Origin of the sequence: Streptomyces sp. NPDC102437, from assembly GCF_044765565.1 — a bacterium.
Lineage (GTDB): Bacteria > Actinomycetota > Actinomycetes > Streptomycetales > Streptomycetaceae > Streptomyces.
Genome location: NZ_JBIWKI010000001.1, coordinates 1 through 57,671, shown reverse-complemented (window position 1 = coordinate 57,671; position 57,671 = coordinate 1). Strand labels below are relative to the sequence as shown.

Genomic DNA, 57,671 nt, shown 5'->3' with positions numbered 1-57,671 from the left:
CCACCCCATCACCTCTGCGCACGGCTGCACCGGAACCATCAAGACGGAGATGGACGGCGGGCACGACCCCAACGCCAACATCTTCGGCGTCATCGACGCCTCGTACACCGACGGCGGCGGAGGCGGCCAGGCCCCCCTGTCCGGCCACGACCAGTCCGAGCTCCAGCCCCGCCACCGGCAGGCCGAGCACTACAGCGCCTCCCAGGGCGTCGCCCCGCAGAACAAGGCGACCGCCCACGGTGGCAAGACGGTCGGTGACATCCACAACGACGACTGGATCTCCTTCAAGCCGTACCTCCTCACCGGATCCACCAAGCTGACCGCGCGGATCTCCTCCGGCGGCGCCGGCGGCTTCCTCGAAGTCCGGACCGGCTCGCCGACCGGCAAGATCCTCGGCTCCGCACCCGTCCCGGTGACCGGTGCCTGGGACAACTTCCAGGACATCGACGTACCGCTGCGCGGCGTCCCGAAGGCGACCACCGAACTCTTCCTGGTCTTCAAGGGCGGTGCCGGAGCGCTCTACGACATCGACGACTTCGAGCTCTCCAACAGCGCCCCCGACAGGACCGCCAAGCGGGTGCTGGTCTTCTCGAAGACGGCCGGCTTCCGCCACGACGCGATCCCCGACGGAATCGCGGCGCTGAAGGAACTCGGCAAGGACAGCAACATCACCGTCGACGCCACGGAGACGGCAGGCCAGTTCACCACCAGCAACCTGGCCCGCTACGACGCCGTGGTCTTCCTCTCGACCACAGGCGACGTCCTCAACACCGACCAGCAGAAGGCCTTCGAGAACTACGTGGCCACCGGCGGCGGTTACATGGGCGTCCACGCGGCGGCGGACACCGAGTACGACTGGGCCTTCTACGGCGGACTCGTCGGGGCGTACTTCTCCTCGCACCCCGCCATCCAGCCCGCCACCGTCCGCGTCGAGGACCACAGCCACCCGGCCACCGCGCACCTCGGCGACGAGTGGAACCGCCCCGACGAGTGGTACAACTACCGCACAAACCCGCGTAATCAGGCCAAGGTCCTCGCCACCCTCGACGAGACCACCTACACCGGCGGCACCATGAAGGGCGACCACCCCATCACCTGGTGCCAGACCTACCAGGGCGGCCGCTCCTTCTACACCGGCCTCGGCCACACCAAGGAGTCCTACGCCGAACCGGACTTCCGCAAGCTGCTCCTCGGCGGCATGCGGTACGCGGCCGGCCAGGTGAAGGCCGACTGCAAGCCCGACACCGGCTACCGGTCGATCTTCAACGGCAAGACGCTCGAAGGCTGGAAGCAGGCGGGCCCCGGGAAGTTCGACGTCGTCGACGGCGAGCTGCGCTCCGAGGGCGGCATGGGCCTGCTCACCTACCAGGCCAAGGAGCTCGGCTCGTACTCGCTCAAGCTCGACTGGAAGATGCAGGGCGACGACAACTCCGGTGTCTTCGTCGGCTTCCCGGAGTCCGACGACCCCTGGTCCGCGGTGAACAACGGGTACGAGGTCCAGATCGACGCCACCGACGCGGCCGACCGCACCACGGGCTCGATCTACACCTTCAAGGCGGCGAACGCCAAGGCCCGCGACCAGGTCCTGCGACCGCCCGGCCAGTGGAACAGCTACGAGATCAAGGTCCAGGGCGAGCGCCTCCAGGTCTTCCTCAACGGAGTGAAGATCAACGACTTCACCAACACCGATCCGGTCCGGAGCCTGAAGAGCGGCTACATCGGCATCCAGAACCACGGTGCCAATGACCATGTGTCGTTCCGCAACATCCAGCTGAAGGAACTGCCCTCGGCGTAGGGCACCCACCCCGGCGACGGCGGGCGGGGAAGGGACCACCCCTCCCCGCCCGGAGGGACCACCCCTCTTCGCCTGGGGACCCCCTCCCCGCCCGCCGCCACCGCCCCGCCGGCCCTGTCGGCCCCGCCCTTTTGTCGCACAGCGCCACCCGCTCTGCCCAGCCAGCACCCCCAGCCAGGGAGGCAGCCCGTGTCAGCACCCGCCGTACGTACCGGAGTCTGGTTCATCGGAGCACGCGGCTCCGTCGCCACCACCGCCACCGCGGGGTGCGCGGCGGTCGCGGCAGGGCTCCACCCGGCGGCAGGCATGGTCACCGAGACCCCACCCTTCACCGACAGCGGGCTGCCCCCACTCACCTCACTCGTCTTCGGCGGACACGACACGGCCGGCTGCCCACTGCCCAAACGCGCCGAGGCACTGGCCGAGGGGGGAGTGCTGCCGCACGGACTCCCGTCGGCGGTGCGCGCCGAACTCGCCGCGGCGGACGCCGGGATCCGGCCCGGTGGACCACTGCCCGGCGACACCCGCGCAGACGAGGAACTCATCGCCGCCTTCGCCGCCGACCTCACCGACTTCACCCGCCGCAACGACCTGGCCAGGACGGTCGTCGTCAACGTGGCGTCCACCGAACCCCTCCCCGGCCCCGGCGCACAACGGCTGACCGCCAGCTCGCTCTACGCGGCCGCGGCGCTGCGGGCAGGCTGCCCCTACATCAACTTCACCCCCTCCACCGGGCTGCGCACCCCCGCCCTCCAGGACGCCGTCTCGGACTGCGGACTTCCTCACGCGGGCCGCGACGGCAAGACCGGCCAGACGCTGCTCCGCTCCGTACTCGCCCCGATGTTCGTGCAACGCGCCCTGCCCGTACGGGCCTGGTCGGGCACCAACCTGCTGGGCGGCGGAGACGGAGCGGCGCTGGCCGACCCGGGCGCGGCGGCCGCCAAGAACGCGGGCAAGGAACGCGTCCTCGCCGACACCCTGGGAACCGCCCCCGAGGGTGAGGTCCACATCGACGACGTACCGGCCCTCGGCGACTGGAAGACCGCCTGGGACCACATCGCGTTCGACGGATTCCTCGGTGCGCGGATGGTGCTCCAGACCACCTGGCAGGGCTGCGACTCGGCACTGGCCGCACCCCTGGTCCTGGACCTCGCCAGGCTGGTGGCCCGAGCCCACGAGCGCGGGCTGAGCGGCCCGCTGCCCCAGCTCGGCTTCTACTTCAAGGACCCGGACGGCGGTCCGGCCGCGCTCTTCGAGCAGTATCAGGCGCTGCTCGCCTTCGCCGGGACGCTGCGGGGGGAACGATGACGGCACGCGCCTGGGCCGAACTGCTACGGGTGTCCGCGCTGTTCACCGTCCCCGGCGACGCGCTGGCCGGGGCGGCGGCGGTCGGCCGGCGTCCCGACCGAGGAACCGTGCTCGCCGTCGGCGCCTCGCTCTGCCTGTACGAGGCGGGCATGGCGCTCAACGACTGGGCCGACCGCGAGGAGGACGCCGTCGACCGCCCGTACCGGCCGATCCCCTCGGGCCGGATCGCACCCGCTGCGGCGCTCGCGGCGGCGGGCGCGCTGACCGCCGCCGGGCTGGGGCTCGCCGGCCGGGCCGGCCGCCCGGCCCTTGCGGTGGCCACCGGACTCGCGGCGACCGTGTGGGCGTACGACCTCCGGCTGAAGCACACTCCGGCCGGGCCCGCGGCGATGGCCGCCGCACGCGGACTGGACCTGCTGCTGGGGGCCACCGCCACCCAAGGGACCGGGCGGACGACGGGGGCGGTGGCTCCGGGCGTGGGTGCGGGGACAGGGACGGGGGCAGGGGCAGGCCCGGGGCCGGGTTCCGCCGGTGGTTCGGCGACGGCTACGGGATCCGCCCGTGGTGCGGCTCCGGTCGCGCGCGGCTCCATTCTCGGCGCGCTGCCGGCCGCAGGTCTGCTCGGTGCGCACACCTACGCCGTCACCGCCGTCTCCCGGCACGAGGCACACGGTGGATCGACCACCGCACCCCTGGCCGCGCTCGCGGCCGTCGCCGCACTGGGCGCGGCGGCGCTGCGCACGCGGCAAGGGCGGCGCGAAGACCAGGAACCGGCCCCGCACACGGGATCCGGCGGGCAGGACGAGTCGCTCCGACCGCGTCCCTCGCACCGCTCACCGGCAACCCCCGCCCGCACCGCTTCCGGCCTCGTGCGCACCGCGCTCACCGGCTCCTACGTCCGGACCGCCGCGGTTCCGCTCCTGCACGCCGCGCTCAATCCCTCCCCGCCGCTCACACAACGCGCCGTCGGCGGCGGCATCCGGGCGATGATCCCGCTCCAGGCCGCTCTTGCCGCCCGCACCGGAGCGGTCGGCACGGCGCTCGCCGTCATGGGACTCGTACCGATCGCCCGCACCCTCGCCCGGAAAGTGAGCCCGACATGACGATCCGCCTCGGCTACGGCACCAACGGGCTCACCGACCTCCGCCTGGACGATGCCCTCGGACTCCTCACCGACCTCGGGTACGACGGGGTCGGCCTGACCCTCGACCACATGCACCTCGACCCCCTCGCCCCGGACCTCGCCGCCCGCACCCGCCGCGCGGCGTCCCGGCTCCAGGAGCTGGGGCTCGGTGTCACCGTCGAGACCGGCGCCCGCTATGTCCTCGACCCACGCCGCAAGCACGGCCCCTCCCTCCTCGACCCGGACCCGGAGGCCCGCGCCGCCCGCACCCGGCTGCTCGTCCGGGCCGTCCAGGTGGCCGCCGACCTCGGCGCCCACGCCGTGCACTGCTTCAGCGGCATCACCCCACCGGACACCGCCCCCGGCACCGCCTGGCAGCGGCTCACCGACTCCCTCGCCCCGGTTCTCGAAGCCGCCGACCGCTCCGGCATTCCGCTGGCCGTCGAACCCGAGCCCGGACACCTCCTCGCCACGCTCGCCGACTTCCACCATCTGCGCGTCCTCAGCGGAGACCCGCCACCGCTCGGGCTCACCCTCGACATCGGCCACTGCCAGTGCCTGGAACCCGCCATGCCCGTCGACTGCATCCGCGAGGCCGCGCCCTGGCTGCGCCACGTCCAGATCGAGGACATGCGCCGCGGAGTCCATGAACACCTCCCCTTCGGTGAGGGCGAGATCGACTTTCCGCCCGTACTCGAAGCACTCGACACCCTCTCGGACACCGGCTACCAGGGCCTCACCGTCGTCGAACTGCCCCGCCACTCCCATGCCGGCCCCGAACTCGCCCGCAAATCGATCGACTTCCTCCGCAAACACAGCCCGTCGAGTCACAGTCCGTCGAAGCACAGCCCATCGAGCCGCTGAAACCGCCCGAAGGGAGCGACGCCATGCCGATATCCCCGACGAACCCCCCGCTGCTGACCCGCAAGGACCTCGACGCACAGCTCGGCGGAGCCGCGCGCGCCTGGCTCGACGAGGCACTCGCCGAGGCCGAACACGCAGCCTCCCACCAGGGCACCGAGCAGCCCGGCAGCTCCTACGCAGCCCCACCGTGGGAACTGCGCTATGCCGCGGCCGGCCGGCAGTGCGGACTCGAACACGCCGACTCCGTACGTGCCCTCCTGCTCATCGAAGCCCGTGCCACGCTGCCCGCTCTGACCAGGCTGTACGAACAGGGCACCGCCGCCGAACGGCGCGCCGTCCTGCTCACCCTGCACCGGCTGGACCTCGGCCCCACCGCCCTTCCGCTCGTCGGGGACGCCCTGCGCACCAACGACACCCGGCTGATCGCCGCGGCCGTCGGCCCGTACGCCGCCACCCATCTCGATGCGCACAACTGGCGCCACGCCGTTCTCAAATGCCTCTTCACCGGGGTCGATGTCGAAGCCGTCGACGGACTGGCCCGGCGCGCCCGGGGCGATGCCGAACTCGCCCGCATGCTGGGTGACTTCGCCGCCGAACGCATCGCGGCGGGCCGCAGTGTCCCTGCCGGCCTCACTCGCGTCCTCGAACTCACCACCCGCGGTGCCGCCGCCCCCACGGAGGAGTCCTGATGCGCATCTTCGACCCGCACATCCACATGACCTCCCGCACCACGGACGACTACCAGGCGATGTATGACGCGGGGGTGCGCGCCCTGGTGGAACCCTCTTTCTGGCTCGGCCAGCCCCGCACCTCGCCCGCCAGCTTCTTCGACTACTTCGACGCCCTGCTCGGCTGGGAGCCCTTCCGCGCCGCCCAGTACGGCATCGCCCACCACTGCACGCTCGCCCTCAACCCCAAGGAGGCGAACGACCCGCGCTGCGTCCCCGTCCTGGACGCCCTGCCCCGCTATCTCGTCAAGGACTCCGTCGTCGCCGTCGGCGAGATCGGCTACGACTCCATGACCCCGGCCGAGGACACCGCCCTGGCCGCCCAGCTCCAGCTCGCCGCCGACCACGGCCTACCCGCCCTCGTGCACACCCCGCACCGGGACAAGCTCGCCGGGCTGCACCGCACCATCGACGTCATCCGCGAGTCCCGCCTTCCCCCGGAGCGGGTGCTGCTCGACCACCTCAACGAGACGACCGTGAAGGACGCCAGGGACAGCGGCTGCTGGGCCGGCTTCTCCGTCTATCCCGACACCAAGATGGACGAAGAACGCATGGTCGAGATCCTCAGGACCCACGGCACCGAGAAGGTGCTGGTCAACTCGGCCGCCGACTGGGGTCGAAGCGATCCCCTCAAGACCCGCAAGGTGGGCGACGCGATGCTCGCCGCCGGGTTCGACGACGACGACGTCGACAAGGTGCTCTGGCGAAACCCCGTCGAGTTCTACGGGCAGAGCGGCCGGCTCCAGCTCGGCACCGCCACGCCACAACCGCTCCATGAAGGCAACTCCATCCTGCGCGGCGGGGAGTGAGGCGATGCGCTTCCGCCACCCCGACGGCTCCACCGTCCACCTCTCGTACTGCACCAACGTCCACCCCGCCGAGACGCTCGACGGCGTCCGCGCCCAACTGCGCGACCACTGCGAACCCGTTCGCAGGCGCCTCGGCCGGGACCGGCTCGGCATCGGCCTCTGGCTTGCCAGGGACGCCGCCCGCACCCTGATCAACGACCCGGCCGAGCTGCGGTCCCTGCGCTCCGAACTGGACCGCCGCGGCCTGGAGGTCGTCACCCTCAACGGCTTCCCGTACGAGGGATTCGGCGCCGACGAGGTCAAGTACCGGGTGTACAAGCCGGACTGGACTGACCCGGAGCGGCTCGCCCACACCACCGACCTCGCCCGGCTCCTGGCCGGCCTGCTCCCGGACGACGCCACCGAAGGAACCATCTCCACCCTCCCGATCGCCTGGCGCACCCCCTTCTCCTCGGACCCGGAAGCGGCCCGCACGGCACACACCGCGCTCAGCACCCTCGGAGAACGCCTCGACGCACTCGCCGAACTCACCGGCAAATCCATCCGCATCGGCCTCGAACCCGAGCCGGGCTGCACCGTCGAGACGACCGCCGACGCCATCGCCCCGCTCACCGCCCTCGGACACCCACGCATCGGCATCTGCATCGACACCTGCCACCTCGCCACCTCCTTCGAGGACCCCGACACCGCCGTCGACGCGCTCGGCGCGGCAGGCATCCCGATCGCCAAGGCACAGCTCTCCGCCGCCCTGCACGCCGAACAGCCGCATCTCCCCGAGGTACGCACGGCACTCGCCGCCTTCGCCGAACCCCGCTTCCTGCACCAGACCCGCACCCGTACCGCCGCCGGACTGCGCGGCACCGACGACCTCGACGAGGCCGTCACCGGCCGGGCCCTGCCGGACGGAGCCCCCTGGCGCGCCCACTTCCATGTCCCCCTGCACAGACCACCCGCACCACCGCTCACCTCCACCCTTCCCGTACTCCGATCCGCACTGACCCGCCTGGTGGGCGGCGGACACCCCCTCACCAGGCACCTGGAGGTCGAGACGTACACCTGGCAGGCGCTCCCGGCCGCGCTCCGACCCCGTACCCGCACCCAGCTCGCCGACGGCATCGCCGCCGAACTCACCCTCGCCCGCGACCTCCTGGTCGACCTCGGCCTCAAGGAGCTCCCATGACCACAGCCGAGCAGCCCGCCGGGACCGTCACACCCACCCCTCTCCTCGTCGTCGACGTCGTCGGCCTCACCCCGCAGCTCCTCGACCACATGCCCCATCTCAAGGCCCTCGGGCAGTCGGGCACCCGTGCCCCCCTCGGCACCGTCCTCCCCGCCGTCACCTGCGCCGCCCAGTCCACCTTCCTCACCGGCAGCACCCCTGCCGAGCACGGCATCGTCGCCAACGGCTGGTACTTCCGCGAGCTCGGCGACATCCTGCTCTGGCGCCAGCACAACGGACTGGTCGCCGGCGACAAGCTCTGGGACGCCGCCCGCCGCGCCCACCCCGGCTACACCGTCGCCAACATCTGCTGGTGGTATGCGATGGGCGCCGACACCGACATCACCGTCACCCCGCGCCCCGTCTACTACGCCGACGGCCGCAAGGAACCCGACTGCTACACCCGGCCGGCCGCCCTGCACGGCGAACTCACCGAGAAATTCGGCACATTCCCCCTCTTCCACTTCTGGGGCCCCGGCGCCGACCTCGTCTCCTCGCAGTGGATCATCGACGCGACCCGGCACATCCTCGGCACCCGCCACCCCGATCTGGCCCTGTGCTACCTCCCGCACCTCGACTACGACCTCCAGCGCTACGGACCCGACGACCCGCGCTCCTACCGGGCCGCGGCCGAACTCGACCGCGCCATGGCCCCCCTCCTGGACGACGCCCGCCGCGAAGGCCGCACCGTCGTCGCACTCTCCGAATACGGCATCACCCGCGTGGACCGGCCCGTCGACATCAACCGGGCCCTGCGCCGCGCCGGTCTCCTGGAGGTCCACACCCAGGACGGCATGGAGTACCTGGACCCGATGGCCTCCCGGGCCTTCGCCGTCGCCGACCACCAGCTCGCCCACATCTACGTACGCCGCCCCGAGGACCTCGAAGCCACCCGCGAAGCTCTCCGGGACGTCCAGGGAATCGAGCAGCTCCTCGACGACGAGGGGAAGAAGGCACACGGCCTGGACCACCCGCGCTCGGGCGAGCTGGTCGCCATCGCGGAGCCGGATGCCTGGTTCACGTACTACTACTGGCTCGACGACGCCCGCGCGCCCGACTTCGCCCAGCTCGTCGAGATCCATCGCAAACCCGGCTACGACCCGGTCGAACTCTTCCTGGACCCCCAGGACCCATACGTCAGGGTCAAGGCGGCAACGGCCGTCGCCCGCAAGAAACTGGGCATGCGCTATCGCATGGCGGTCGTGCCGCTGGACCCGTCACCTATTCGCGGCAGCCACGGCCGTCTTCCGCAGAGCGACGAAGAAGGTCCGCTCATCCTGTGCTCCACCCCCCACGCGTTCACCGGCCCCATCCGGGCCACCGAAGTGAAGTCCTTGCTTCTCGAGCTTGCCGGACTGCAATGACAACGTCCCGCCCCCAGAAGGAGTTCCCCCATGAGTCGCCGCACCCCCGTCGACGCCGAGCTCGCCCACAAGCTCAGCCGGCGCTCCATGCTCGGCGTGGCAGCCGGAGCCACCGCAGCCGCCCTCCTCGGCGCCGCCGCCCCGGCCGTCACCGCCCAGGGCAAGCCCCAGGGCGACCCCCTGCTGCCGCCCGGCCGTCTCGGAATCCAGCTCTACACTCTCCGCGACAAGGTCTCGACCCTCGGCTTCGACAAGGTCTTCGCCGAACTCGAGGCGTACGGCTACGACGAGGTCGAGTACGCCGGCTACACCCAGGGCTCGGCCGGGGCCATCACCCTCGCCCAGCTCAAGCAGCTCACCCGTGACCACGGGCTCAAGGGCATCGGCAGCCACGTCGGCTACTACGACAACAACAACCCCAATGCCTACACCTTCGCGCAGAACCTCACCAAGGTCCTCGACGACGCCCAGGCCCTCGGCCTCAAGCACGTCGGCACCGCCTCGGGGCCGTTCCGCTACGGATCGACGGTCGACGCCTGGAAGCGCGCCGCCGCCGACTTCAACGCCTACGGCGCCGCGGCCAGGGAGCGCGGCATGAAGTTCTACCAGCACAACCACGCCGAGGAGTTCTCCTTCGCCACCGACCGGCCAGACGTCCGCCTCTACGACGTACTGCTCGCCGAGACCGATCCCGACCTCGTGTTCCTCGAGATGGACATCTACTGGGCCTACGTCGGCCAGTTCCGGTTCGGCAAGCGGGCCGACGGAACCCCCGACACCTTCGACCCGCTGCACTACGTACTGAAGCAGCCCGACCGATACCCGCTCTTCCACGTCAAGGACGGCGAGCACGACATCGCGGCCCGCGACGGCTATCGCATGGTGGATGTCGGGGACGGCGACATCGACTACAAGAAGTTCCTCTCCGCCGTCACCAGGACTCATGGCGGCCGCCGAGACCACCACTGGCAGGTGGAGCACGATCAGCCGATAGTCGACTCCTTCACCACGGCCCGCCGCTCGGCCGCCTACCTCCACACCCTGCGCCGGAAGGGCTGCTAGGACCCGCGCGTACGACGGTCCTCTTCGCAAGGGCGGAGAGGACCGTCGTCGTCCGTTCCTGATGCCTCGATTGCCGGGCGGCCTTGCACCATGCGTACGGGTGTGACTACGGATCGTGTGTGGAGTGGGCGGGATGCGGCGAGATCACGTCGACCGGAACCGCAGCACCGCACTGACCACCGGAAACGCAGGTGAGAGCCACCCTGAACCCCTGGTATTGTTTTCCATGTCGCCGCGGGAAACCGGGGCCGACCACCTGGTCCGGGTGGCGGAATGGCAGACGCGCTAGCTTGAGGTGCTAGTGCCCTTTATCGGGCGTGGGGGTTCAAGTCCCCCCTCGGACACCAAGGTCAACCGACCAAATAGAGCCGGCCAAAGTGACACTTTGTCGCTTTGACCGGCTTTGTTATTGCGGTGGATGTGGGCCTGGCCCTCTGCGGCTTCGCAGAGGGCAGGGAGCCGGTCTCGGCGGAGAAGCTGGAGCAGTTCGAGACCGACGTGCTGGCCGGGTTCGTCTGGCCAGGGCCCCGGCCGGGTTACGGACGGCATGATCCGCGGTGACGTCGGGCATGGGAACGGTTCGAATGCCAGCGGTTCTGAGTCATTGTGCCGCTCTGGACCTGGAGTCAGTCGCCGTGTTCACGTTGACGTTCCTCGTTCGTGGATCCGATGCTGCGGCCCTTGATGAAGCAGTCGGGGGGCTGAGCGACTGCGAAGAGGATGCACTCCGCGAGTGACTGCGGCATGAAGGCATCCCTGGCCTCGCGCGGTGTGGTCTCCCACTCCTCGGAGAGCGGATCAGCGGGAAGTGCGGCGGCTGACGAGCGGGACGGCTTGAGTGGCGAGATGGACGATGTGGGGCGGTACGGGGACGTGCTCCGAGAGCGCCGGGTCCGGTTCCGGTTCTCCCCATTCCGTACGCATGGGGAGAACTCCCGCCCATAGGCCCAGTTCGGCGTCGGGTCCGTCGCCGTCGTCCGGCGGGCCGGTGCGCACCTTGACGGAGGCCTCGTCGAGGGGGAGTGCCAGCAGTGCAGTCGCCGCGAGTTCCTTGCGGTTGGGGAGGCGTGCGTAGCCCCACTGGCCCGCGGCGACGTGCTCGGTGAGGCACCGCAAGCCGTGAAGCTTCTCCTCAGGGTCGGTCACGGCGCGCGGTATGCCGTAGATCATCGCGCTGCGATAGTTGACCCCGTGCTCGAACACCGAGCGCGCCAGGACGAGGCCGTCGACGTGCGTGACGGTCAGGCACACCGACGCGTTCGGCGCGGCGAGCAGGCTCCGGCTTGCCACCGAGCCATGAAAATAGACCCTGCTCTCATCCGCTCCGTACACGGTTGGGACCACCATCGGGGCGCCGTCGACGACCACGCCGAGATGGCACAGGAACCCCGTGTCCAGGATGGCGTCGAGATCCGCCCGGCTCCGGCTGCCCTGCTCCCGCAGGCGTCGATGGCGGGTGCGCTCCGTGGCGGGCAGGAAGGTACCTGGTGTCTCCTCAGTCATGCTGGCAGACGCTATCGAGGTTGACGATTTCAAGCTACCGATCTGACGATATTCGTTGGAAGTGACGCGTTTCGCAACGGATACTGTCGCCCGGGTTAGGTCTGGGTCGAACCCCTGGCGTGGCCGGGGGGCCGTTCCTTCACCTGTACATGGTGTTGGGCGGGCCTCCTTGCCAGCAGAGTCAGCGGCGCCGTGACGGACCCGAGCGATTCCGGCCCCGGTGCTGGCGGGCCCGCGTATACAACTGTCGCCAGTTCTCCGTGTGGCCCAGGCCTCTGGTGACCATGTGTGGTAACCGGGGCGGAGCCGCTAGCGGCCAGGACGGCAGAGGCGCGAACCGGTGTCGTAGGCAGTGGCGAGGACGTCCGCCGACTCGAAGAGACGACGACGCGAACACTGAGGTTGTTTCATAGGTGGTCGCCCGGATGCTCGGCTACCACGACGACATCGCCCCGCCGAACAGTTCGGCGGGGCGATGTGATCACAGTGCAATCGAATGGGCTCAGGCTCGCTCTCGCACCTCGGTGCCGTCGTACGTCCCGTCGACGCAGGTGCCCAGTCCGGGTTCGATCTGCATAACCTGCCCGCCCCCGTCCAAGCACTGTTGCGGGAAGATCCAAGCTTCCGCGTCGGCGAATCCCGCGCTTCCGAGCGTGAGAGCAATGGTCCCGGCGCACAAGGCAACCGCTGTAAGGGCACGACGCATGGGGACATCCTCGGGTCGAATCGGTTGGCCAACCAGCCAATTGGATCCCCGTTCGGTGCCTTGCTTCCGGTATTCCTCCGATTGAGGGCGCGTCACGCTCGCATCCGTCGGTTGCCGGGGAACGACTACCCGGAGTGTGAAACTGGCGACCACTCACGGCTGAGGCTTGGCTCGGGCCCGTGCGAGGGCCTTGCACGGCACCGCCCACCCCCACCGCCGACAGCGGGCTGCGATACGCGGAAGAGCCGTCCGGAAGAAGACGGCCGAGCTCACCAAGTCGGCGCAGACGGTGCGTCTACCGGGCCGGGGGGGCTCCCCGTCGTGGGGTCCTGCGGCGTCCCGGTGCTGCGTGCCTGCCAGCATTCTCGCCGCATCGGCAGATCATTTGCAGCTTCGCACTCAGCAAGCCTCCCACTAACGCCCCGCATACCCCCTGACCGTATGATGATCGGGTGGTATCCGAGGTTACGAGGCGCCCGAGGGCTGCGACGTGGTGGGGTCGGTTTGCGCTCGCCGTCGCGCTGCTCGTCGGCATCGTGCTGATGCACGGCCTCGGCCACCCCGGCGATCATGTGGATGTCACGCACGTATCGGGCGGGCATGCGGCCGCCGCAATGGGGCATGTGGTGGCCGACGCCGGCCACCCCACGCGCCCTGATCCCGCCCCCGCGCACGGGGTCGGCTTCGCGGGCGTGTGCCTGGCGGTGCTTGGCGCCGGGGTCGGCATCGTGCTGGCGGTCCGTGGCGCGCTCGTACGCCGGCGCCGACGCTGTGCGGCTGACGAGCCGCCGACTGGCATGCGGCTTGCCTGTGCCCTCTGCGTGATCCCGCCGCCCGAGTCGCCCAAGTCCCTGCTGACCCGCCTCTCGTTGTTGCGCATATAGGCAGACCGGCCGCTCCACGTCGTGAGCGAAAAGCCTTGATCATGCAACGACCACCTCAAGAGGTTTCACAGTCATGTCCCGACTCACCCGTCGTACCGTCCTCGGCGCCGGCCTTGCCGCCGCCGGCACCGGTCTGCTGACCGCCTGCTCAGGTTCCATGAGCGACATGGACCACTCCTCCGTCGGGGGTGGCATGTCGTCAAGCGCCGACTACCTCGGCCCGGACAGCAAGGAGGTCGCCGCGACCGAAGCACGCCGCAATCCCGGCCCGGGACGGCGGTTCAAACTGACCGCCGTCGAGACCGTGCTCGACCTCGGCGCAGGACGCACCGTCCGGTCATGGGCGTACGGGGACGACCTCCCCGGCAAGGAAGTAAGGGTCACCGCCGGCGACACCTTGGCGCTCACCCTCGCGAACAACCTTCCCGAGGCCACCTCCGTCCACTGGCACGGAATCGCCCTGCGCAACGACATGGACGGTGTTCCCGGTCTCACTCAGCGCGACATCAAGCCGGGTGGCTCCTTCGACTACCGCTTCGCGGTCTCCCACCCCGGCACCTACTGGTTCCATCCGCACTCCGGCGTGCAGCAGGACCGCGGCCTGTACGCCCCACTGATCGTCGAGGATCCCAGGGAACCGCTCAAGTACGACAAGGAGTGGGTGATCGTCCTCGACGACTGGGTCGATGGCGTCGACGGTTCCACTCCGGACGCCGTGCTTGCCGAGCTGAGCAAGGGTATGGGAGGCATGGACCACGGGGGATCGGGCGGCATGGAGGGCCACGACATGTCGAACATGTCGATGGCCACCCGGAAGTCCCCCTCGCCGAAGCCCTCTGGTCCCTCCCGAATGCTCATGGGCGCAACGAGCGACCTGCTCGGCGGCGACGCCGGAGACGTCGGGTACCCGTACTACCTGATCAACGGCCGGACGCCGGACGAGCCGCAGACCTTCGCGGCCCGGCCCGGCGACCGGATCAGGCTCCGGATCATCAACGCCGGCGGCGACACTGCTTTCGTATTGCCCTCGGCGGCCACAAGCTCACCGTCACGCACACCGACGGCTTCCCCGTCGAGCAGACGCAGGCCGACGCACTCCTGCTAGGCATGGGCGAACGCATCGACGCCCTCGTGACCGTAGGCGACGGCACCTTCCCGCTCACCGCGCTCGCGGAGGGTAAAAGCCGCTCGGCCCTCGCCGTCCTGCGCACCGGCGGCGGCGCTGCGCCTACCGCTTCCGTACGCCCGAAGGAGCTCGACGGGAAGGTCGTCCATGGCGGTCAGTTGAAGGCAGCCGAGCCCGTACGGCTTGAGCCCGGGCGCCCGGACCGGACGATCGAGTTCAAACTCACCGGCTCGATGATGAAGTACGACTGGGCCATCAACGGCAAGAAGTACGACCCCGCCCAGCGCTACGCGGCTCGCTCCGGCGAGCGCGTACGGCTGTCGTTCGTGAACAACACGACGATGTGGCACCCCATGCACCTGCATGGCCACACGTACGCGCTCGCCGGCGGCGGCGCACGGAAGGACACCTCGATCGTGCTGCCGGGGAAGCGGCTCGACGTCGACTTCGACGCCGACAACCCCGGGCTCTGGATGATCCACTGCCACAACGTCTACCACGCCGAGTCAGGGATGATGACCGTCCTCGGCTACCTCAAGTAGACCGGGACACCTGCGGAGAACGGCCTGGCTGGGGCTCTTGGCCAGGCCGTTCCTCACTCTGTCTCAGCCGAGGCTGAGCCTCGCACATACTCGCCCGGCGCACCGCGGCCACCAGCGCGTCCGTGTCCACGGCCATGTTCTCCGCAAGCCATCAGGCATCAGGTCCGCCGTTCGCGGTGACCACGACCTCGTCGAGCCGGCCTGCCAGGATTTCGCTGTCCGGTAGCTCATTCGAGAATCACGCGGCCTTGGACAAGGTGGACCGGTCCTTGCTGGGTGCGTGCCGGACGAGTGTCGCGGGTGCGGCCGTCACTCCTCGTCCGTCGTGGCGCGGCCACAGGAGGAGGGCACCTGTCGCTCCCGCTCCGGCGAGGTCGTAGGCAAGCAGCCCGAGGGCGACTGTGGTCAGCCCGGCACCGAACAGGGCGACGACCTGGGCGCTGAACAGGTGGCGGTAGTCGCGGATGGCGAACAGGCGCATGGCGGGTTCCTTCCGTGTCCATGCGGCGGGGCGCGGCCCCGGGGTGGAGGCCATGTCCCGCGCGTACAGGCGGGGTTGTCCCTACTCACCGGTGTCGCTCCCCGGTGTGAGGCCGGCGAGGAGGTTGAAGGCGCCGGTGACGATGTTGAGTGCGACGACGCCGACGACATCGGCTATCGCGCGGTCGCTGTAGCCGTGCTCGCGCAGCGCGGTGACCTGTTCGTCGGTGATCGACGTCGGCTCGCGATAGATCTGGAGGGCGAGAGCGATGATCGCCGCGACCGCGGGATCGACCGAGGTACCCGCGTGGGCTCGCTCGATCTCTTCCTCGTCCACTCCTGAGGCTCGGGCACCACTGACGTGCGCGTCGAGGCACAGCCTGCAGCCCTGCAGGACCTGGATGGCGATCGAGATCCGTTCGCTGATCCTGCGGTCGAGCTTGGCTCGCCCCATGGCCCGGCTGAGCTGGAGGTAGCCGCCCAGTACGGCTGGCGAGTGCGCCATCGTGGAGACCATGTCACCGATCCGGCCATGGCGTGAAACCAGGTCGGTGAGGAGGTCACGCGAGGCCCCGACCGCCGTGTCGGGCGTAAGTCGGGTCAGGCGTGGCATGACGCTCCTTCCGATGTCGGGGATGTGACGGGACGGTGTGGCGCGACGGGCCGAGTGCCCCTTGGCCGCGTCGTGTGCCGCGGCAGTTGATCGGTGGCGTTCATCCGGTCAGTGGTGCGCGTGGTGGCCGTGGTGGTCGCTCCCGTGCCCGGGGCGGCCAGGGGTGCCGCGTCCGGACGGGAAGCGGCCGCGGTGGCCCGTACGGTGAACTCGGCTGTCCGGACGACACCGTTGTGCTGAAAGTCCAGGTACAGGCGGTAGGTCCCGGCCGAAGGCGCGACGGCCATGAAAGCGATCTCGGGTCCCGGCGCGGTGGTGCCGTCACCGGGTTCGCCCTCCGGATGGACGTGGAGGTAGCCCAGGTCGCCGACCCGCAGGGCCACCAGGTGTCCGTACGCGGCCAGGTAGGGCTGCAGGTCGGTGACGGGGCGGTTGTCCCGGCTGACGGTGAGGGGTCAGTTCGCTCGCCTCGCCAGGCAGGAGTTCGCCGTCGAGCACGACGGTGTACTCGCCGATCCGGGCGATCCCTGTGGCCTCGGGAAGCGGTCGCGGGTCGTACGGTCCGGCGACCGCGACGTCGATCCCCAGCGTCATGGTCCCGTCGTGGCCGACCGGGGGGATGTCCGTGAAAAACCTCCAGTCCCCCGGTTCCAGGGCCAGTTCGACGCTCCAGGCGCCCTTCCCGTCCATAACGGGGTGCACGTGCTGGAACCCGGCCGTGTCGCGCCGGACAGCGATGAAGTGCAGTTCCTTCTCGTGCTCCGGTATGAACTCGGTCACCGCCTGCCCGTCCGGGCCGATCACCCGGAAGCTGATCGGCTGCACGCCGCCGGTGAGGATCGTCGAGTCGAGTTCGAGGGTGTACCCGTTCTCGGAGACCGACAGCCCGCCGGGCCGGGCTCCGCCGTGGCCACCGTGGTGGCCACGGTTGGTCTGGTCGTGGCCGGAGTGATTCCTCATGACGTCTCCATCGGTGTGATGCGCCTTCTGGCGTCGTCCGTTCAGGACAACGATCCATATACCCCGGAGGGGTATCCCGGGAACCTCGACGGTTGGAATCTTGCGAGTGGATCCACCGGGTGGAGTCACCCGCCTGCCGGCACCTTGGCGCTGGTGTGTCGGCAGGGCTGCCCCGGCGGTGGCTGCCGCGGCCGGACGGCGTGAAGGGGTCAGTGCATCTGCCGACTTGCGGCAGGGGTACCGGCGCCGCCTGCGCGCACGAGGGCACACGCATCCATGCAGGACGGGCGGGGACTGTTCTGCTGTGCGAGGTGGGACGCCAGAGCCTGCAGTGCGGCGGTGGCTGTCATCCTGACGAGGGGATGGCCGGCTATCCGGTATACCGTGCTGGTCCATGACAGTGTGACCATGGAGAACCTCCTCGTGGGTCACTGGCCGGATTTTCTGGTGGTAGCAGGCGCTGGGTGGCCCACCGGGCCTGGGAATTAGCGTCCGGCGGGCCGCCAGGCTGCAGTGTTCTGGATCCACGCCACGGCCGGTGCAAACCGAACAGGGGCAAGCGGCTCAGCCTCGCCCCGACGGTCGCGATGCCCGCGGAACAGGTTGGACTTGAAGGTGCCCAGCGTCTTGCGGGCCAGGCGGATGGCTCGGCGGCGGCGTACATGTCGCTGCGGACGGGTGAGGTCGCCGCCTCGATGGCGGCGTCGGTGCCGGTGCCCATGGCAAGGCCGAGGCCGGCCTGGGTGAGTGCGGCGGCGCCGTTGACACCGCTGCCGGCTGTGGCGAGCGAACGGCCTTCGCCCTACGGCCTCTCCGTGGTTCGATCCACGGGGGTGCTCCGCAACGTGCTCACCGAGGCATCTCCTTCTCGCGAGGTGTCCGGCTGCTGCGGCCCGATCCGCTTGCTCGGTCCGGGGGTTCACGTCGTGCTGTATATGCGCCACGGTACGGGCGCGCCATGCCGTGAATACGCCGGCCCCTGAGCGCGGGGCCGTCGGTGTGGCCGATCGCCCCGGTTCCGCCGATCAATCGCTGGGCGACGTCCTTGACCGGCCTTCCCGCCCCTGCCTCGCGGTCAGGGGCGCCAGTCGAAGGGGAAGTGCTTGCTGGATCCCCCGCGGTATTCATGGGAGAAGTCGAACCCTTCCGCGCGGTCGCTCTCGACGACGCCCCAGGTGGCGATCTGTCCGGGGCCGACCTCGGCGCCCGGAGCATTGACCAGCTGGACGCGACGGGAAGGGTCGGCGGTGGGACCGGTGAGGGCGGTCGCGCCGACGGAGACCTTGTCGGCGACACGGGCCCGCCAGTACGAGAGATCCTCGGCGGCGTCGAAGTGGACCGGAGCGTACCGTACCTCGCGCAGTTCGCTGATGAGTGAGCCGAACTGGCCCGGCCAGCCGCCGACATGTCCGGCGAAGATCTGCTCCAGTGCGCCACGCTGGGCCTGGTTGCCCTTGGCGTCGATGTAGAGCATCACCTTCATCGTGGCGTCCGGGTCGCCAACCCACATGTTCCCGGCGAACTCTCCCAGTGCCACCACGCCCAGTCCGTCCAGGCGCACGTCTCCGAAGTGCCCTTCGTGAACCTGCCAGACGAGCGTGAAGAGGCAGTCCCCGTGGGTCGGAGTCTGGGCGAACGTGCAGGGGCAGGGCAGTGCGCAGCTGCACACGTCGAACCACTCGCCCTGTAGGTGCCAGTCGGGCAGTGTGCCGTCATCCGTGCCGGCTCGGACGACGGCGGGGGCGCTTTGCGATGTGGCGGAAGTGGTGCACATGTTGGCCTCCCAGATCACTCATACCCTTGGGGGGTATCTTGGACAGGGGAAGGCTAAGGCTCGACGGGTCCGCACGTCAACTACCCCCTGGGGGTATCGGGGTCACGGCCGGAGGCGACGACCAGGTAGGTCGCCGCCACCGCCGACCTCGCCCCGGAGATCTACCAGGCGAGGGGTGCCGTGCGGTGTGGAGCTGAACTGCCGCATTGCTCGCGCGTGCTGGCGGTCAGATCCGTACGCCCCACATGAACGGCATTCCACTCCGTGCGATCGACTCGTAGCGCACCTGGGCGCCCGGCTTCGGAGCATGCAAGATCTGTCCGTTGCCGGCGTAGAACCCAACGTGGCTGAGGTCTGTCCGCATGATGATGAGGTCGCCCGGCTTGAGTGCACTCAGTGAATTGATGCGCGTACCGACGTTGGCCTGAGCCTGCGAGGTACGGGGGATGGCCACCTCTGCCGGGTTGAACGCCCAGGACGTCAGACCGCTGCAGTCGAAAGAGTTGGGTCCTGAAGCACCCCATGCATAGGGAAGGCTGACCCGGCTCTTGGCGGCGCTGAACGCCGCTGCGGCACGCTGGGACGCACTGGCCTCGTTGCCGAGTTGCACCCGCTCACTGGACCGGTTCGCCCGCTCCTCCTTCTCTGCGTTCCTGGCCCGTTCCTCCGCTGCCAGAGTGTTGAGGAGCTTTTGGGCCTGCGCCAGCTTGCCCTGGATCTCCTTTTTCCTGTCACCCAGCCCCTTGCGGAAACTCCGCGCTGCCAAGGATGAGGCGCAAGAAATGCGCGACCCCGCCATGGTTCTGCACTCCCACATCATTCCGTCCACCTGGTCCAAGTACGCGGGCGAGTCCGAAGCGGCGGGCGGCTCGTACACCCGCATCCTTTCCTTCCTCCTCGGTTCGGTCCCGATGCTGGACGACGAGCGCCACCGCCCGCCCCCGCGTGATCAGCCTCTCCGAGGATGCCCGGCCACTGTGGCGGAAACGCCTTGAGTCGGCGACTTCTCAGCGGCGGGAACTACCGGAACGCTTCAGAGCGCGTTGTGGATTTTCTGTGCGGTGTCGCGCACGGCTCGGCCGTAGGTTTCGTGCTTGTCCTCGGTGATTCGGCTGGTGGGTCCTGACACGGAGACCGCGGCGACCGGCTGCCCCTGTGCGTCGAGGATGGCGGCGCCGACAGCGGTGATGCCGTTGCTGAGTCCTTGGTTGTTGATGGAGTAGCCGCGTGAGCGTGTCTCGTCGAGTGTGCGGCGGAGGGTGCCGGGATCGGTGATGGTGTGCAGCGCCTGGGCGGGGAGGGGGTTGGCGAGGAAGTTGTCCACGAAGTCCTTCGTGCCGGCGGCAAGGAATGCGAGCCCGGTGGCGGAGGCGTGCAGGGGAATCCGTTTCCCGAGGGGGAGGAATGCGCGGAGGGGGTGCGCGGTATCGAGGCGTTCGATCAGAACGAGTTCATTCCCGTCGGGCGCGCAAAGGTGGATCGTCTCGGTCGTGGTGAGTTGTAGTTCGTTGAGGAACGGCAGCGCCGCCTCCCGGACCTGTTGATGGTCGCGGGCCTGACTGCCGACCGCGAACGCCCGGTAGGTCAAGTGCCACCGCGTCGGTCGGCCCGTCGACGGCCGGAGCCAGCCGAGCTCGTGCAGCGTGAGGAGGCAGCGCTGCACCGTGCTCTTGGGCAGGTCGACCGTTCGCGCGAGCTCGGAGAGACCGGCCGGCTGCAACTCGGCAACGGCTTCCAGCACGCGAAAAGCAGATACCACGCTGTTGGTCGTCATGCCCTCTCCCAAACTGTTGACGCCCGACCCGGTGCGGGCTAATTTGCGGCAACACTGTTTCATCTGTCGAACCAGCGTGCCACGGAGTGGACCATTTTGGGAAGCGTGAGCCGCTGGCACTCCCCACGGAAGAGGGACGAGGTATGGCAGGACAGCTCGTCGCGTTGATCGCGTTCGTCGGCATCTTCGCGGCTGCGACATTGCGCAAGGTACCGCTCGGCATCCTCATGTTCGCCGCCGCGTGCGGTGCCGGGATCTGGCTGGCGGGTCTGCCGCTCGCGGAAGTGATTGCCGGATTCCCGTTGGACATCCTCGTGTTGCTGGTGGGCGTGACGTACTTCTTCGGAGCCGCGCAGGTCAACGGCACCATCGACGGCATCATCGACGCCACGCTCGCCAAGGTCGGTGACAGGACGGCGCTGCTGCCGATGGTGTTTTTCGTGCTCACCGGTGGCATCTCGGCGATGGGGTCACCACTGGGCGGTCTGGTGATGGCACCGATCGGCATGTCGGTCGCCGACAGGCGCGGCCTCGACCCCATGTTGATGGGCCTGGCGGTGGGAACCGGCCTGAGCGCCGGAGGGTTCGCGCCGAGCAGCCTGTTCGGCATCGTCACCTACGGGACCGCGCACACGGCGGGAATCGAGCTGAGCCCGTTCGTGCTGTTCGCTGCCGCCCTCGCAGTCAATGTGGTGCTGTTCGGGTGCGCCTACTGCATGTTCGGCAGGCGCTTGCTGCGGTCGCGCCAAGTCACCTCGTCCGTGCCGGCGCGGAAGGTCGGCGCCCTGGCCTCGGGCGGAGCAAGCAGCCATGGCCCCGCTTCCACCGGTGGCACGGCAGGCACCGCCGTCGTATCTCCCGGCAGCGAGCGGACGTGGGGGGAGAAGAAGAAGTTCACGCGGATTCAGGTGTGCACCATCTTCTGCATGCTCGGTCTGGTGGGCGCGGTCATCGTGCTGTCGGTGACCGACCGCGACCCGGACATCGGTGTGCTCGCGTTCGCGTTCGGCGCCGTGTTGGCCCTCGTGGACCCGACGTCCGGAAGACAAGCGGTCAAGGGAATCGACTGGTCCACCGTGCTTCTCGTCGGTGGCATCATCACCTACGTCGGCGTGCTCGACCACATGGGTGCGGTGGACCTGCTCGGCGAGTTCGCCAGCAGCTTGAGCGTCCCGCTGCTCGCGGCCTTGTTCATCTGCCTCGTCGGCGGCCTGGTGTCCGCGTTTGCCTCCACCACAGGCATGCTCGCCGCCTTGGTGCCGCTGGCGTTGCCGCTGGTCTCCTCCGGCGACATTCCCGGTTGGGCACTGATCTGTGCCCTCGGTATCTGCGCGTCGATCGTCGACGTCTCCCCCTTCTCGACCGTCGGAGCAACCCTCGTCGCCAGCACGGTCGATGAGCGGCAACGGCCCCGCATGACACGTCTGCTCACTCGCTGGGGGTTGTCGATGGTCGTCCTCGGCCCACTCACTCTGGTCGGGGCCCTCGTCCTCCCGGGTGTGTTGCTGTGACCGCGGAATCGATCGACAACAGGGCCACCGACCGTGCAGAAACGACTCTTCCGCACACTGAGGTGACGAGCGTGATGTGCGAAGTGAGCATGGGCGTCAACGATGCCATCGCCACCCTCACCATCGACAATCGCACCCGTGCCAACGCGTTGACCCGCTCCATGCTCGACGCGCTGGCCGCCCACCTCCGGGATCTCGACGATCGCCCGGACGTCGCGGTCGTCGTGCTGGCCGGTGCCGGCAGCCACTTCTGCTCAGGCCTGGACATCACCGAGATCACCGCCGGCCGCCGGGCCCGCATCGTGGACGACTTCATCGAAGTCGAGGACGCGTTGGCGCGCTGCAGCAAGCCTACGATTGCCGCGGTGCAGGGCCATTGCATCGGCGCCGGCGCTCAATTGGCGATCGCGTGCGACCTGCGCATAGCCGCACGCACGGCGCGGTTGGCCATCACTCCGGCCAAACTCGGCCTGGTATATCCCGCCGGATCGATCGAACGGCTCGTCGGCACCGTCGGCCCGGCCGTCACCAAGCGGCTGCTCTTCACCGCCGACACGATCACGGCAGACACCGCCCTGCGGTCCGGGCTGATCACCGACGTCGTCGCCGAGGACGAGTTCGACACGGCGGTGGCACGCCTCGCCGCCACTGTCGTCTCCCGTTCACCGACCACCATCGCCGCCGCCAAACAGATGACCGACCATGCCGCCTCGCACGGGCACGTGTCGTCCGCATTGCACCAGCGGTGGCGCAACGGACCCGACACCGACTTGGCCGTCGGCCTGGCCGCCTACGCCGCCAAACGCACACCGGACTTCCGGACCGTTGCATCCCCGACCACATGACCTGTCATGAGACCAGCAGTGCAAGAACCGAAAGGCCCCCTCCACCATGTTTCTGAACGCCGTGGACGCGACCAACCCGAACAACGCCGACCTGGCCGACGCGGTCACTGTCGGCGACGAGGTCATCTCGCACGCCGCCCTGTACCAGGCGGCAACAGCATTCGCCGCCACCCTGCCCGATGCCGGCCCGGTCGCTGTCTGCGCCACCCCGAGCATGGAAACGATCATCGCGGTCACCGGATGCCTGCTGGCCGGTGTGCCCGTCGTCCCGGTCCCACCGGACTCCGGAGCCGCGGAACGCCGCCACATGATCACCGACTCCCGTGCGACGTGCTGGGCCGGGCACGCACCCGAGGACGCCGCCGCTCTGCCGGTGCTGCCCGTGCGGCGCCGGCCCGCAGCGACTTCCACGGCCCCGTCGGCGGCGCGGATGGACGACGTAGCGATGATCCTCTACACATCCGGCACGACCGGACCCCCCAAGGGGGTCGAATTGAGCCACCGCGCCCTTGCCGCCGGAATCGACGCCCTCGCCCACGCATGGGACTGGCACCCCGACGACACCGTCGTTCACGGCCTTCCCCTGTTCCACATGCACGGACTCGTCCTCGGCGTGCTCGCCTCGCTGCGAATCGGCTCCCGCGTCGCCCACACCGTCCGACCCCGCCCCACCCACTACGCGGCCACGCCCGGATCGATGTACTTCGCAGTGCCGACCGTATGGTCCCGCATCGCCGCGGACCCGAGCTCCGCACGAGCTCTTCGCCCGGCCCGACTGCTGGTCTCGGGCAGCGCACCCCTCCCCACGACGGTCTTCGACAGCCTCACCGGCCTCACCGGTCGCGCACCCCTGGAGCGATATGGGATGAGCGAAACGATGATCACGCTGAGCACCCGAGCCGACGGGGAACGCCGTCCCGGCTGGGTGGGCGAACCCCTGCGCGGCGTTCAGACCCGGCTGCGCGCCGACAACGGCGATACGGTGCCACACGACGGCCACAGCATCGGTCGCCTCGAGGTCCGCGGCCCCATGCTCTTCGACGCCTACCTCAACCGACCCGACGCCACGGCAGCGGCCTGGACCAGCGACGGCTGGTTCAGCACGGGTGACGTCGCGGTCTGCGACCCCAACGGATACCACCGCATCGTCGGCCGCGAATCGGTCGACCTGATCAAATCCGGAGGCTACCGGGTCGGTGCCGGCGAGATCGAAGCCGCCCTGCTCGCCCACCCCGCCGTCCGCGAAGCGGCCGTCGTCGGACACCACGACGCCGACCTCGGCCAACGCATCGTCGCCTACATCGTGCCCGACGACGCTCATCAACCCGCCCAGCACCTTGCGGACCGTCTCATCGACCACGTCGCCACCAGCCTGTCCCGGCACAAACGCCCACGCGCGGTCGTGTTCCTCGACGCCCTGCCAAGGAACGCCATGGGCAAGGTCCAAAAGTCGCTGCTGTGCACATGAGCACGCGTAACGGTGAGGGCCTCGCAGGGCAAGTGCGCGGAACGAGCAGCGCGGGAAGCGGACGAGCGCCGTTGCGCCGAGGCCGACGAGGCGGCCCGCGCCGATCAACTGGCCCACCCTGCCCGCAACTCGGAGCAGACCCGGGGCGAAGTCGAGGACCTCATCGTGCAGGTGAAGCCCACGGTTTATGACCGTGCCTCCGGGCTCCTGGACGATCTGCGCGCCGCCCACGCCCGCACCGGCGACATCGCCGTTCGAGGAGTGGGCCGGGTGCCTGCGCGAGACCCATCGCAGCAAGCCGTCCGCTTATGCGCCGCTTCGACGAGACCGGCATTCCCCATCCACGGGAACGGCCCGCGCGGAAATGAACCCGCGCGGGCCGTCGCCGCTGCCTGGAAACGTCAGACGTCCTCGCGCTCCCGCGCCAGGACGTTCACCCGGGCCCGGACCACGAACCAGCCACCGACCAGCGCCGCCGCGATCAGCGGCAGGCACAGCACGGTCGTACGTCCCACCCCGCCGCCCCACCACATCAGGAAGACGACCGCGGCGAGGAATGCCAGCGTGATGATCTGCGTGTAGGGCGCCCAGGGCAGCCGGTACGAGGGGCGGGTGACCCGGCCGTCCCGCGAGCGGTGCCAGAACAGCAGCGAACAGAGCATGATCATGCCCCAGGTGCCGAGGATGCCGATCGACGCGAGGTTGAGAACGATCTCAAATGCCTGGCCCGGCATGACGTAATTGAGCACGACGCCCAGCACACCGAAACCGGCGGTCAGCAGGATGCCGCCGTACGGCACCTGGCCCTTGTTCATCCGGCCTGTGAACTTCGGCGCGGAGCCGGCCAGCGCCATGGAGCGCAGGATGCGCCCGGTGGAGTACAGCCCGGAGTTCAGGCTGGAGAGCGCTGCGGTCAGCACGACCAGGTTCATCACACCGGCCGCGCCCGGGATGCCGAGCTTCTCCATGACGGTGACGAACGGGCTCTCGTCCCCCGAGTACGAGGTGTACGGCAGCAGGAGGGCCAGGAGCACCACCGAGCCGACGTAGAAGAGGCCGACGCGCCACATGATCGAGTTGATCGCCTTGGGCATGATCTTCTCGGGGTTCTCCGTCTCGCCGGCGGCCACGCCGCACAGCTCGACGGAGGCGTAGGCGAACACGACCCCCTGGATCACCATCAGCATCGGGAGCATGCCGACGGGGAAGATGCCACCACTGTCACTGATCGTGGAGAAGCCGGGTGTGTGACCGTCCACCGGGTGCTGGGTGACCACCAGGAAGATCCCGATGAGCATGAACGCGACCAGGGCGGAGACCTTGATGATCGCGAACCAGAACTCCATCTCACCGAAGTACTTCACCGAGATCAGGTTGGCGGTGAGCACGACGGCGAGGGCGATCAGGGCGAGGATCCACTGCGGGGTGTCACTGAACATGCCCCAGAAGTGCGCGTAGGTGGCGGCCGCTGTGATGTCAGCCACGGCGGTCGTCGCCCAGTTGAGGAAGTACAGCCAGCCGGCCGCGAAGGCGCCCTTCTCGCCCATGAACTCACGGGCGTACGAGACGAAGGCACCGGAGGACGGCCGGTAGAGAACCAGCTCGCCGAGCGCGCGCACGACGAAGAAGGCGAAGACACCACAGACCGCATAGGCAAGGGCGAGCGACGGCCCCGCCCCGGCCAGCCGCCCGCCCGCGCCCAGGAACAGGCCGGTGCCGATCGCGCCGCCGATGGCGATCATGTTGATGTGTCTGGACTTCAGGTCCTTGCTGTAACCGGCGTCGCCGGCGTCCACATGGGGGGAGCCCGCCGCCGGTGGGGCGACAGCGAGCGTATCGGCCGCGGTGGTGCGGTCACTCATGGAGAGGTTCGCCTTCGTGAGGGGAAGGTGGGCGTTCCCTGCGATGGCTGACTGGGGGAGTCATCGTCACCGTGGCACGGCCCGACGCCATCATCAGGGAATCTTGTGAATTTGACAGTGCCCTACGTCACGAAGGAACAGATCTGAGGTGTTTCAGAGGTTACGGGGCGGTAATGCAAGGCGCCGGTATCTTTGCCACTCGTGGGTCCCGTCCCCTGCAGGGTCACGCCGGAGGTGCGGCGGAGCGCGGTGAGCGGCACAGGCGACTCACATCCAGGCAGCGGGAGTTACCCGTGGACGGCGGATGTCAGGAGTCTCTCCACCGGCGTACCCATGGTGGTGCGGACCCGTCGAGCCCTTCCTCTCCGTTCTCGCGGTGTGAATCGCGCCACCATGAGTCCGGCGGATCTGCGGACCACTGCCAGGCCGAGGTTGTCGGCGCCGGTGCGGCGGGTCTTCGCCCCTCCCGGTCGGCATATTGCGCTGCGTCACGCGACGTCGCTGTCGCCGTCCGGCCTTCACCCCGGCTCCCGTTTTAGTCACAATCCGATCTCGGAGGGCCGGCTAGGTCTTGTTCTCGGCCGTGTAATCGATTCCAATCATCGCTGTAATCGATTCCACGGCTCTGGGCTGCTGGTTTCGAGGCTCACGGAAACCACAAGGAGGTGGTCCGGACATGACGAGCATCAAGGACGTCGCGGCTCAGGCAGGGGTCTCTGTCGCCACGGTCTCCCGTGTTCTCAACAGTCATCCCTCCGTCAGCCCGGACGCGCGGACCCGGGTCCTCGCCGCCGTCGACGTCCTCGGCTATCGGCCCAACGCCGTCGCTCGTTCGCTGCGCACCGATCAGACGCGCACCCTCGGCCTGGTCATCAGTGACGTGCTCAATCCGTACTTCACCGAGCTGGCCCGCTTCGTCGAGGAGGAGGCCCGCGCCCTCGGCTACAGCGTCATCATCGGAAACGCCGACGAGCGGCCGCAGCTGCAGGACCACCACGTCCGCACGCTCCTCGACCGAAGGATCGACGGGCTCCTCGTCTCTCCCGCCGACGGCGACTCCCCGCTGATGACGGAGGTGGCGCGCGCCGGAACCCCGATGGTCTTCGTGGACCGCTGGATGCCCGGCGTCGACGTCCCCGTCGTACGTGCCGACGGCCGCCACGCGATCCGGGACCTGGTCGCCCATCTGTACGCGCTGGGCCGCCGCAGGCTCGCGATCATCGCCGGCCCCGCGGCCACCACCACGGGCGACGAGCGCGTCGAGGCCTTCCGCGAGGCGCTGCGTGCGCACGAGCTCGGCCTGCCGGAGGTCTACATCGGCCAGGGCGACTTCCAGGCGGACAGCGGCCGGCGCGTCACCGAACGCTTCCTGGCGCTTCCCGAGCCGCCCGAGATCGTCTTCGCCGCCGACAACCTGATGGCGCTCGGCGCGCTGGACGCCATCCGCGCCGCCGGCCTGCGCGTCCCGCAGGACATCGGGCTCGCCGCATTCGACGACATCCCGTGGTTCGTCCACACCGACCCGCCGATCACCGCGATCGCCCAGCCGACCGGCGAACTCGGCCGCGCCGCCGTCCGCGCACTGGTCGACATCGTCGAGGGCCGGTCCCCGCAGTCCGTCACCCTCCCCGCCCGCCTCGTCGTACGCCGTTCGTGCGGCGAGCCCGCTTCGGACCAGAGGAGCAACTTGTGAGCAGGCCGGTCGAGTTGCTGCGCATCGAAGGCGTACGCAAGACCTTCCCAGGTGTGGTCGCGCTGGACAGCGTCGACTTCGACCTGCGCAGCGGCGAGGTGCATGTCCTGCTCGGCGAGAACGGAGCGGGCAAGAGCACCCTCATCAAGATGCTCTCCGGTGCCTACCGCCCGGACAGCGGGCGGATCTTCGCCCAGGGGCGCGAGGTCCGCATCCACGGCGCGCAGGACGCCGAACGGCTCGGCATCGCGACGATCTACCAGGAGTTCAACCTGGTGCCCGATCTGACGGTCGCCGAGAACATCTTCCTCGGCCGGCAGCCGCGCCGTTTCGGGATGATCGACCGCCGCCGCATGGAGGCGGACGCCGAGGTGCTGCTGCGCCGGGTCGGCCTGCACGTCTCGCCGAAGGCCAAGGTCCGTGAACTGGGCATCGCCCGGCTCCAGATGGTGGAGATCGCCAAGGCGCTCAGCCTGGACGCGCGTGTCCTGATCATGGACGAGCCGACCGCTGTCCTCACCTCGGAAGAGGTCGACAAGCTCTTCCGGATCGTGCGGCAGCTGCGCGAGGACGGGGTCGGGGTCGTCTTCATCACCCACCACCTCGAAGAGATCGCGGCGCTCGGCGACCGGGTCACGGTGCTGCGCGACGGCCGGAGCATCGACCAGGTCCCGGCCTCGACGCCCGAGGCGGAGCTCGTACAGCTGATGGTGGGACGCAGCATCGACCAGCAGTACCCCCGTGAACGCCCGGAGACCGGCGAGCCGTTGCTCGCGGTGCGCGGTCTGACCCGCAACGGCGTCTTCCACGACATCAGCTTCGAGGTGCGGGCCGGCGAGGTGGTCGGTCTCGCCGGTCTCGTCGGCGCGGGCCGTACCGAGGTCGCCCGCGCCGTCTTCGGCGCCGACCCCTACGACGGCGGCACCGTCGACGTGCTCGGCGAGCGGCTGGCCAAGCACGACGTCACCGCCGCGATGGGCGCCGGGATCGGCCTCGTGCCCGAGGACCGCAAGGGGCAGGGCCTGGTACTCGACGCCTCGGTGCAGGAGAACCTCGGCCTGGTCACCCTGCGTTCGGCGAGCCGCTCCGGACTCGTCGACCTGAAGGGGCAGCGCCTGGCCGCCGCCCGGATCGCCGAACAGCTCGGCGTACGGATGGCGGGTCTCGGCCAGCACGTCCGTACGCTCTCCGGCGGCAACCAGCAGAAGGTCGTCATCGGCAAGTGGCTGCTTGCCGACACCAGGGTGCTGATCCTCGACGAACCGACGCGCGGTATCGACGTCGGCGCCAAGGTCGAGATCTACCAGCTCATCAACGAACTGACCGCATCGGGCCATGCGGTTCTGATGATCTCCAGCGATCTGCCCGAAGTCCTCGGCATGAGCGACCGAGTGCTGGTCATGTCCCAGGGCCGGATCGCCGGAGAGCTCCCCGCACACGAAGCCACCCAGGACGCCGTGATGGCCCTCGCCGTCAGCGCGGCCCCCATGACACACCTGCCGGCCGACCCGACCGGTCCGGCAGCGAACGAAGAGGAGAGCCCCCGTGGCCACTGACACGCTCAAGAGCGATACGGGCGCCAGTGGCGCCGCAGGGCGCACGGTCCGCCGGCTCCTGCTCGACAACGGCGCCCTGAGCGCCCTGGTCGTACTCCTGGTGGCGATGTCGCTTCTCTCCGGCGACTTCCTGACCACGCAGAACCTGCTGAACGTCGGTGTACAGGCCGCCGTCACCGCGATCCTCGCTTTCGGCGTCACCTTCGTCATCGTCTCGGCGGGCATCGATCTGTCCGTCGGCTCGGTGGCCGCGCTCTCCGCGACGGTCCTCGCCTGGTCGGCCACCTCGCAGGGGCTGCCGGTCTGGCTGGCGCTCGTCCTCGCCGTCGTCACCGGCATCGCCTGCGGCTTCGTCAACGGGGCCCTCGTCTCGTACGGCAAGCTGCCGCCGTTCATCGCGACCCTGGCGATGCTGTCGATCGCGCGAGGTCTGTCGCTGGTCATCTCCCAGGGGAAGCCGATCGACTTCCCCGGCTCGGTCTCCGTGCTCGGCGACACGCTCGGTGGCTGGCTGCCCGTCCCCGTCCTCGTGATGGTCGTGATGGGACTGATCGCGGCGCTGATCCTGGCCCGCACCTACATCGGCCGTTCGATGTACGCCATCGGCGGCAACGAGGAGGCGGCCCGCCTCTCCGGACTGCGCGTCAAGCGGCAGAAGCTGGCCATCTACGCCCTCTCCGGGCTCTTCGCCGCCGTCGCGGGCATCGTCCTCGCGTCCCGGCTGACCTCCGCGCAGCCGCAGGCCGCGCAGGGCTACGAGCTCGACGCGATCGCCGCGGTCGTCATCGGCGGCGCCAGCCTCGCCGGCGGTGTGGGGAAGGCGTCCGGGACGCTGATCGGCGCGCTCATCCTCGCCGTGCTGCGCAACGGGCTGAACCTTCTCTCCGTGTCCGCGTTCTGGCAGCAGGTCGTCATCGGTGTCGTCATCGCCCTCGCGGTGCTGCTGGACACCGTCCGCCGCAAGGCCGGATCCGGAGCCGTCGCACCGGGCGGTTCGGCCGCCGCGCCGGGCTCTCCGGGATCGGGCCGCAAGGGGGCGGGTGCGGTCAAGTTCGGCATAGCCGCACTGTGCGTGGCCGTCGTCGTGGGCGCGGTGTCCTACTTCAACCCCGGTTCCTCCGGCGGCAACACCAAGGTGGGCATGTCGCTCTCCACGCTCAACAACCCCTTCTTCGTGCAGATGAAGGCGGGCGCGCAGGCGGAGGCGAAGACGGCCGGGGTCGACCTCACCGTCACCGATGCGCAGAACGACGCCTCGCAGCAGGCCAACCAGCTCCAGAACTTCACGAGTTCGGGCGTGAAGTCGATCATCGTCAATCCGGTGGACTCGGATGCGGCGGGCCCCGCCGTCCGGGGCGCCAACAAGGCGGACATCCCGGTGGTCGCCGCCGACCGAGGGGTCAACAAGGCGCGGACCGCGACGCTCGTGGCATCCGACAACGTCGCCGGTGGCAGGCTCGCCGCCAAGGCACTGGCCGAGCGGCTCGGCGGCAAGGGCAGCATCGTCGTGCTGCAGGGGACGGCCGGCACCTCGGCCAGCCGTGAGCGTGGCGCGGGCTTCGCAGAGGGTCTCAAGTCGTATCCGGGCATCAAGGTCGTGGCCAGGCAGCCGGCGGACTTCGACCGGACGAAGGGGCTGGACGTCATGACCAACCTGCTCCAGTCCCACCCGAGGATCACCGGTGTCTTCGCCGAGAACGACGAGATGGCGCTCGGCGCGGTCAGGGCGCTCGGCAGCAAGGCGGGCAAATCGGTCTCCGTCGTCGGATTCGACGGAACTCCCGACGGTCTGAAGGCGGTCGGCGCGGGCACGCTGTACGCGTCCGTGGCCCAGCAGCCGAAGGAACTGGGCAGGATCGCCGTGCAGAACGCGGTGAAGGCCGCTGAGGGCAAGAAGGTCGACAGCATGGTGAAGGTGCCGGTCAAGGTCGTCACCAAGAACAACGTCGCCGATTTCTCCTGAACAGCGTCCCCTCGCGCAGCGCCCGACCTCGGAAAGCAGGAACAATGCACGTCAACGATCAGGACCGGTACGACCTGCTGGTCGTGGGCTCCGCCAACGCCGACCTGGTCGTCGGCGTCGAACGACGCCCCGCCGCCGGTGAGACCGTGCTCGGCTCCGATCTGGCCGTCCACCCGGGCGGCAAGGGCGGGAACCAGGCGGTGGCCGCCGCCCGCCTCGGAGCCCGCACGGCACTGCTGGCCCGGGTGGGGGACGACGCGCACGGCCGACTGCTGCTTGAGTCGCAGAAGGCGGCGGGCGTCGAGACCGCCGGCGTCCTCGTGGGCGGGGCCCCCACCGGGGTCGCGCTGATCACCGTGGACCCCTCGGGCGACAACAGCATCGTGGTGTCGCCGGGGGCCAACGCCCGCCTCACCCCGCAGGACATCCGGGCGGCAAGCCCGCTGTTCGCCGCCGCCCGGGTCGTCTCCGTACAGCTGGAGATCCCGCTGGAGACGGTCGCCGAGGTGGCCGCCGCGATGTCGGCCGATGCCCGGCTGGTGCTGAACCCGTCCCCGCCCGCGCCGCTGCCCGATCAGGTACTGGCCGCCTGCGACCCCCTGGTGGTCAACGAGCACGAGGCGCGCTACATGCTGGGCGACGACGCCGGCGGCACGCCCGAGGAGTGGGCGCGCGCACTGCTGGGTCTCGGCCCGCAGTCGGTCGTGGTCACGCTGGGGGCGGCGGGGGCGCTCGTCGCGGACGGCCGAACCGGTGATGTCGTCACCGTACCGAGCCCCAGGGTCGAAGCCGTGGACACGACCGGGGCGGGCGACGCCTTCACGGCCGCCCTGGCCTGGCGGCTCGGCCTCGGCGAGGAACTTGCTCAGGCCGCCGCGTTCGCCGTGCGGGTGGGAGCGGCGGCCGTCACCAGGCAGGGCGCGCAGGCGTCCTTCCCGACCGCGCGGGAGGTCCCGGCCCCGTGAAGAAGGCAGGAATTCTCAACCGGCACCTCGCGGGGGCCCTGGCCGAACTGGGGCATGGTGACGGAGTTCTGATCTGCGACGTGGGCATGCCCATCCCGGTCGGCCCCCGCGTTGTCGACCTGGCTTTCCGGGCCGGCGTCCCGTCGTTCGCCCAGGTGCTCGACGGCCTGCTGGACGAGCTCGTGGTGGAGGGGGCGACGGCAGCCCACGAGGTCACGGAGGCCAACCCGGAGGCCGCGCGTCTCCTGGGCGATCGCCTACCGGGACTCGTCCACGTACCCCACGACGAGCTCAAGGCACTTTCGGCTGGAGCCCGGCTGGTGGTACGGACGGGGGAGGCGCGGCCTTACGCGAATGTGCTCCTTCGGTGCGGGGTCTTCTTCTGACCGGGACGCACGGCGAATGACAGGGACACACCGCGAAGGAACGCACCATCAGTAACCCACGGCCGAGGTTGCCTTGGGGCGGACGTGACGTAGCGTTGCCCTTTTGGTGGTGTTCGAAGGAGCACCGCGAGGCACCGTTGCGCCCCCGTCAGCCATGGGGCACCGAGGGGTTTTGGGATGAAGCTCTGCTTCCTCGTCGAAGAGCTGTACCGGCATGACGGCATGCCGCTCGACGTCGTCCGGCAACTGACGTCGTGGGGACACGAGGTGGACGTGGTGCGCCCCGGCGGCTCACTCCTGCGGATATCGGAGGAGGTGCGGGCGGGGACCCACGACGCCTGGGTACTCAAGACCGTGTCCGGCGGCCCCGGGCTCACCGTGCTGGAGGCCGCGGCGGCGGTGGGACTGACCACGGTGAACGATGCGCGGTCGATCCGCGCGGTACGTGACAAGGCCCTCGCCTCGGTCATCGCCCGGCAGCACGGGCTGCCGGTCCCGGTGACCTATTCGGCACCGCGGGCCACGCTCTTCGCGGACGTGCCCGAGGAACTCTTCCCCCTGGTGGTCAAGCCCGCGGACGGCAGCTCGGGGCGCGGGGTACGGCTCGTGTCGGAGCCGGGGCGGCTGGCGGACACGGAGCAGGCGGACGAGGGGCACCTCATCGCGCAGCCCTACGTGTCCAATGCGGGCTCCGACCTCAAGGTCTACTGTCTCGCGGGCGAGTTCCACGCGACCGTGCGCCGCTCCCCGCTCCACCCGGACGCGCCGGTAGACGAGAGAGCCGTCCCGCTGCCCGCCGAAGTGGCCGAGGCGGCGGCGAAGGTGGGAGCGGTCTTCGGCCTCGATCTCTACGGCATCGACGTGGTGCTCGGCCCGGACGGCCCCGTGATCGTCGACATCAACGACTTCCCGAGCTTCCGCCAGGTCCCGGACGCCGCATCCCGTCTGGCCGGTGCCGTTCTGGAGCTGGCCAGGACCGGCGGCAAGGACCGGAGGGGCGCGATCGCCCCCGCCCCGCGCGTTCCCGTGCAGCCGGAGATCCCCTACGGACGGCACCGTCCGCACCCCACCGCCGGCCCGGAAGCGGGCATGGTGGCCGCCGTACCGGAAGGCGCGCGGATATGAAGGTCTGTGTGCTGACCGACAAGCCGGGTCATCCGCTGCTCGTCGCGGCCGACGCCGTGCTGACCGGGGCGAAGCACCGGGTGACGTTCCTGAACCCGGACGCCGGAACGGGATCGCCGTCGCCACCGGTGGCCCCGGACGATCTCGCCGACGTCTACCTCCTCAAGGCCCGTACCCGCCGGGCACTCGCGCTGGCCCGTCTCCTCGAAGAGCTCGGCGCCCGGGTGGTGAACTCCGCTGCCGCGACGGAGCTGTGCCAGGACAGGAGCCGGATCGCGGCCCTCGCGGAAGACGCAGGCCTGCCGATGCCCCGCACATGGACACTGAACGCGCTGTCCGAAGCCCTCCGCGGACGGGAGCCGGCGGAGAGCGGCTATCCGCTCATGGTCAAGAGCCGCCACAGCCGCCGCGCGGACCTGGTAGCCCGCGTGGACGGCCCGGCCGGACTCCGGGCCCTTGCGGCGGAGTGGTCCGACGAGCCCGTCGTGCTGCAGGAGTTCATCGCGAACAGCGGCTGGGACCACAAGCTGTGGGTGATCGCGGGAGAGGTGTTCGCCGGGGTGCGCCCCGCGGCGGTGGGCGCAGCGCCGGACGGCGCGCGGTCCGCCCCGCTGATACGCGACCTGCCGCGGACCTGGACCCGGCTCGCCCTGCGCACGGGAGACGTCTTCGGCCTGGACGTCTACGGTGTCGACCTGCTGGACCGGGAGGGGGCGCCCGTGGTCGTCGACATCAACGCCTTCCCGGGCATCCGCGGCCCGGAGGGCGCCCCGGAGGCGTTGGCGGCGCTGGCGCTGCGGCACTCCGGCCCACGCGCCTACGAGGCCTGAGACACCCCGGCCTCCACCAGGAACTCGCTCGGGGTACCCGACCACGACACATGCAGCCCGTCTCGGGCCCGCGTGCATGCGACGAACAGCAGGCAGCGTTCCGCCAGCAGGTCCGATTCGTGCTGGAGCCGGTCGATGTCAGCCGGGGTCACCGCACGCGGGTACGGCAGCGCACCCTCACTCACGCCGATGACAGCGACGCACCGGAACTCCAGGCCTTTGAAGGAGTGCATCGTGCCGACCTGTACGGCGTCCGCGTCGGAGGGCGCATCGCCCCGCAGGCGTGCGGCAGGGATGCCCGCGGCCTTGAGCCGCTGCACCGCCTTGTCGCAGTTCCTGTTGAAGCGGGCGCTCACCCCGATCTCGCCCGGGGAGAGCCCGCTGTCGAGCCAGCTACGGACGCGTGCGACGAGTGCGTCCAGTTCGGCTTCTTCCGACTCCGCCCCGTACGCCTCGGGTCCCTTGCCGTGCAGGGCGGAGCGATAGCCCAGCAGGGTCTCGTTCGCGGAGTCGTCCGCCAGTTGCTCGAAGGGCCGGCCGACGAGCAGGGCGGTGGACCAGGAGAGGATTTCGTGCGTGGAGCGGTAGTTCTTGCGCATCTTCGCCGAACGGCCGGCCACCTTGATCCCGACGGCCTTCAGCGACACCTTCGAGTCGTAGATACGCTGATGGGGATCGCCCGCAATGAAGAGATCGTCGGGACGGGCCGGAGCCGCCGCACGCAACAGCCGCCACTGCGCGGGGTGCAGGTCCTGCGCCTCGTCGACAACCACGTGCCGGTAACGCGCCCCACCGGCCTCCAGTAGATCCGCTGCCTCTGCGCACGTGCCCAGGTAGGTGCGGAGCCCGTCGGCGCTGAGCCGGTCACTGAACTCCTCGATCGTGCGCCACACCAGCGCGCGGGCCGACGTGGGCAGCCCGCTGCCGCGTCCGCGCCGCTCACAGCCCTCGTACTCCTTGAGGGTCCGCAGATTCTGCGCGAGGATGACGTGCTTGTACTCCTGCCCGAGGAACTGAGCAGTGCCAGTGAACCCGGTGGCCTTCGCGGCCTGCGCCCACCGCGTTTCCTCCTCGCCGCCCCGGAGCGGCCGCCGCGAGGTGGACACGACGCGGCCGGCGAACGCGTCGACGGTCATGATGTCCACTCGGTCCCGCAGCGCTTCGTCCTCTACCAACGCGGCAAGCCCGGTCCGCAGCGCACCCACCAGAGCGTTGGTGTACGTGGTCAACAGAATGCGGTCGCCGTCGCGCAGGTACCCCAACAGATGGCGCACCCGGTGCAGCGCGACGACGGTCTTACCGGTTCCGGGGCCGCCGGTGACCTGCGCCGGCCCGGAGTACGACGCCCGATAGGCGACCTTGTGCTGGGAGGGGTGCAGAAAGACCCGCCAGGCCGCGAAAGGCTTGTCGAGGATGTCGCGCAGTTCCTCGGACGCGGTGACGAGTGCGATCCGGGTCCTGGTGCGGTGGATGGCGGTCGCGAAGTCGCCGGTGTCCACGGGGGTGGTGTCGGTGGATGTGGCGGAGAGACTGACGGACACCACGTCCCGCCACACCTCCTCCACGGTGAAGCCCGCCGCGAGATATTCGAGGACTTCACGCTGGTCCTGCGGGAAGTACGGTGCGAAGACCTCCAGCTGTTCGGGGTCGGTGAGGGCGCGGGCCTGGCGCAGGGTGGTTTCGTCGATGCCGAGCGCTGCCAGGTCCCCGTCGGACACCTTCGCGAACAGCCGTCGGTCGGGAGCCGGCGCGATGCTCTCGTACACAGGGGTGAGCTCGTCGAGCATCGCGATGTCGCGGACCTCGACGGCTCGGGTGACCGTGTTGATGCTGGCTTTCTGCTTGACGGCCCAGTCGATCGCCTTGTCGTGCGGCATCACGCGCAGCAGCACATAGGTGTCGCCGCTGTCGGGTGCGAGGACGACACCCCGCGTCCCCTGGTCGATCCGGATGGTCCGGATATGAGGATCACGGGCCCGCTTCAGGCTCTCCAATTTGAGCCCGGGATCCTTGAACAACTGGTCCAGAGTGAGGCGTTCGAACTTCTCCCACGCGTCGAACACCCCCTGCTTGACGCTGCCCTGGAGCTTGCCGAGCTGGGCGCAGAAACCGATGTCGAACGCGAGGTGGGGCATGGCACTGACTCTCCGGGAAGCGGACGGGACAGGGGAGACGGGGGTCAGGTGGCCGGACCGTCGAGATCGAGGCCTATCAGAGCCAGCGCCTCGCCGACCTCTTCGGTCATCTCGTCGCCGGGCCCGAAGACCAGACACAGGTCGTCATGCAACGGCCGAAGAATCCGATGGGCCTCGACCGCCTGCCCCTGGGCGAGCAGCAGCATCCCGATGTCGCGGCGCAGCTCGACGGCTTCCTCGCTGAGATCGCCGTCGACCGTTCGTACGACGTCGAGGAGGCCACGCAGCGCGGCGAGTGCGTCGGTGACCTGGCCGAGTTCGGCCCGGCATCGCGCGGCCTGGGCGCGGCAGGCGCGAGCGGGCTCGCCGGTGGGGCCGTCGGTGCGTGCGTAGGCGTCCGCCAGAGCGTCGAACTCGGGCAGAGCCGCCCGGTAGTCCCCGCCGAGCAGCTGGATCGCGGCCCGGCGGGTCCGCAGCTCCAGGACCTTCCGGCTCTCCGAACCGAGCGCGCGTGCGGCCGGCTCGATGATCTCTCCCAGCACCTCGGCGGCCTGCGCGAACCGCTCCTCGTCCAGGAGTGCGTCGGAGTGTGCGCACGCCTCGTCGATCTCCGCGCGCAACTGCGCGGGTACGGGTACGGGCGCGGCTTGTCCGGCAGCCGGGTCGGCGGCCACCGGCGCGGACCGGCCCGCACCCGCGCGGGCGCGGGGCGCGTACGGGTTGCGGAAGAGCCCGGTCGGGTCGGGCACCCCCGCCGGTCCGGCCTCGCCGGGCTTGGTCGTCCGGCCGGGCGGCGGCAGGAACGGCCGCAGCCGCTCGTACACCTCCTGCACATCGGCGGGCCGGGCCTCGGGCGCCTTGAGCAGCAGATGCAGGACGAGGTCCTCCAACTCCTGCGGCACCTCGGGACGCAGCACCCGCAGCGGGGTGGGAGCGGCGTTGACGTGCTGGTACATCACCATGTACTCGCTGTCCGCGGTGAACAGCAGGCGTCCGCCGAGCAGTTCGTGCAGCACGCAGCCGAGCGCGTACAGATCGGTCTGCGGAGTGGTCCGCCCGCCGCGCACCTGCTCGGGCGCCATGTACTGGTAGGTGCCGATGGGGGTGCCGGTCGCGGTCAGCTTGGTGACGTCGGTGCGCAGGATCGCCGCGATCCCGAAGTCGAGGACCTTCACCGTCCCGTCGCGGGCGACCAGGATGTTGCTGGGTTTGAGGTCGCGGTGGATGACCGGTACCTCGTGCGCGTACGACAGTACGGTGGCGACCTGCGCCGCCACCGCCACCGCCCAACTGACCGGAAGCAGCCGATCCGGGTGGATGTATGCGGACAGCGACACCCCGTCCACCAGCTCCATGACCAGGAACAGCCGCTCGTACGTGTCGTCGAGCACCGCGTCGTACACCTGGGGCACACCGGGGTGCTGGATCCGCGCGGTGATGCGGGCCTCTCGGCGGAAGCGCTTGGCGAACTCCTCCGCCAACTGCGGTGAGCCGCCGACGGCCTGCTGCCGGATCAGCTTCACGGCGACGGGCCGGTCGAGCACGGCGTCATAGCCGCGCCACACATCCCCCATGCCGCCGTTGTCGAGCGGCTCCAGAAGCTCGTACCGGCCCGCGATCGGCTGCTGTTGCGGCACGTTGCCCCCGTGTGTGCGTGCGCTGGCCGGTGTGCGCTGCCGCACCGGTTTCCGACATGTTGGAGGGTAAGTGTCCCTGGTAGGGCGATCTTCAGTCCACCTTTGGCGGCGCGGAGGCGCCCGGGGCGTCTCTTTCCGGTCACGTCGGTGCGGAAAGTTCGAGCACCACAACCCTCCATCCGCCTCTAAGCTGAGCTCAGTTGTTCAAAGTCGTCTCGGGGGCGGACAGAGTGATCACTGCGTCAGGCACGAGCACCATCACCCTCGCTCTAGTCGCCGGGTATGCCGGTTCGGGAAAGTCCGAGGCCGGCAAGCTGCTGGCGGCGGCGACGGGGTGGGCCATGCTCGACAAGGACACCATCAGCCGACCGATGACCGAGCGGCTGCTGCAGGCGCTGGGTGGTGACCCGGACGACCGCCACAGCCCCGCCTACCTGGAGCACGCCCGGCCGCTGGAGTACGAGTGCCTCATGAAGGCCGTCTGGGAAAACCTCGAGTGTGGAACCTCGGTGGTCGCCGTGGCACCCTTCCTGGCCGAGGCCGCCGACGCACAGTGGACGTCCCGGGTGGCACGCCGTTGCGGCAGGACGGGGGCACGCTTCGAGACGCTGTGGGTGGACAGCGACCTGGAATCGATGCGTGACCGGCTGATCTCGCGGAATGCCTCACGCGACACGTGGAAACTGACGCACTGGCCGGCGTACACGAGCGGCATCGATGTCGGCCTGAGGCCGGTGACATCTCACCACGTGATCGACAACCGCATCGGCGCCTCACGTCCTCTCGCAGAGCAGGTCGAGTCCATCGCGCAACGGCTTCTGGGGGACTCTTGAGCGCGGTCGTCCTGTACGGGCCGCCCACCGCCGGCAAGGACACGGTGACGGCAGCCCTCTGCTCCGCCGACTCACGGTTCCAGCCGGTCACCAAGCTCAAGCACGGCACGGGCCGGTCGGCCGGATACCGGTTCGTCACCGCCGAGGAACTCGACGACCTGCGGCGCCGGGGCAGAATCGCCGTGGCGACCCGTCGCTACGGCAACGTCTACGCCGTCGACCGCCTCTCCCTCACGCAGCCGCAAGAGCAGGGCCTGGTCCCGGTCACGCACATCGGCAACGTCACCGACATGCGCACGCTACTGGACCGGACTCCGGAAGCCTCATGGCTGCGCGTCCTCCTCTGGGTGCCCAGGAACGTGTGCCAGGAACGGTCCGGCGAGCGGGGAGACACCGACACACCGAAGCGCCTCGCCGCCTGGGACGAGACGGCTCAGGACGTTCTCGGATCCGATCTGCGCGACCTGTTCGATCTGGTGGTACGCACAGACCGTACGGATCCGGCCATGGCGGCCAAGCAGATCGCTTCCGCGCTCGTCGATTCACCGGATGTCTGCAGTACGGAAGAACTTCTCGCGGCTCTTGGACTCGGTCCGGGCGGAGACGGGGCCCACCGGAGCGCGACCACGCGCCGGGATTGAGTTCGCCGCCGCACACGTACAACGACGTCAATGGCCATAAGCAGCAGGGGGATGCCGGTGGGAGTTGTCCGGACGCTCGAAGACCTGGCGCGAATCGGTCGCCAGCGCACGGTCAGCGACCGCAGTGTGTATTTGCGCCAGGACGAGGTCACCACCGATCTACTGCTGGACACCGTCTCGGCCGACCGCGTCTCGCTCGATCGCGTCAGCATCGACGGTGCGCTGACCGTGCGGTCCTGCCACATCGACGAATTGGTCGTCGACCACGTGGAAGCGGACGCGCTCCTGGTGGTCAATTCCCGGATCGGTCGCCTGACGATCCGCAACGCATCGATGGGCTGTGAGGTCACGGTCATCGACACCTCGCTGGACTTCCTCGCCCTGCACTCGTGCGCGGCCACCCGGCTGGAGCGCCTCCGGGTGGAGGAGATCGTGCAGATCAATGCCCTGCGCGGGCCGGTGCAGATCAGCAACACGCGCGCGTCCTCGCTTGTCGTCCGCAGCCAGGCCACGGGCGGCCGCCTGGGACGGCCGCGCTTGGTGGTCCGGGGGCTGCGCGCCCGTGAGGACATCGCGTTCGACGACCTCTGGCTGTCCGCACTCGATCTCGACGAGGTCGAGACACCCGAGCTCACCCTGCAACGCGTGCGACTGGACGAGCCGTTACGAGCGAACGGGCTGCGTTGCAGCGAGACGGTGCGAGTGAACGGCCTGGTGATTCCCGCCGGGGACAGCACGATCAGCAACAGCACAGTCCGAGGCGCCGTGGAGGTACGCAACCTCGGTCTGTGCGAGAGCGCGCGCAGCGGGCAGAGCAACCCGACGGCCCACCTGACCTTTCACAACACGAATGTGGTGTCCCTGAGTTCGGAGTCTCAGGATGCCTCGGTGATCAGCCTGCACGGCTCCTCGGTGACGGGAACGCTCGGTCTCCCGTCCGGCGGCTCCCGGTACAGCCTCGACGAATCCTCCAGCGTCGGTGACATGGAGCTCGCCGGCCAGGTCTTCCGCAACGGCCGCCAGATCATTTCGTTCTTGGAGCGCTCCTTCACCGAAGTGACCAGCGTGGCGCTGGAGTCCGTTCGGTCCGCCCTGGTCAGAAGAAACCGGAACAGGGAGGTCGACGAGCTCTACTACCTGGCGCGGCAGCGCGAGGCGGCCGCTCTGCCGCCTCTACGGCGTGCCATCGGGCGGGGCATCCTCGGCGGCGTCCTCGGCTGGGGAGTGCGTGCGCGGAACCCGGCGCGTGTGTTGGCGGTGGGGGTATTCCTGACGGGCGTCGTGCTCCATCTGGCAGGCGCGGTGCGCGAACCGGGCCGCGGGCTGTTGCAAGTGACCGTTGCGGGGAAGGCATTCGTCCTGGCCCTCGCGCTGTGGATGAATGTCGGTACCGGCGTGCCATCGGAGCTCAAGACAGCCGAATGGTCCGCATTGGCGGTTTCGTTCACGGCCGCGGGAATGCTGTTCACCACACTCATCGTGGGCATCGTCATCCGCAAGTTGGTGCGCTGAGCGTCTCCTGGCAACAGGCTGACACAGTGGCACCCATGGAAGAGCGTGAAGAGCCCGAAGAGCGGGTGCCGACGGCACCGGCGGTCACGTATGGGCTGCGAGGCAAGTCGTTCCTGGTGACTGGCGGCAGCAGGGGACTGGGGTACGCGGTCGCTCGTTGCCTCGCAGCAGAGGGGGCATCCATCGCGATCTGCGGCCGGGATGCCGACACCCTTGCACGGGCCTCGCGCGAACTGCGGAGGGACTTCGACGCCCAAGTCCTCACGGGAGCTGTGGACATCCTGGCCGCGGACGAACTGGAGGACTTCACGCGGCAGGCCGGACGCGAACTGGGCGGTCTCGACGGCCTGGTTGCCAACATAGGCGGCAAGCGTGGCGGCGGTCTCCTCGACTCGACCCGCGAGGACTGGCAGGCGACCTGGGAGCTGAACGGCGGTCACGCAGTGCGTACCGTCCGATCGGCGCTGGGCAGCCTGCGTCCCGGGAGCTCGGTGGTGATCGTCGCCTCCATCTCCGGCTGGAAGCCGCGCTTTCCCGCCCAGTACGGCGCGGCCAAGGCGTCCGAAATCTACCTGGCCGGTGCCCTGTGCCAGGAACTCGCCCCGTACGGGGTCCGGGTCAACACCGTCAGCCCTGGTTCGATTCTTCTGCCGGGCAAGAGTTGGGACCGCCTGCGCCGGCGCGACCCCGAGGCATATGGGGCGTACGCGGAACGCAATCCCAGCGGGCGCCTGCTGAACGCCGAGGAGGTCGCCCGAGTTATCGCCTTCCTCCTCTCACCGGCCTCCGGAGCTGTGAACGGCGCCCACATTCCGGTTGACGGCGGTCAGCCCCAGGCTGGGCTGGGGACGGGTCCGAGCCGACAGGGCGGGGCGGCTACGTGAGTGGATGAGCGCCTACGGCAGTCCCACGGCCAGCACAGCCCACACCGTCTTGCCCGGTCCGTCTGCGCACGGATACCAGCCCCAGCGGTCCGCCAGCGCGGCCACCAGGAGCAGGCCGCGGCCCCCGTCGGAGGAGTCCGACGGGTCGGCGAGGGCAGGGACCCTCTCGCCGCGGGTGTCGGTGACTTCGACGCGGATGGTGGCGCCTTCGGCGGACAGCCGCAACCGGAAGTCGCGGCCGGGCACGAGGCCGTGACGTACGGCGTTGGCGCTCAGCTCGGCGACGATCAGCGTCAGTGCGTCGTGCGTGTCGCTGGCGTACGGAATGCCCCACGTGTCGAGTCGCTCACCGGCCAGGCGCCGGGCGAGACGGGCGCCACGCGGCGTGGAGCTGAAGCGCATCGAGAAGTGGTGCCAGGGAAACCGGGGTTGGTTGGTGCGAAGGGGGCGCACGGGGAGTGGTGAATTGCTGGTCATGGCTCCACGGTGCCGTTCGACGGCGTAGCGTGACCAGAGGTGACGCGCCGTCGCGGTCTGCTTGTACGCGGGGGCGTTCGGCGTGTACGTGCGTGGGACAGGCGGTGGCGATGGTGGACATGGGGGCACGCTCGGGGCCGGGCTCGGGTGCGGAGTCTGGGAAGCGGCCGGAGGACGAGCCGGGGGCCGGGGTGATGATCGCGTTCGGGCGGCAGTTGAAGCTGTTACGTCTGCGGGCGGGGCTGGACCGGACGGAGTTCGGTAACCGAGTGGGGTACGCGGCACAGTCCGTTGCGTCGTTCGAGCAGGGGCGACGAATTCCGCAGCCCGAGTTCATCGACAAGGCGGACGCGGTGCTGGACGCTGGGGGCTTGTTGATTGCGTTGAAGAAGGAGGTTGAGCGGGCGCAGTATCCGCCGTTCTTCCGGGACGCGGCACAGCTGGAGAAGAAGGCCGTGGAGCTGTGCGCGTATGACACACACATGGTCAAGGGGCTGTTGCAGACGGAGGAGTACATGCGTGCGGTACTCGCCATGCGTCGCCCGCTGCTGGACGAGGAAACCATCGAACTACGAGTGGCTGCACGCCTGGCGAGGCAAGAGATCTTCAGCCGCTGGCCTGCTCCTCTCCTGAGCTTCGTGATGGAGGAGTCAGTTCTGCGAAGGCCACTCGGAGGCAAGGACGTTCTGCGAGGGCAGCTCGAACAACTCCTTTTGCTGGGCCGGAACCGCAACGTAGAGATCCAAGTGATGCCGCTCGGCCGAGAGGACAACGCGGGCGTGGATGGCCCGTACACCGTGATCACTTGCAAAGGCGGGGAACAGTTCGTGTACATGGAGGTCCAGGGGCGCAGCAGCCTGCTTACTGATTGGGACGAGACACGGCTGTCCGCAGCGCGCTATGGGATCATCCGGAGTCAGGCTCTCACTCCGCGAGAGACTCTGGGATTCATCGAGAAGTTGCTGGGAGAACTATGAACACCACCGACGCTCCTGCTATGCGGGAGCTGACTTGGTTCAAGAGCAGCTACAGCGGGGCGGAGGGTGGCGACTGCGTGGAGTTCGCTGCTGCGGCCACGCACGTGCACATCCGCGACTCGAAGCAGGTCAACGGCCCCATGCTGACCGTCGGTCCGGGCGCGTGGGCCGGATTCATCGGCCTCGTCGCAGGCTGAGGCACACAACGCCAGGAGGGTCCCGCCGCGCCGCTCAGGCGTAACGGCGGGACCCTCCCGTGTGTGGCGGGGCTACTCGTCCACGCCCTCTTCGCGGCGGATCATCCGCCAGGCCGCGCGGCGTGCGCTGCGGTCCAGGCTGGACTTGAATCCCTTGTCGGGTCCGAAGTACTGCCGTCCCATGCCAGCGATCGTGTCGATGTGGTCGGCCATCTTGTCGGCGAAGACCTTGTCGAAGACCTTGCCGAAGTTGTCCTCGTCGTTGGCGACGGCTGCCAACCGGACCTTCTTGTCGGCCTTGGCCTCGTTGAAGGGCTGGATGACGTCCTGCTCGGTGAAGTCCGTGCCGAACTTGGCGTTGAACTTCTCGATCAGCTCCGACAGCAGCGACTTCTCGGCCTCCGCGGCGCCGCCCGCGCCCTCCCCGAACCCCTTGAGTTCTGCTGGGCCTTCGGGAGTGAGCGACTTGTCGTGCTCGCCGGTCTTTTCCACCCGAAGATGGCTGAGGTCGATCTCGCCTATGTCGACGCCACCGTCGGCGCGGCGCGGAAGCCGGTTGAGGAGGTAACGGCCGTAGAGGTGCAGCCGCTCCAGCTCCGCGTCGCGGTAGGGCACGATCTGGGCGAGGAACCCGTACTTGCGCACGTAGTCGTTCAGATCGGCGCGGAAGTCCTCGGCGGTCTCCACGTCGTCATCCTCCTCGCTCTCAAGGAGTGGCGTGAACCGGGCGATGGCGGGGGACAGCAGCCGGTACAACTCGGCGTGCAGCTTCTCCCACTTGGCCTGTGAACCGGCCGCCTTCTCCTTCGCCGCGAAGTACGCGGCTGCGAACTCGTCCATCTCCTGCTCGGAGATGATCGGCGCCGACATGACGCGGCTCTGCGCGGTGTAGAGCAGGTTCGGGTCGGAGGGGAGCGTCGTCGCCTCCTCGAAGTACGGGCGGAAGGCGTCCTGTATGTCCTGGGCGTCGTTGGTGAAGTCCAGGACGGCAAGATCGGCCTGGGACTTGCGGTCGGCGGTGCGGTTGAGACGGGAGAGCGTCTGCACGGCGGAGATGCCGGTCAGCTTCTTGTTGACGTACATGGTCGTCAGGAGCGGCTGATCGAAGCCGGTCTGGTACTTCTCCGCGACCACCAGGATCTTGTACTCCTGCTGCCCGCGCCCACCGGCCGCGACGGCCTTGTCGTCGGCACGGGTGTACGCGAACGCCTTCGGCAGCGCGCTCTCGGCGATTCCGCCGTTCTCCTTCGGCTCGGTCGTCTCCTCGTCGTCGATCGTGAGCGAGCCCGAGAACGCGACCAGAACTCCCAGATCCGGGTACTTGGTGTCGTACTCCTGGTCCTTGATGTAGCTCTTGATCGCCCGTGCCATCTGTACGGCGGACTGCCGTGAGGCCGTCACCACCATGGACTTGGCGCGGCCTCCGAGCCGACCGCGGGAGTGCGCGAGGAAGTGTTCGACGATCACCGTGGCGTGCTGCGAGACGGTGTGCTCGTGGGTCAGCGCGTACCGGGCGAGCAGGCTGTTGGCCTTGGACGGGTCCACCTCGCGCTCGTCCGGATTCTGGTTCACCAGCTTCCAGTACGTGTTGTACGTGACGTAGTTCCGCAGCGGATCGAGGATGAAGCCTTCCTCGATGGCCTGGCGCATGGAGTACGTGTGGAAGGGGCGGTAGACCGCCTTGCCATCCACGGTGTGTTCCGTGCCGAAGAGTTCGAGCGTCTTGGCCTTCGGGGTGGCGGTGAAGGCGAAGTAGGAGAGGTTCGCGGCCCGGGAGCGCGCGGTGGCTTTCTTCCTCAGCTTCTCGTCGACGGTGACGGTGGTTGTGCCCTGATCCGCCGAGTCGGAGTCCAGGCCGAGGTCACGGAGCACGGCCCGCACGTCCGTGGCGGCACCACCTGACTGCGAGGAGTGTGCCTCGTCCACGATGATTGCGAAGTTGGTGCCCTTGATCTCGGTCGGATGGCGCTGGATGTAGTCGATGAGGGCCGGGAACGAATGCAGGGTGACCGTGACGATCTTTCCGGCGTCGCGTGACAGGGCCTTGGCCAGCTGCTCGCTCTTCGCCCCGTTCCTCTCGTCGATCTTCACGACCAAGCCCTCGGTCTGCGAGAAGCTGCCGACGGTTTCGCGGAGTTGGGCGTCCAGGTTGCGGCGGTCGGTGATGACGATGACCTTGTCGAAGACGGGCGCGCCCGGCTTGAGGCGCCCCTTCTCCACGGCTTCCGGGTCGAGCACGCGCGGATCGGTGTCCGCGTGCAGATCGCTGAGGCGGTGGGCGAGCCAACCGATGGTGTTGGACTTGCCTGAGCCGGCCGAGGCCATGACGAGGTAGTTCTGGCCCACGCCGTGGGTTGCCGCGTGGGCGGTGAGCTTCTTGACCACGTCCCACTGGTGGAAGCGAGGGAAGATCGTCGACTTGGTGGTGCCGCCGCCGGGCGTCTTGGACTTCTTCTGGTGCACGTAGCGCTGGAGCAGGTCGAGCCAGTTGTCCCGTGCCCAGACCTGTTCCCACAGGTAGGAGGTGGCGTACGTGCCGTACGCGGTCGGGGCGGGGTTTCCGGCGCCACCGGGCTGGCCGGCACCGTTGGAGCCGGTGTTGAACGGGAGGAAGCGGGTGTTTTTTCCCCGGAGCTGCGTCGCCACGAAAACGAGGTCCGGGTCCACGGCGAAGTTCGCGACGACGCGGCGGGTGAAGATCAGCTCGGTCGGGTCGCGGTCGGTGCGGTACTGCTCCTTGGCGTCTTCGACGCCCTGCCGGGTAAGCGGGTTCTTCAACTCGGCCGTGGCGACCGGGATGCCGTTGAGGAACAGGGTCAGGTCGAGCCGGTTGTTCCAGTCGGCCTGCTTGGTCGCGTAGGAGAGTTCGCGTACAACGGTGAGGCGGTTGGCGCGGTAGCCGTCGAGAACGGAGTCGTCGGCGACCAGATTGGGCTTGAAGTAGGCCACGCGGAGGCGGACGCCCTGGTCCTTGACGCCGTTACGGAGAACGTTAAGCAGCCCCTCCTCGCTGATCGCCTTGTCGAGGCGCCGGGCGAAGCCGTGTTGGGCATCGTTGACATTGTTGCCGTAGACAGCGAGCAGTTCGTTCCACTCGTTGATCTGCGTCTCGCCGAGGAAGGTGAACAGCTCGTTGGTATCCAGCCCGAGGTCGGCCTGGTAGTCCTCGGGCTGCGCCTCACGCCAACCGCGCTCGGTCATCGCGGCGACGATCGCGTTCCCGAAGGCGGACTCGTTGTGGATGGGGCTCACGGGTGGACTCCGTCCGTTACGTTGCGGCCGCTGGCGGTGGAGACGTCGAACTGGCCGGTTACGGCGGCGGTGATTAGGGCTTGACGGCGCTCGGCGAGAAGGGCGTTGGAGGTCCGGATCATTTCCTGCATTTTCAAGCCCGGACTGACCTCGCGTTCAACGGCCTGGACGATTGCACGCTGTTCGTTTCGTGGAGGGACAGCAACACCGAGGGCCAGGAACGCATCTGGGTACAGGCGAAGTCTGGAGGACCAGACGCCCTTCGAGAAGCGAGTCATTTCGCAAACGTACTCAGGCGTCCTGTACAGGAGATCGAAGTACTCCGGTACGCCGTCGTCCGACGTGAATCGGTAGACGCCATAGGCCGGGCTCACGATGCCATCGTAATTAGATGCGCCGAGAGCACCCATCCACGCCCAAAGAGTGTTGATGACCAGATCGCCAGGACGGCAGATCTTGTAGCCGACGACGGATTCGGCTTCGAACATGTAGACGGTCTTTTCGCTACGAGGAGTGACTCCGGTCAGGTGTGAAACGGTGAGCAGTTCCTCGCTCCCGTCCACTGAGAGGTCGGTGATCTCGCGCAGAATGTTTTTATTGCGCGTGACTGTCCAGTGGGCTGGGACTGATCCGAGAGGATCGATTCCGCTATTGCGCATCGGAGTGTTGCTGTCCAAGCCTTTCAGGCATAGCTGACTGGTCAAGGCGACGCGGCGCTCGTCGATCAGGTCAGACACCTTATCTTTTGCCGCGACAAGTTTGCTGATGCGGGCGGTTTCGGCGTCGAGGAAGTCAGCGATGCGGCGCTGCTCCTCCAGCGGTGGAACGGGCAGTGAAACATCTGCCAAGGTGGAAGCATCGAATGCTGTCGAGCGCTCGCGGATGCCTTTCGCGAGAGTTCCGACGTAGCCGCTGATGGCCATCGTGCGCAGAGCATATGCGAGGAATCGGACGTCAGAAGAAGTAGATGGTGTGTAGGCGTGAACGACGGGTGAGGACTTACCGTCGGAGTCGGACACGCCGATTGCTCCTGCGAACCCGTCCATACCATGAACCACGAGGTCGCCGACGCGGATGCCCTGGTAGCCAATCTCATGAACAGCGTTGGTGAAGCCTTCTATGCGCCTGTTGTCGCGAAGGGTGACCTGGCCATCGCGGAAAGCGGTCACGATCCCATCACTGGGACGAACGTCGCGACGTTGACGGTGCAGTAGCCAGCGTGCCCGCTCAGAGGCCCACTCAGCAGGAATGTTTCCGAGCCCGGGCACACTGGTCATGCGGTGACCTCCCCGAGCAGTGCGCGGATCTCTGACTCAAGCTCTTTCAGCTCCGCGTCGATCTCCGCCAACGGCCGCGGCGGCTCGTACACGTAGAAGTGCCGCGTGAACGGAATCTCGTATCCCACCTTCGTCTTCGTGTGGTCGATCCATGCATCCGGAACGTGCGGGTGGACCTCCCGCTTCAAGTACTCCTCCACGTCCTCACCCAGCGGCACGTTCTCGAAGTCGCGCAGTTCGCTATCCGGTTCCGAAGCACCCTTGACGGTCTGGACCTCTCCCTCCGGGTCCCGTACCCCCACCGAGTCCCGCAGCGCCTTCGTGAACGGAGCCCCCGTCGGGCCCTGCACGCCGGCTTCCGCCATGGCGTTCCGTACCGCCACCTGAGCCTCGGACTTGGTCGCCCACTCCGAGCCCAGCAGTGGGCTCAAGGCGTTCCCGAGCACCTGGGCCTCGGCCTCCGCCAGCTTCCGGAACTGCGCCTCTTCCTCTTCCGTGAGCTTCCGCCGGGCCTTGGCCTTCGCCGCCAGCTCCGGCTCGCGCGGGAGGAAGCGCTCCTCCGCCCACTTCTGTACCGGCTTCGACGCGAGCAGCGCCCCCAGCGTCTCCTCCGTCAGTTCGAACCGCAGCTTCAACGGCCGTTCCACCGTGATCCGCTGGTAGCCGAACGCCGAGTTGTCGAAGACCTTCGCCTTGCCGTGCAGCGGGTGTTCCGCGTCCGCCGCGGCCGCCATCGCGTCCCCGTACAGACGGGTGATGTCGGCGATGTGGTTGGGCTTGCTGCCCGTCCCGTCGCCGAGCTCCTTGCGCTTGTCGCCGAGCGACTTGCGCATCTTCACCCACTGGTCGCGCGCGTCCAACAGCACGACCTTGCCCTTGTGCTGGGCGTCCTTGCGGTTGGTCAGGATCCAGAAGTAGGTCGAGATACCGGTGTTGTAGAAGAGCTGGTCCGGTAGGGCGACGATCGCCTCCAGCCAGTCGTTCTCCAGAATCCATCGGCGGATCTCCGACTCACCCGAGCCGGCCGCGCCCGTGAAGAGCGGGGAACCGTTGAAGACGATCGCGATACGCGAGCCGCCTCCGCCGTTCACGTTCACCGGCTTCATCTTCGAGATCATGTGCTGGAGGAAGAGGAGCGAGCCGTCGTTGATGCGGGGCAGGCCCGCGCCGAAGCGTCCTGAGTCGCCGAGGTTCTTGTACTCGTACTCGACCTCCTCCTTGACCTTCTTCCACTCCACGCCGAACGGCGGGTTGGCCAGCAGATAGTCGAACTTCTCTCTCGCGTGGCCGTCATCGGAGAAGGAGTTGCCGAAGGCGATGTTCTCCGGGTCCTGCCCCTTGATCATCAGGTCGGACCGGCAGATCGCCCACGACTCCGGGTTGAGCTCCTGCCCGTACACCTCCACCGTGGCGTCCGGGTTCAGGGCCTTGATGTGTTCCTCGGCCGCGCTGAGCATGCCGCCCGTGCCGCAGGCCGGGTCCATGACCGTGCGCACGACTCCGGGCAGGCTGAGCGCGTCGCCGTCCGGGGCGATCAGCAGGTTGACCATCAGCTTGATGACTTCACGCGGGGTGAAGTGCTCACCCGCGGTCTCGTTGGACTGCTCGGAGAAGCGGCGGATCAGCTCCTCGAAGATGTAGCCCATGTTGTGGTTGGGCACGACCTCGGGACGCAGATCCAGGTCGGTGAACTTGCCGATGACCTGGTACAGCAGGTTCGCGCCGTCGAGCCGCTTGATCTGCTGCGCGAATTCGTACTTCTCCAGGACCTCGCGGGCGTTGTCCGAGAAGGAACCGACATACCGCTGAAGGTTCGCCGCCGCGCTCTGCGGGTCGCCGACGATCTTCTTCAGGGTCAGGTCGCTCTTGTTGTAGAAGGAGTGGCCCGACGCCCGGCGCAGGAAGTGATCCGTGTCGATGTCCTGGCCCTCGAAGCGGGCGGCCGTCTCGGCGACCTTCTCGCGCGTCGGCTCCAGGACGCACTCCAGGCGGCGCAGCACCGTGAACGGAAGGATGACCTTTCCGTAGTCCGACTGCTTGTAATCGCCGCGCAGGAGGTCGGCGACGGACCAGGCATGGTTTGCCAGCTCCGTGTGCTTGCTGCTGTTCAAGGGATTCCCCGGTTTCCTTTCGGACCCGCCCACCCCAACCGGAGCGGGTTCGGACAAGTGTGATGGATGCGTGAAAGCGGTGGTGTCGTTCAGGCCGAATCGGACGGGGCGGAAGCCCCGGTGCCGGTCGACGACGGGACCAGCCCGCCCCCCGTCAGCCCGCTCGCCAACATCCGCGCCGTCTGCTCGGCGAGCTCAGTCGCGCGTCGCGCCTCCGCCCGCAGCTCGTGGACGCGGCGGAACGCCTCCCCGTACCGGCGTTGCTCCTCCAGCGGCAGCAGCGGTACGCGCAGCCGGCCCGGACTGATGTGCAGGATCGTGCTGCCGGTCGACGCACCGGCGAGGTTCTCCTCCGCGCCCAGGAAGCCCGCGAGGAACCACGGGTCGAGTCGTGCCGGATCGGGGCGGAAAAGGTGGACCTGGCGGCCGAGGAGTGCTCCCTCGTCCGACTTGCCCGCCACCCGGACCATCGGCCCGCTGCCGCCCGCGAGCGACCGGACGAGTACATCGCCCGCAGCGATCACCGGGGTGGAGTCCGGGCGCAGTCCGGACGGGTCGCCGGTCGGGCCCGTGTCGCGCGCGATGTCCTCGCCGGTCAGGACGGCGGTGGCGGTCGGTGCGGAAGGTGCGTCCTGCGGTTCCCTGGGTTCCTTCGCGTCGGGGGCCGTGCGCAGCAGCGTGAGCGCGCCGCCCCGTGCCAGGTCCGATGCCGTCGCCGTACGCCACTCCCGTGCCACCGGTCCGGCCGCCTGCCAGCCGACGTGACCCGCCGCTCTCCCCAGTGAATCCGCGGTGGCGACGAGGCGGCGGCGGCTGTCGTCCGCTTCCCGGGCGAGCTCCGCCGGTTCGATGTCGGTGCGGGAGACACGTACATGCCGGGCGGGCGACACGTCGATGAGGTCGCCGATGAGGTCGACCACCGGGACGGCGCGTGCGGTGCCGGGTTCGTCGGTGAACTCGTCCGGCGCATCCGTGAAGGCTGCCCACGCGGTGAGTACCCGGTCCGTCAGAGTCGTCCAGTCCAGGGAGGTCCGGCCGCCGCCCCGGGTGCCCCCGCGAGAACCGGCCTCCGTCGTGCCCCCGGCCCGCACCGTGCCGGGCTCCTCGGACGTATCGACGAAGAGCACGGATTTCCGCTCCGGGCCGCTCGGCTCCGGCCGTTGCAGAACCCAGATCTGCAGCCCTACGTGCAGTGGGGCCGCCGCTCCGGCCGGCAGGGCGACGACCGCGCGCAGGGCTCCGCTGCGTACCAGCTCCATTCGTACGCGGCGGCCCGATGCGCGGGAAGCTGTGGCGGGCGGAAGGACCAGGACGGCATGGCCGCCCGGTACGAGATGAGCGAGTGCGTGCTGGACCCAGGCCAGCTCGGACTCGGCGCGCGGTGGTACGCCGTACGCCCAGCGCGGGTCGTAGGCCAGCTCGTCGTGGCCCCAGTCCCGGTCGCCGTAGGGCGGGTTGCACAGGACGGCGTCGACGGCGAGCCCGCCGAAGGCGTCGGCGCGGAGACTGTCGCCGGTACGGACGGTCACCGTCGCGTCCGGGACGGTCAGCGTCAGGGCCACGGCGCTGCGCCGGGCCTGGACCGGCACGCTGTCCTGGCCGTACAACTCCGTCGCGCCACGCCCGGCGGCCGCCGTGAGCAGCGTTCCGCTGCCGCAGGCCGGGTCGAGAACCCGGGACAGCGGCCCCGGTACCAGCCGGGCCACGAGATCCGCGAGCGGGCCGGGGGTCCGGTAGGTGCCGCTGGTGGTGCCCTCCTCCAGCTCGCGTTCCGCGAGCACGCCCAGCGCCGCTTCGCCGCCCTCGTCGCGTACGCACCGGACCAGAGCCCGCAGCGCCGGGGCGTCATCGGCCGAGATGCGGGAGACCTCCGCACCGGGGACGGCGTCGGCGAGCGTCGAGACCGCGTCGTTCGCGCGGGCGGCGAGATCGGCGTCCGGCAATTCGGCCAGGGCCGTCAGCTCGTCCAGCGTGCGACGGGCGGTGGCGAGCACGAGGGGGAGGAGGCGCGCTGCCGCGCCACTGCCCTGCGGGTGCAGCCGCAGCGAGGTACGCAATTCCTCCAGCGGGCCGACTGCCGCGGTGTGACCCCGGGCGTCCAGCCAGGCGCGCACGGTCGGCAGGTCGTACAGCGGGCTGCTCTCGGTGCCTCCCGAAGGGGTGGGGAAGTCGTCGTGACGCCGGCGCCAGTTGCTGACAGTGGCGCGTGTGACCCCCGCGATGCGTGAGATCTCGGCGGCTGTCACCTGTGCGGATGGCTGTGGCATGGCGCGAGTCCTGAGCCTCTCGGTAGGGAGCTGTTAACAAACTACACCAGCCGTCAAATCTGGCAAGCTGTTTGACAGTGCTTTCACGGTAATGTTTATCTGGGGTTGCTTCCGGGTGGTGGCCGCCATCCGAACGACAAGCGATCCATGCGGCCTGCCTGTCCGCCGCCTCACCGATCCTTTGGGGGAACTGCCGTGCGTCTCACCATGCCGACCGCCGTCGTCGAGGGAACTCAGCTCACCGTCATGCCGTTCCGTGCGGACGCCGTGATCGGGACCATGTCCGTACCGACGCTCGTCCAGCTCGTGCCCTCGCCCCGCCGCGAGGAGGACACGAAAACGCTCAAGGCCGCGTCCGGCGCCGTGCGCCGTCACGCCGAACTGCGATCGCTCGTGCAGCGGGCGCTGAAGTCCACGCAGAAGGGGAAGAACGTCGGCTCGTACGCCGAGTACATCGCGGACGGCGTGAAGGGCGAGTTGGGAGCGGGCTGGTCCACCCCGCCGATCACCTTCTGGCACGCCGGGCCGCTCGCCGCGCTCAGTGACGAACTGCTGCCAGGCACCGGGCTGCGGACCCTGACCATCACGCCGGGCACGTCCGTGGTCGCCATCGACGGCGAGACGCAGACGACCGCATGGCACGAGCTGTACGACGACCCCGAGCGGTACGGGCTCACCTACGCCGAACTCGCCCAGGTGCGCGTGCCGTTCGAGCTGTACGTGGACCTGACCGTGGCCGATGCGCGGCAGATCTTCTACGACCGCAACGTGCAGGGCGTCGCCGTCGCGAAGAACCTGGCCATGTCCATGGACCAGCGGGACTTCGCCACCCGCCTCGCGCACCGTGTCGCCGACGCCGTCAAGATCGACGTCGACGGCAAGCTCGTGTCGTTCGCCAAGCTCGTCAACGCCAGCAAGCGGCAGGTCGGGAAGACCGATGCCGAGGTCATCACCCTGTCCGCGCTCCGGGCACTCGTGATCACGGCGATCTACGGGCGCGGCGGGCTGTCCCGCTCGGCGGAGACCGTGCAAGAGGACGAACTGCCCGCGGGGTCGAGCCCCGAGCAGGTCGAGCAGTGTGTCGTGCCGCTGCTGGCCCGTCTGATCGCCGACCGCAGCGAGCACTTCGTCTCGCGCAGCGCCCTCACCGCACCGGCCGTGCTCGCCGGACTCGGCATCGCCGTGCATCACACCGCGCCGTGGGCCGATCCAGTGAACGCCCTGGGCGCCGACGAACTGAACCGGCTGCTCTCCGACATCCAGTGGGAGCGCGAGGCCCGCTACTGGGACGGTGTGGCAGCGAAGTCGGGTGCCTCCGGGCGCCTCAACTTCAGCGGCGGTGTGAAGGACTCCGGCGGCCGGGTCGCCGACGCGATCCTCTACCCCGGTACCGAAGCCGGGCGCCGAATCCGCGGTCAGTAGACGCCACAACCGCGCCCGCCCGCTCCTCCGGCGACCGCCCGCTCCTCCAGGCCGCCGAACCGCAGCGGCGGCCCCGCACACCGGATCAACCCGGCCGCGTGACGCTCAACAAGGGCGAGTACTTCAAGACGAGCCGCTGCGTGGAACGGAGGACGACCGGCTGAGCGGGGCCCGCGTCGGCGGATGGAGCGGAATCGGGTGGCCGTGGAGACACACCCGTTGTCCGTTCAGTCCGCCGTCTGTTCGGCGCGCGTGTTGCCGATGAAGCGGCGCAGGGCGTCCGCGCTGTGGAACACCCGGTAGTCGCCGGCTTCCAGCGCGGCCTGCTCCTGGGGTGTGGTGTCCAAGGCGAGGACCACGGGGACGCCGACCTCCCCGTGGAGGCCCTGGGGCCAGTGGGCGGCGGCGACGGTGATGGCAACTCCCGTGCGGGGGTCGCTCACCTCGCTGTCCAGTTCGGGTGCCGCCAGGTCCGCCGCCGCGAGGTCCGACAGCAGAGCGGACAGGCCGGGGACGTCCTCGTCATCGTCCGAGCCGGTCACCGGCGCGGCCAACGACACGGTCGTGCGCGTGGTGTTGAGCGTGGCTGGCGCCTGGAGCTCCATCGGCGACGGGCCGTCGTGGAGGGCTTGGAGGAAGTCGTTGGCGGCGTCGGCGAGCAGCGCGCGGCGGGCGGCCTGGAAGTCCGGGTAGTTCTCGATCCGCCAGAGTTCCCGGTCCATGGGGATCCATTGCGTCGCGAGGGCACCCGGCATCCTGGTCTCGATCTCCTCCAGGTACTCCGCCGGATCCTTCGCCCCGATCCGCAGATTGGTGTCCTGGGTCAGGAAGCAGAAGTTGGCCACGGCGTTCACCTCGGCGCGGCTGTATCCGTGCTCGTACAAACGGGCCTTGGGGAAGATGTGGTGCACCTGGAGGGAGCTGAGGCGGCCCAGCATGCCGTCCCGCAGTGGCACGCCACTGACGAAGTCCTGGGCGCCGTACACCCGCGTCAGCAGGTAGAGGAGGGGATAGAAGCGGGAACCCATGCTGGAGCCGACGAAGTCGTCGGGACGGACCGTGAGCAGACCTCCCCGGCTGCGACGCAGCACATCGATCAGCTGCTCGACGCCACCGTCGTCGAGCGCCTGCAGGTCCTGGTTGAGAGCGGTCTCGGTTGCTCCGGTGTGGCGGCCCCACAGGAAACTGTGGACGTACCAGTGGAAGAGGCGGTCGCGTGTCATGGCATCCGGGAACCGGCCGCCATGATGGTGGAGCAGACGGCTCATCACCGGAAACGCGGCCCGGCCGTTCAGAACTCGCCCGTGGTCGAGGCCGAGACGTCCGCCGAGCGCGTTCAGGAGGTACGAGACGGAGTCGACGGTTTCCTTCAGACCGGTGCGGAACAGCGCCACATCGACGTCCGCGAGCTTTGAGAACTGTGCCTCGCCGGTGAGTACGGCATTCACGTTGCGCAGCAGCCAGTCGAGCTTGAAGTCGAATCCGGAGTCCGACCAGTTGTCCAACGCCTCGTTCATGGTGGGCCGCGCGGCGGGCCAGGCCGCGCAGATGGCGGCCAGCGCCAGGTCGCCCTTGGAGAGCTTGGTGCCGCCCGAGTTCACGCGGTTGAAGATGTCCACGACGACATCGATGGTCTTGTCCGCACCGGTCACCTCGTCGACGTGGACGGTGCGGTCCTTGATCTGAGTGATTCGGTTGAGCCGTTCGATGAACACGCCTTGCAACGCCGCGTCCCTGCCCGCGAGTTGGGTGATCGCCAGCAATTGGCTGCCCAGGCCGTCCTGGAACAGTGCCGAGACATCGACCCAGTGGGGATTGCCCTTCATCTTCCCCGGCGCGTAGAACTCGAAGGACTCCGACTCAAGGTTGAAGTGCAGACCGGTCAGTGTCGAGGGGTTACCCTCGAAGAAGCGGGGCGGCCGGCCGCGGGTCACTCCGTAAAGCGTTGTCACCCGCTGCTGGCCGTCCAGCAGGAGCTGAATGGTGCCGTCCTTGCCCGTCGTCCCACCCCGTGTGTCGGCGGTCTCGGCCTTGGTGCTCCAGGTGAGGAAGCCGCCGATCGGGTATCCGCGGTACAACGATTGGAAGAATCCCCGGACTTGGTCGCGGGTCCACACATAGCCGCGCTGGAACTCCGGCAGAGCGATGTCACCCGCGTCGACCTTGTCCAGGATCTGGGAGATCTGCATATCCGTAGCCCGCCTTCCGAACCCGGCGGATTCCCCCCACCGAGAACTGCACCTGATCTTTGGTAAAGCTAGCAGTCGGTGGGCTTGCGCGGGCCTGCTCCGGACGGCCGGGAGGGATGCCGCACGTGGTCGTCCGGTATTGCCGCTACGATTCCTCGACCCCGCTGTCAGCTCCGGTTCGCGTAGACGATGAGGTTGTCCACCGGGTGGCCCTGGGCGTCGAAGGCGCCGTCGCAGGTGATGAGGCGCAGGGTGCGTGTGCCGGTGGCACCGTAGACCTTCTCGGTCGGGAACGCCTTCTTGCTCACGGTCTCGGTGCCGGTGACCCGGAAGTGGAGTTCCGCGCCGCGGTTGTTGCGGACGGCTATGTCCGCGCCCTTGTCGATCTCCTTCAGATCGTGGAACACGGCCTTCCCGTAGCGGGTGTCGTTGTGTCCGATGATGACCGCGGCACCGGGCTCGCCGGGAGTGGCTCCGCCGGTGTACCAGCCGGCGGTCATGCCCTTCTCGGCGGGCGGGACTTCGACGGTGCCGTCCTGGTTGAGGCCGAGGGGCATCAGCTCGCTGTGGATGCCGAGCGACGGGATGCTGACGCTGACGGGGACGGCTGTCGAGGTGTGGGGGCGGTCGGGCTCGCTCGCTCCCTTCGTGCCGGTCTGCTTCGGGGCGTCGGGAGCGGTGCTCGCGGCGGTGCCGGGTGCGGCGGTGGGCGAGTCGTCCACCGCCCCGGCGGAGCAACCGGCGAGAAGGAGGCAGGCGAGCACCGGAAGCAGAGCGCGTCGGAGCGAGGGCGAGGATGAGGGTGAGGTAGGGGGCATGAGGGCTCCAGGGCCGGGCGGAGATGGGCAGTGGCGCCGCCCGGGAACGGACGGCGCCACGAAGTGAGGGCGGTCGGTCAGCCGTTGCGCTGCGCGGCCGAGCGGCGGCGCTTGTTCTTTATCTTCTGGCCGCTTGAAGTGCGGTGATGGTGAGTTCGCGTTTGACGGTCTTGCCCACGTCGTAGCGGGGCGCCGGACGGCGGT

General features: G+C 68.9%; 43 protein-coding genes, 1 tRNA gene and 4 pseudogenes (1 of these 48 running past the window's edge). 30 read left to right on the top strand and 18 right to left on the bottom strand.

The features are described from left to right. From ACIRJP_RS00240 to ACIRJP_RS00190, 11 genes are all read left to right on the top strand, one after another. On the top strand, positions 1-1,795 hold the end of the coding sequence (locus tag ACIRJP_RS00240) for a ThuA domain-containing protein (protein WP_404166536.1). Its footprint begins 1,934 nt before the window's first position; the window shows 1,795 of its 3,729 coding nt (coding positions 1,935-3,729); its start codon lies beyond the left edge, outside the window; the stop codon is at positions 1,793-1,795. Between the two features lie 189 nt (positions 1,796-1,984). Further along, positions 1,985-3,103 carry an inositol-3-phosphate synthase gene (locus tag ACIRJP_RS00235; protein ID WP_404166533.1) on the top strand — a complete coding sequence of 373 codons (1,119 nt, stop codon included), beginning with the start codon at positions 1,985-1,987 and terminating at the stop codon, positions 3,101-3,103. Continuing rightward, entirely contained in the window at positions 3,100-4,206 is a 1,107-nt protein-coding gene (locus ACIRJP_RS00230) for an SCO3242 family prenyltransferase (protein WP_404166530.1), read from the top strand. The genes ACIRJP_RS00235 and ACIRJP_RS00230 overlap by 4 nt, the downstream gene beginning before the upstream one ends. Continuing rightward, positions 4,203-5,090, top strand: coding sequence for a sugar phosphate isomerase/epimerase family protein (locus ACIRJP_RS00225; RefSeq protein ID WP_404166527.1), 888 nt, complete (start codon positions 4,203-4,205; stop codon positions 5,088-5,090). Before ACIRJP_RS00230 ends, ACIRJP_RS00225 begins: the two co-directional genes overlap by 4 nt. 23 nt (positions 5,091-5,113) lie before the next feature. Next, positions 5,114-5,779 (top strand): EboA domain-containing protein, encoded by a 666-nt coding sequence (locus ACIRJP_RS00220; protein ID WP_404166524.1) that lies wholly within the window; start codon positions 5,114-5,116, stop codon positions 5,777-5,779. Next, complete coding sequence (locus ACIRJP_RS00215) at positions 5,779-6,627, top strand: TatD family hydrolase (RefSeq protein ID WP_404166521.1); 849 nt, start codon at positions 5,779-5,781, stop codon at positions 6,625-6,627. Before ACIRJP_RS00220 ends, ACIRJP_RS00215 begins: the two co-directional genes overlap by 1 nt. Positions 6,628-6,631: 4 nt before the next feature. Continuing rightward, on the top strand, positions 6,632-7,807 hold the full coding sequence (gene eboE / locus ACIRJP_RS00210; RefSeq protein WP_404167597.1) for a metabolite traffic protein EboE: 1,176 nt from the start codon (positions 6,632-6,634) through the stop codon (positions 7,805-7,807). Continuing rightward, positions 7,804-9,210 carry a nucleotide pyrophosphatase/phosphodiesterase family protein gene (locus ACIRJP_RS00205; protein ID WP_404166519.1) on the top strand — a complete coding sequence of 469 codons (1,407 nt, stop codon included), beginning with the start codon at positions 7,804-7,806 and terminating at the stop codon, positions 9,208-9,210. Before eboE ends, ACIRJP_RS00205 begins: the two co-directional genes overlap by 4 nt. A 30-nt stretch (positions 9,211-9,240) precedes the next feature. After that, on the top strand, positions 9,241-10,272 hold the full coding sequence (locus ACIRJP_RS00200) for a sugar phosphate isomerase/epimerase family protein (RefSeq protein ID WP_404166516.1): 1,032 nt from the start codon (positions 9,241-9,243) through the stop codon (positions 10,270-10,272). Positions 10,273-10,531: 259 nt separating this feature from the next. Further along, positions 10,532-10,619 (top strand) — tRNA-Leu (locus ACIRJP_RS00195). 46 nt (positions 10,620-10,665) lie between these two features. Further along, positions 10,666-10,833 carry a hypothetical protein gene (locus tag ACIRJP_RS00190; protein ID WP_404166513.1) on the top strand — a complete coding sequence of 56 codons (168 nt, stop codon included), beginning with the start codon at positions 10,666-10,668 and terminating at the stop codon, positions 10,831-10,833. Between the two features lie 237 nt (positions 10,834-11,070). On the opposite strand, the gene ACIRJP_RS00185 is transcribed toward ACIRJP_RS00190, so the two are convergent. After that, entirely contained in the window at positions 11,071-11,775 is a 705-nt protein-coding gene (locus ACIRJP_RS00185; RefSeq protein WP_404166511.1) for a pyridoxamine 5'-phosphate oxidase family protein, read from the bottom strand. Between the two features lie 1,158 nt (positions 11,776-12,933). Between ACIRJP_RS00185 and ACIRJP_RS00180 the strand changes: the two genes are divergently transcribed. Both ACIRJP_RS00180 and ACIRJP_RS00175 read left to right on the top strand, forming a co-directional pair. Continuing rightward, positions 12,934-13,365 (top strand): hypothetical protein, encoded by a 432-nt coding sequence (locus tag ACIRJP_RS00180; protein WP_404166508.1) that lies wholly within the window; start codon positions 12,934-12,936, stop codon positions 13,363-13,365. 73 nt (positions 13,366-13,438) lie between these two features. Beyond that, positions 13,439-15,033 (top strand): annotated as a pseudogene (locus ACIRJP_RS00175) (multicopper oxidase family protein). A 343-nt stretch (positions 15,034-15,376) separates the two neighbouring features. Here ACIRJP_RS00175 and ACIRJP_RS00170 read toward each other — a convergent pair. From ACIRJP_RS00170 to ACIRJP_RS00140, 7 genes and pseudogenes are all read right to left on the bottom strand, one after another. Further along, positions 15,377-15,514: pseudogene (locus ACIRJP_RS00170) on the bottom strand (MFS transporter); the annotation flags it as partial. Positions 15,515-15,595: 81 nt separating this feature from the next. Continuing rightward, complete coding sequence (locus tag ACIRJP_RS00165) at positions 15,596-16,126, bottom strand: carboxymuconolactone decarboxylase family protein (RefSeq protein WP_404166506.1); 531 nt, start codon at positions 16,124-16,126, stop codon at positions 15,596-15,598. A 321-nt stretch (positions 16,127-16,447) separates the two neighbouring features. Continuing rightward, entirely contained in the window at positions 16,448-17,086 is a 639-nt protein-coding gene (locus ACIRJP_RS00160) for a hypothetical protein (protein WP_404166503.1), read from the bottom strand. A 596-nt stretch (positions 17,087-17,682) separates the two neighbouring features. After that, positions 17,683-17,888 (bottom strand): annotated as a pseudogene (locus ACIRJP_RS00155) (hypothetical protein); the annotation flags it as partial. A gap of 273 nt (positions 17,889-18,161) precedes the next feature. Further along, positions 18,162-18,860, bottom strand: a complete 699-nt coding sequence (locus ACIRJP_RS00150) for a DUF1326 domain-containing protein (protein ID WP_404166500.1) — start codon at positions 18,858-18,860, stop codon at positions 18,162-18,164. Between the two features lie 226 nt (positions 18,861-19,086). Then, positions 19,087-19,608, bottom strand: a pseudogene (locus ACIRJP_RS00145) (C40 family peptidase); the annotation flags it as partial. A gap of 285 nt (positions 19,609-19,893) precedes the next feature. Continuing rightward, on the bottom strand, positions 19,894-20,634 hold the full coding sequence (locus ACIRJP_RS00140) for an IclR family transcriptional regulator (protein ID WP_404166497.1): 741 nt from the start codon (positions 20,632-20,634) through the stop codon (positions 19,894-19,896). Positions 20,635-20,777: 143 nt separating this feature from the next. Between ACIRJP_RS00140 and ACIRJP_RS00135 the strand changes: the two genes are divergently transcribed. Genes ACIRJP_RS00135 through ACIRJP_RS00125 form a run of 3 tightly spaced genes read left to right on the top strand, consistent with a single transcriptional unit; the run spans position 20,778 to position 24,458 of the window. After that, positions 20,778-22,145 carry an SLC13 family permease gene (locus tag ACIRJP_RS00135; RefSeq protein ID WP_404166494.1) on the top strand — a complete coding sequence of 456 codons (1,368 nt, stop codon included), beginning with the start codon at positions 20,778-20,780 and terminating at the stop codon, positions 22,143-22,145. Further along, entirely contained in the window at positions 22,142-22,990 is an 849-nt protein-coding gene (locus ACIRJP_RS00130; RefSeq protein WP_404166491.1) for an enoyl-CoA hydratase/isomerase family protein, read from the top strand. The genes ACIRJP_RS00135 and ACIRJP_RS00130 overlap by 4 nt, the downstream gene beginning before the upstream one ends. 46 nt (positions 22,991-23,036) lie before the next feature. Then, a complete protein-coding gene (locus ACIRJP_RS00125) occupies positions 23,037-24,458 on the top strand; it encodes an acyl-CoA synthetase (protein WP_404166488.1) in 1,422 nt (473 codons plus the stop codon). Positions 24,459-24,859: 401 nt separating this feature from the next. On the opposite strand, the gene ACIRJP_RS00120 is transcribed toward ACIRJP_RS00125, so the two are convergent. Beyond that, positions 24,860-26,320, bottom strand: coding sequence for an amino acid permease (locus ACIRJP_RS00120; protein ID WP_360546474.1), 1,461 nt, complete (start codon positions 26,318-26,320; stop codon positions 24,860-24,862). A 676-nt stretch (positions 26,321-26,996) separates the two neighbouring features. Between ACIRJP_RS00120 and ACIRJP_RS00115 the strand changes: the two genes are divergently transcribed. The 7 genes from ACIRJP_RS00115 (at position 26,997) to ACIRJP_RS00085 (ending at position 34,838) form a co-directional block, all read left to right on the top strand. Further along, positions 26,997-28,013, top strand: a complete 1,017-nt coding sequence (locus ACIRJP_RS00115) for a LacI family DNA-binding transcriptional regulator (RefSeq protein ID WP_404166485.1) — start codon at positions 26,997-26,999, stop codon at positions 28,011-28,013. After that, positions 28,010-29,569 (top strand): sugar ABC transporter ATP-binding protein, encoded by a 1,560-nt coding sequence (locus ACIRJP_RS00110; RefSeq protein WP_404166482.1) that lies wholly within the window; start codon positions 28,010-28,012, stop codon positions 29,567-29,569. Before ACIRJP_RS00115 ends, ACIRJP_RS00110 begins: the two co-directional genes overlap by 4 nt. Continuing rightward, complete coding sequence (locus tag ACIRJP_RS00105) at positions 29,559-31,532, top strand: substrate-binding domain-containing protein (RefSeq protein WP_404166479.1); 1,974 nt, start codon at positions 29,559-29,561, stop codon at positions 31,530-31,532. The genes ACIRJP_RS00110 and ACIRJP_RS00105 overlap by 11 nt, the downstream gene beginning before the upstream one ends. Positions 31,533-31,576: 44 nt before the next feature. Next, positions 31,577-32,497 (top strand): ribokinase, encoded by a 921-nt coding sequence (locus ACIRJP_RS00100; RefSeq protein ID WP_404166476.1) that lies wholly within the window; start codon positions 31,577-31,579, stop codon positions 32,495-32,497. Further along, positions 32,494-32,883, top strand: coding sequence for a D-ribose pyranase (gene rbsD / locus ACIRJP_RS00095; protein ID WP_404166472.1), 390 nt, complete (start codon positions 32,494-32,496; stop codon positions 32,881-32,883). The genes ACIRJP_RS00100 and rbsD overlap by 4 nt, the downstream gene beginning before the upstream one ends. A gap of 177 nt (positions 32,884-33,060) precedes the next feature. Continuing rightward, positions 33,061-34,008 carry a RimK family alpha-L-glutamate ligase gene (locus ACIRJP_RS00090; protein ID WP_404166469.1) on the top strand — a complete coding sequence of 316 codons (948 nt, stop codon included), beginning with the start codon at positions 33,061-33,063 and terminating at the stop codon, positions 34,006-34,008. Beyond that, positions 34,005-34,838 carry a RimK family alpha-L-glutamate ligase gene (locus ACIRJP_RS00085; RefSeq protein ID WP_404166466.1) on the top strand — a complete coding sequence of 278 codons (834 nt, stop codon included), beginning with the start codon at positions 34,005-34,007 and terminating at the stop codon, positions 34,836-34,838. The genes ACIRJP_RS00090 and ACIRJP_RS00085 overlap by 4 nt, the downstream gene beginning before the upstream one ends. Here the strand turns inward: ACIRJP_RS00085 and ACIRJP_RS00080 are convergent. Both ACIRJP_RS00080 and ACIRJP_RS00075 read right to left on the bottom strand, forming a co-directional pair. Beyond that, entirely contained in the window at positions 34,826-36,973 is a 2,148-nt protein-coding gene (locus tag ACIRJP_RS00080) for a UvrD-helicase domain-containing protein (protein ID WP_404166463.1), read from the bottom strand. The genes ACIRJP_RS00085 and ACIRJP_RS00080 overlap by 13 nt on opposite strands. Positions 36,974-37,017: 44 nt before the next feature. Next, positions 37,018-38,610 carry a protein kinase gene (locus ACIRJP_RS00075; protein WP_404166460.1) on the bottom strand — a complete coding sequence of 531 codons (1,593 nt, stop codon included), beginning with the start codon at positions 38,608-38,610 and terminating at the stop codon, positions 37,018-37,020. A gap of 230 nt (positions 38,611-38,840) precedes the next feature. Here ACIRJP_RS00075 and ACIRJP_RS00070 point away from each other — a divergent pair, with 230 nt between their 5' ends. From ACIRJP_RS00070 to ACIRJP_RS00055, 4 genes are read left to right on the top strand one after another with little or no spacing between them, the layout of a single operon-like run. Next, the gene (locus tag ACIRJP_RS00070; RefSeq protein ID WP_404166456.1) at positions 38,841-39,443 is read left to right on the top strand and encodes an AAA family ATPase; all 603 of its coding nucleotides are present in this window, start codon (positions 38,841-38,843) and stop codon (positions 39,441-39,443) included. Beyond that, complete coding sequence (locus ACIRJP_RS00065) at positions 39,440-40,084, top strand: guanylate kinase (RefSeq protein ID WP_404166453.1); 645 nt, start codon at positions 39,440-39,442, stop codon at positions 40,082-40,084. Before ACIRJP_RS00070 ends, ACIRJP_RS00065 begins: the two co-directional genes overlap by 4 nt. Before the next feature lie 30 nt (positions 40,085-40,114). Then, positions 40,115-41,596: a hypothetical protein gene (locus tag ACIRJP_RS00060; RefSeq protein WP_404166450.1), complete on the top strand. Its 1,482-nt coding sequence runs from the start codon at positions 40,115-40,117 to the stop codon at positions 41,594-41,596. 35 nt (positions 41,597-41,631) lie between these two features. Beyond that, on the top strand, positions 41,632-42,480 hold the full coding sequence (locus tag ACIRJP_RS00055) for an SDR family NAD(P)-dependent oxidoreductase (RefSeq protein WP_404166447.1): 849 nt from the start codon (positions 41,632-41,634) through the stop codon (positions 42,478-42,480). 12 nt (positions 42,481-42,492) lie between these two features. Here the strand turns inward: ACIRJP_RS00055 and ACIRJP_RS00050 are convergent, their stop codons facing one another. Beyond that, the gene (locus tag ACIRJP_RS00050) at positions 42,493-42,957 is read right to left on the bottom strand and encodes an ATP-binding protein (RefSeq protein ID WP_404166444.1); all 465 of its coding nucleotides are present in this window, start codon (positions 42,955-42,957) and stop codon (positions 42,493-42,495) included. Between the two features lie 110 nt (positions 42,958-43,067). Between ACIRJP_RS00050 and ACIRJP_RS00045 the strand changes: the two genes are divergently transcribed. Together ACIRJP_RS00045 and ACIRJP_RS00040 are read left to right on the top strand one after the other, a co-directional pair. Next, positions 43,068-43,934, top strand: coding sequence for a helix-turn-helix domain-containing protein (locus ACIRJP_RS00045; RefSeq protein ID WP_404167595.1), 867 nt, complete (start codon positions 43,068-43,070; stop codon positions 43,932-43,934). Next, the gene (locus tag ACIRJP_RS00040; RefSeq protein WP_404166441.1) at positions 43,931-44,131 is read left to right on the top strand and encodes a DUF397 domain-containing protein; all 201 of its coding nucleotides are present in this window, start codon (positions 43,931-43,933) and stop codon (positions 44,129-44,131) included. Before ACIRJP_RS00045 ends, ACIRJP_RS00040 begins: the two co-directional genes overlap by 4 nt. 72 nt (positions 44,132-44,203) lie before the next feature. Here ACIRJP_RS00040 and ACIRJP_RS00035 read toward each other — a convergent pair whose 3' ends face one another. The 4 genes from ACIRJP_RS00035 to ACIRJP_RS00020 all read right to left on the bottom strand — a co-directional run bounded on the left by ACIRJP_RS00035 (position 44,204) and on the right by ACIRJP_RS00020 (position 53,038). Beyond that, positions 44,204-47,383 carry a type I restriction endonuclease subunit R gene (locus ACIRJP_RS00035; RefSeq protein ID WP_404166438.1) on the bottom strand — a complete coding sequence of 1,060 codons (3,180 nt, stop codon included), beginning with the start codon at positions 47,381-47,383 and terminating at the stop codon, positions 44,204-44,206. Further along, positions 47,380-48,660, bottom strand: coding sequence for a restriction endonuclease subunit S (locus ACIRJP_RS00030; RefSeq protein ID WP_404166435.1), 1,281 nt, complete (start codon positions 48,658-48,660; stop codon positions 47,380-47,382). Before ACIRJP_RS00030 ends, ACIRJP_RS00035 begins: the two co-directional genes overlap by 4 nt. After that, positions 48,657-50,771: an N-6 DNA methylase gene (locus ACIRJP_RS00025; protein ID WP_404166432.1), complete on the bottom strand. Its 2,115-nt coding sequence runs from the start codon at positions 50,769-50,771 to the stop codon at positions 48,657-48,659. Before ACIRJP_RS00025 ends, ACIRJP_RS00030 begins: the two co-directional genes overlap by 4 nt. A gap of 89 nt (positions 50,772-50,860) precedes the next feature. Then, positions 50,861-53,038: an N-6 DNA methylase gene (locus ACIRJP_RS00020; RefSeq protein WP_404166429.1), complete on the bottom strand. Its 2,178-nt coding sequence runs from the start codon at positions 53,036-53,038 to the stop codon at positions 50,861-50,863. 195 nt (positions 53,039-53,233) lie between these two features. Here ACIRJP_RS00020 and ACIRJP_RS00015 point away from each other — a divergent pair, with 195 nt between their 5' ends. After that, a complete protein-coding gene (locus ACIRJP_RS00015) occupies positions 53,234-54,460 on the top strand; it encodes a DNA sulfur modification protein DndB (RefSeq protein WP_404166426.1) in 1,227 nt (408 codons plus the stop codon). Between the two features lie 227 nt (positions 54,461-54,687). Here ACIRJP_RS00015 and ACIRJP_RS00010 read toward each other — a convergent pair whose 3' ends face one another. Both ACIRJP_RS00010 and ACIRJP_RS00005 read right to left on the bottom strand, forming a co-directional pair. Next, a complete protein-coding gene (locus ACIRJP_RS00010; RefSeq protein WP_404166424.1) occupies positions 54,688-56,649 on the bottom strand; it encodes a DUF262 domain-containing protein in 1,962 nt (653 codons plus the stop codon). Positions 56,650-56,816: 167 nt separating this feature from the next. After that, positions 56,817-57,467: a class F sortase gene (locus ACIRJP_RS00005; RefSeq protein ID WP_404166421.1), complete on the bottom strand. Its 651-nt coding sequence runs from the start codon at positions 57,465-57,467 to the stop codon at positions 56,817-56,819. Positions 57,468-57,671 lie beyond the last annotated feature (204 nt).

Excerpts from the sequence above, each read along its gene's own strand:
- ACIRJP_RS00230 (WP_404166530.1), top strand. The coding sequence starts at position 3,100 with ATGACGGCACGCGCCTGGGCCGAACTGCTACGGGTGTCCGCGCTGTTC.
- ACIRJP_RS00225 (WP_404166527.1), top strand. The coding sequence starts at position 4,203 with ATGACGATCCGCCTCGGCTACGGCACCAACGGGCTCACCGACCTCCGC.
- ACIRJP_RS00220 (WP_404166524.1), top strand. The coding sequence starts at position 5,114 with ATGCCGATATCCCCGACGAACCCCCCGCTGCTGACCCGCAAGGACCTC.
- ACIRJP_RS00215 (WP_404166521.1), top strand. The coding sequence starts at position 5,779 with ATGCGCATCTTCGACCCGCACATCCACATGACCTCCCGCACCACGGAC.
- eboE (WP_404167597.1), top strand. The coding sequence starts at position 6,632 with ATGCGCTTCCGCCACCCCGACGGCTCCACCGTCCACCTCTCGTACTGC.
- ACIRJP_RS00205 (WP_404166519.1), top strand. The coding sequence starts at position 7,804 with ATGACCACAGCCGAGCAGCCCGCCGGGACCGTCACACCCACCCCTCTC.
- ACIRJP_RS00200 (WP_404166516.1), top strand. The coding sequence starts at position 9,241 with ATGAGTCGCCGCACCCCCGTCGACGCCGAGCTCGCCCACAAGCTCAGC.
- ACIRJP_RS00185 (WP_404166511.1), bottom strand. The coding sequence starts at position 11,775 with ATGACTGAGGAGACACCAGGTACCTTCCTGCCCGCCACGGAGCGCACC.
- ACIRJP_RS00165 (WP_404166506.1), bottom strand. The coding sequence starts at position 16,126 with ATGCCACGCCTGACCCGACTTACGCCCGACACGGCGGTCGGGGCCTCG.
- ACIRJP_RS00160 (WP_404166503.1), bottom strand. The coding sequence starts at position 17,086 with ATGAGGAATCACTCCGGCCACGACCAGACCAACCGTGGCCACCACGGT.
- ACIRJP_RS00150 (WP_404166500.1), bottom strand. The coding sequence starts at position 18,860 with ATGTGCACCACTTCCGCCACATCGCAAAGCGCCCCCGCCGTCGTCCGA.
- ACIRJP_RS00140 (WP_404166497.1), bottom strand. The coding sequence starts at position 20,634 with ATGACGACCAACAGCGTGGTATCTGCTTTTCGCGTGCTGGAAGCCGTT.
- ACIRJP_RS00135 (WP_404166494.1), top strand. The coding sequence starts at position 20,778 with ATGGCAGGACAGCTCGTCGCGTTGATCGCGTTCGTCGGCATCTTCGCG.
- ACIRJP_RS00125 (WP_404166488.1), top strand. The coding sequence starts at position 23,037 with ATGTTTCTGAACGCCGTGGACGCGACCAACCCGAACAACGCCGACCTG.
- ACIRJP_RS00120 (WP_360546474.1), bottom strand. The coding sequence starts at position 26,320 with ATGAGTGACCGCACCACCGCGGCCGATACGCTCGCTGTCGCCCCACCG.
- ACIRJP_RS00115 (WP_404166485.1), top strand. The coding sequence starts at position 26,997 with ATGACGAGCATCAAGGACGTCGCGGCTCAGGCAGGGGTCTCTGTCGCC.
- ACIRJP_RS00100 (WP_404166476.1), top strand. The coding sequence starts at position 31,577 with ATGCACGTCAACGATCAGGACCGGTACGACCTGCTGGTCGTGGGCTCC.
- ACIRJP_RS00090 (WP_404166469.1), top strand. The coding sequence starts at position 33,061 with ATGAAGCTCTGCTTCCTCGTCGAAGAGCTGTACCGGCATGACGGCATG.
- ACIRJP_RS00085 (WP_404166466.1), top strand. The coding sequence starts at position 34,005 with ATGAAGGTCTGTGTGCTGACCGACAAGCCGGGTCATCCGCTGCTCGTC.
- ACIRJP_RS00080 (WP_404166463.1), bottom strand. The coding sequence starts at position 36,973 with ATGCCCCACCTCGCGTTCGACATCGGTTTCTGCGCCCAGCTCGGCAAG.
- ACIRJP_RS00060 (WP_404166450.1), top strand. The coding sequence starts at position 40,115 with ATGGCCATAAGCAGCAGGGGGATGCCGGTGGGAGTTGTCCGGACGCTC.
- ACIRJP_RS00055 (WP_404166447.1), top strand. The coding sequence starts at position 41,632 with ATGGAAGAGCGTGAAGAGCCCGAAGAGCGGGTGCCGACGGCACCGGCG.
- ACIRJP_RS00050 (WP_404166444.1), bottom strand. The coding sequence starts at position 42,957 with ATGACCAGCAATTCACCACTCCCCGTGCGCCCCCTTCGCACCAACCAA.
- ACIRJP_RS00045 (WP_404167595.1), top strand. The coding sequence starts at position 43,068 with ATGGTGGACATGGGGGCACGCTCGGGGCCGGGCTCGGGTGCGGAGTCT.
- ACIRJP_RS00040 (WP_404166441.1), top strand. The coding sequence starts at position 43,931 with ATGAACACCACCGACGCTCCTGCTATGCGGGAGCTGACTTGGTTCAAG.
- ACIRJP_RS00030 (WP_404166435.1), bottom strand. The coding sequence starts at position 48,660 with ATGACCAGTGTGCCCGGGCTCGGAAACATTCCTGCTGAGTGGGCCTCT.
- ACIRJP_RS00020 (WP_404166429.1), bottom strand. The coding sequence starts at position 53,038 with ATGCCACAGCCATCCGCACAGGTGACAGCCGCCGAGATCTCACGCATC.
- ACIRJP_RS00010 (WP_404166424.1), bottom strand. The coding sequence starts at position 56,649 with ATGCAGATCTCCCAGATCCTGGACAAGGTCGACGCGGGTGACATCGCT.
- ACIRJP_RS00005 (WP_404166421.1), bottom strand. The coding sequence starts at position 57,467 with ATGCCCCCTACCTCACCCTCATCCTCGCCCTCGCTCCGACGCGCTCTG.